The 56217-nt window shown below is 66.0% G+C and carries 54 protein-coding genes, 1 tRNA gene and 1 pseudogene (1 of these 56 cut by a window edge); 24 read left to right on the top strand and 32 right to left on the bottom strand.

Features of this window, described 5'->3' with window-relative positions; translation table 11 throughout:
• A protein-coding gene (gene radA, locus ASF80_RS17220; RefSeq protein WP_056313333.1) for a DNA repair protein RadA crosses the window boundary here: on the bottom strand, positions 1–714 show its 5' portion. It extends 654 nt beyond the left edge of the window; the window shows 714 of its 1368 coding nt (coding positions 1–714); the start codon lies at positions 712–714; its stop codon lies off the left edge, out of view.
• 100 nt (positions 715–814) lie between these two features.
• Here radA and ASF80_RS17215 point away from each other — a divergent pair, with 100 nt between their 5' ends.
• The 5 genes from ASF80_RS17215 (at position 815) to cydC (ending at position 7483) form a co-directional block, all read left to right on the top strand.
• Positions 815–1441: a helix-turn-helix transcriptional regulator gene (locus tag ASF80_RS17215; protein WP_056313332.1), complete on the top strand. Its 627-nt coding sequence runs from the start codon at positions 815–817 to the stop codon at positions 1439–1441.
• Positions 1442–1550: 109 nt separating this feature from the next.
• Positions 1551–2966 carry a cytochrome ubiquinol oxidase subunit I gene (locus ASF80_RS17210; RefSeq protein ID WP_056313331.1) on the top strand — a complete coding sequence of 472 codons (1416 nt, stop codon included), beginning with the start codon at positions 1551–1553 and terminating at the stop codon, positions 2964–2966.
• A gap of 14 nt (positions 2967–2980) precedes the next feature.
• Positions 2981–4003 (top strand): cytochrome d ubiquinol oxidase subunit II, encoded by a 1023-nt coding sequence (gene cydB / locus ASF80_RS17205; RefSeq protein ID WP_056313328.1) that lies wholly within the window; start codon positions 2981–2983, stop codon positions 4001–4003.
• Between the two features lie 106 nt (positions 4004–4109).
• Positions 4110–5777 carry a thiol reductant ABC exporter subunit CydD gene (gene cydD, locus ASF80_RS17200; RefSeq protein WP_056313325.1) on the top strand — a complete coding sequence of 556 codons (1668 nt, stop codon included), beginning with the start codon at positions 4110–4112 and terminating at the stop codon, positions 5775–5777.
• Positions 5774–7483, top strand: a complete 1710-nt coding sequence (gene cydC / locus ASF80_RS17195) for a thiol reductant ABC exporter subunit CydC (protein WP_082488448.1) — start codon at positions 5774–5776, stop codon at positions 7481–7483. Before cydD ends, cydC begins: the two co-directional genes overlap by 4 nt.
• 171 nt (positions 7484–7654) lie before the next feature.
• Here cydC and ASF80_RS17190 read toward each other — a convergent pair whose 3' ends face one another.
• Positions 7655–8431: a hypothetical protein gene (locus ASF80_RS17190; protein ID WP_056313324.1), complete on the bottom strand. Its 777-nt coding sequence runs from the start codon at positions 8429–8431 to the stop codon at positions 7655–7657.
• Between the two features lie 126 nt (positions 8432–8557).
• Here ASF80_RS17190 and ASF80_RS17185 point away from each other — a divergent pair, with 126 nt between their 5' ends.
• Positions 8558–9604 (top strand): hypothetical protein, encoded by a 1047-nt coding sequence (locus ASF80_RS17185; RefSeq protein ID WP_056313321.1) that lies wholly within the window; start codon positions 8558–8560, stop codon positions 9602–9604.
• 57 nt (positions 9605–9661) lie between these two features.
• A tRNA-Ser gene (locus tag ASF80_RS17180) sits at positions 9662–9752 on the top strand.
• Between the two features lie 24 nt (positions 9753–9776).
• Here ASF80_RS17180 and ASF80_RS19615 read toward each other — a convergent pair.
• From ASF80_RS19615 to ASF80_RS17170, 3 genes are all read right to left on the bottom strand, one after another.
• The gene (locus ASF80_RS19615) at positions 9777–10178 is read right to left on the bottom strand and encodes a cyclase family protein (protein WP_082488446.1); all 402 of its coding nucleotides are present in this window, start codon (positions 10176–10178) and stop codon (positions 9777–9779) included.
• Positions 10179–10425: 247 nt separating this feature from the next.
• The gene (locus ASF80_RS17175) at positions 10426–11544 is read right to left on the bottom strand and encodes an ROK family protein (RefSeq protein ID WP_056313319.1); all 1119 of its coding nucleotides are present in this window, start codon (positions 11542–11544) and stop codon (positions 10426–10428) included.
• A 77-nt stretch (positions 11545–11621) separates the two neighbouring features.
• A complete protein-coding gene (locus ASF80_RS17170; protein WP_200934826.1) occupies positions 11622–12617 on the bottom strand; it encodes an NADP-dependent oxidoreductase in 996 nt (331 codons plus the stop codon).
• A gap of 224 nt (positions 12618–12841) precedes the next feature.
• Between ASF80_RS17170 and ASF80_RS17165 the strand changes: the two genes are divergently transcribed.
• Both ASF80_RS17165 and ASF80_RS17160 read left to right on the top strand, forming a co-directional pair.
• On the top strand, positions 12842–13237 hold the full coding sequence (locus tag ASF80_RS17165; RefSeq protein WP_056313317.1) for a hypothetical protein: 396 nt from the start codon (positions 12842–12844) through the stop codon (positions 13235–13237).
• A gap of 209 nt (positions 13238–13446) precedes the next feature.
• Complete coding sequence (locus tag ASF80_RS17160; protein ID WP_056313315.1) at positions 13447–13764, top strand: hypothetical protein; 318 nt, start codon at positions 13447–13449, stop codon at positions 13762–13764.
• 20 nt (positions 13765–13784) lie between these two features.
• On the opposite strand, the gene ASF80_RS17155 is transcribed toward ASF80_RS17160, so the two are convergent.
• The 11 genes from ASF80_RS17155 to ASF80_RS17105 all read right to left on the bottom strand — a co-directional run bounded on the left by ASF80_RS17155 (position 13785) and on the right by ASF80_RS17105 (position 24762).
• Positions 13785–14528 carry a GolD/DthD family dehydrogenase gene (locus ASF80_RS17155; RefSeq protein WP_056313313.1) on the bottom strand — a complete coding sequence of 248 codons (744 nt, stop codon included), beginning with the start codon at positions 14526–14528 and terminating at the stop codon, positions 13785–13787.
• A complete protein-coding gene (locus ASF80_RS17150) occupies positions 14525–15247 on the bottom strand; it encodes an HAD-IA family hydrolase (protein ID WP_082488445.1) in 723 nt (240 codons plus the stop codon). The genes ASF80_RS17155 and ASF80_RS17150 overlap by 4 nt, the downstream gene beginning before the upstream one ends.
• A 130-nt stretch (positions 15248–15377) precedes the next feature.
• A complete protein-coding gene (locus tag ASF80_RS17145; RefSeq protein ID WP_056313311.1) occupies positions 15378–16400 on the bottom strand; it encodes a zinc-dependent alcohol dehydrogenase in 1023 nt (340 codons plus the stop codon).
• Positions 16401–16415: 15 nt separating this feature from the next.
• Positions 16416–17180 carry an SDR family NAD(P)-dependent oxidoreductase gene (locus tag ASF80_RS17140; RefSeq protein ID WP_157521115.1) on the bottom strand — a complete coding sequence of 255 codons (765 nt, stop codon included), beginning with the start codon at positions 17178–17180 and terminating at the stop codon, positions 16416–16418.
• A gap of 26 nt (positions 17181–17206) precedes the next feature.
• Complete coding sequence (locus ASF80_RS17135) at positions 17207–18241, bottom strand: NAD(P)-dependent alcohol dehydrogenase (protein WP_056313309.1); 1035 nt, start codon at positions 18239–18241, stop codon at positions 17207–17209.
• Between the two features lie 14 nt (positions 18242–18255).
• Positions 18256–19002, bottom strand: a complete 747-nt coding sequence (locus tag ASF80_RS17130; RefSeq protein ID WP_157521114.1) for a hypothetical protein — start codon at positions 19000–19002, stop codon at positions 18256–18258.
• Positions 18897–20360: a xylulokinase gene (xylB, locus tag ASF80_RS17125; RefSeq protein ID WP_056313306.1), complete on the bottom strand. Its 1464-nt coding sequence runs from the start codon at positions 20358–20360 to the stop codon at positions 18897–18899. Before xylB ends, ASF80_RS17130 begins: the two co-directional genes overlap by 106 nt.
• Positions 20357–21007 carry a KpsF/GutQ family sugar-phosphate isomerase gene (locus tag ASF80_RS17120; protein ID WP_157521113.1) on the bottom strand — a complete coding sequence of 217 codons (651 nt, stop codon included), beginning with the start codon at positions 21005–21007 and terminating at the stop codon, positions 20357–20359. The genes xylB and ASF80_RS17120 overlap by 4 nt, the downstream gene beginning before the upstream one ends.
• A 70-nt stretch (positions 21008–21077) precedes the next feature.
• Positions 21078–22157, bottom strand: a complete 1080-nt coding sequence (locus tag ASF80_RS17115; RefSeq protein ID WP_157521112.1) for a substrate-binding domain-containing protein — start codon at positions 22155–22157, stop codon at positions 21078–21080.
• Between the two features lie 29 nt (positions 22158–22186).
• Complete coding sequence (locus ASF80_RS17110) at positions 22187–23173, bottom strand: ABC transporter permease (RefSeq protein WP_056313302.1); 987 nt, start codon at positions 23171–23173, stop codon at positions 22187–22189.
• Positions 23170–24762, bottom strand: coding sequence for a sugar ABC transporter ATP-binding protein (locus ASF80_RS17105; protein WP_235560035.1), 1593 nt, complete (start codon positions 24760–24762; stop codon positions 23170–23172). The genes ASF80_RS17110 and ASF80_RS17105 overlap by 4 nt, the downstream gene beginning before the upstream one ends.
• A gap of 157 nt (positions 24763–24919) precedes the next feature.
• Between ASF80_RS17105 and ASF80_RS17100 the strand changes: the two genes are divergently transcribed.
• From ASF80_RS17100 to ASF80_RS17085, 4 genes are all read left to right on the top strand, one after another.
• Positions 24920–25849, top strand: a complete 930-nt coding sequence (locus tag ASF80_RS17100) for a sugar-binding transcriptional regulator (protein WP_056313299.1) — start codon at positions 24920–24922, stop codon at positions 25847–25849.
• Between the two features lie 261 nt (positions 25850–26110).
• Positions 26111–27178 carry a sugar ABC transporter substrate-binding protein gene (locus ASF80_RS17095; RefSeq protein WP_235560034.1) on the top strand — a complete coding sequence of 356 codons (1068 nt, stop codon included), beginning with the start codon at positions 26111–26113 and terminating at the stop codon, positions 27176–27178.
• 77 nt (positions 27179–27255) lie between these two features.
• Positions 27256–28095, top strand: coding sequence for an ATP-binding cassette domain-containing protein (locus ASF80_RS17090; RefSeq protein WP_056313297.1), 840 nt, complete (start codon positions 27256–27258; stop codon positions 28093–28095).
• Positions 28092–29351, top strand: a complete 1260-nt coding sequence (locus tag ASF80_RS17085; RefSeq protein WP_056313295.1) for a sugar ABC transporter permease — start codon at positions 28092–28094, stop codon at positions 29349–29351. The genes ASF80_RS17090 and ASF80_RS17085 overlap by 4 nt, the downstream gene beginning before the upstream one ends.
• A gap of 149 nt (positions 29352–29500) precedes the next feature.
• Here the strand turns inward: ASF80_RS17085 and ASF80_RS17080 are convergent, their stop codons facing one another.
• Entirely contained in the window at positions 29501–29941 is a 441-nt protein-coding gene (locus tag ASF80_RS17080; protein ID WP_056313293.1) for a MarR family winged helix-turn-helix transcriptional regulator, read from the bottom strand.
• 101 nt (positions 29942–30042) lie between these two features.
• Here ASF80_RS17080 and ASF80_RS17075 point away from each other — a divergent pair, with 101 nt between their 5' ends.
• The gene (locus tag ASF80_RS17075; protein WP_056313705.1) at positions 30043–31497 is read left to right on the top strand and encodes an MFS transporter; all 1455 of its coding nucleotides are present in this window, start codon (positions 30043–30045) and stop codon (positions 31495–31497) included.
• Between the two features lie 56 nt (positions 31498–31553).
• Here ASF80_RS17075 and ASF80_RS17070 read toward each other — a convergent pair whose 3' ends face one another.
• The 9 genes from ASF80_RS17070 to ASF80_RS17030 all read right to left on the bottom strand — a co-directional run bounded on the left by ASF80_RS17070 (position 31554) and on the right by ASF80_RS17030 (position 40987).
• A complete protein-coding gene (locus tag ASF80_RS17070; protein WP_056313290.1) occupies positions 31554–32804 on the bottom strand; it encodes a CaiB/BaiF CoA transferase family protein in 1251 nt (416 codons plus the stop codon).
• Positions 32801–33952: a thiolase family protein gene (locus ASF80_RS17065; RefSeq protein ID WP_056313289.1), complete on the bottom strand. Its 1152-nt coding sequence runs from the start codon at positions 33950–33952 to the stop codon at positions 32801–32803. Before ASF80_RS17065 ends, ASF80_RS17070 begins: the two co-directional genes overlap by 4 nt.
• 18 nt (positions 33953–33970) lie before the next feature.
• Positions 33971–34366, bottom strand: coding sequence for a Zn-ribbon domain-containing OB-fold protein (locus ASF80_RS17060; RefSeq protein ID WP_056313286.1), 396 nt, complete (start codon positions 34364–34366; stop codon positions 33971–33973).
• 24 nt (positions 34367–34390) lie between these two features.
• Positions 34391–35374, bottom strand: a complete 984-nt coding sequence (locus ASF80_RS17055; protein WP_056313285.1) for a cyclase family protein — start codon at positions 35372–35374, stop codon at positions 34391–34393.
• A gap of 45 nt (positions 35375–35419) precedes the next feature.
• The gene (locus ASF80_RS17050) at positions 35420–36355 is read right to left on the bottom strand and encodes an ABC transporter ATP-binding protein (protein ID WP_200934825.1); all 936 of its coding nucleotides are present in this window, start codon (positions 36353–36355) and stop codon (positions 35420–35422) included.
• Between the two features lie 34 nt (positions 36356–36389).
• Entirely contained in the window at positions 36390–37397 is a 1008-nt protein-coding gene (locus ASF80_RS17045) for an ABC transporter ATP-binding protein (RefSeq protein WP_056313280.1), read from the bottom strand.
• A gap of 70 nt (positions 37398–37467) precedes the next feature.
• Complete coding sequence (locus ASF80_RS17040; RefSeq protein WP_157521111.1) at positions 37468–39036, bottom strand: ABC transporter substrate-binding protein; 1569 nt, start codon at positions 39034–39036, stop codon at positions 37468–37470.
• 56 nt (positions 39037–39092) lie between these two features.
• The gene (locus ASF80_RS17035; protein ID WP_056313276.1) at positions 39093–39998 is read right to left on the bottom strand and encodes an ABC transporter permease; all 906 of its coding nucleotides are present in this window, start codon (positions 39996–39998) and stop codon (positions 39093–39095) included.
• The gene (locus tag ASF80_RS17030; protein WP_056313274.1) at positions 39995–40987 is read right to left on the bottom strand and encodes an ABC transporter permease; all 993 of its coding nucleotides are present in this window, start codon (positions 40985–40987) and stop codon (positions 39995–39997) included. Before ASF80_RS17030 ends, ASF80_RS17035 begins: the two co-directional genes overlap by 4 nt.
• Before the next feature lie 333 nt (positions 40988–41320).
• On the opposite strand from ASF80_RS17030, the gene ASF80_RS17025 reads away from it, so the two are divergent.
• From ASF80_RS17025 to ASF80_RS18815, 4 genes are read left to right on the top strand one after another with little or no spacing between them, the layout of a single operon-like run.
• Positions 41321–42199, top strand: a complete 879-nt coding sequence (locus ASF80_RS17025; protein WP_056313272.1) for an SDR family oxidoreductase — start codon at positions 41321–41323, stop codon at positions 42197–42199.
• A 43-nt stretch (positions 42200–42242) separates the two neighbouring features.
• The gene (locus ASF80_RS17020) at positions 42243–43742 is read left to right on the top strand and encodes an aldehyde dehydrogenase (protein ID WP_056313270.1); all 1500 of its coding nucleotides are present in this window, start codon (positions 42243–42245) and stop codon (positions 43740–43742) included.
• A gap of 27 nt (positions 43743–43769) precedes the next feature.
• Positions 43770–45065 (top strand): cytochrome P450, encoded by a 1296-nt coding sequence (locus ASF80_RS17015; RefSeq protein ID WP_056313268.1) that lies wholly within the window; start codon positions 43770–43772, stop codon positions 45063–45065.
• Positions 45062–45265 (top strand): ferredoxin, encoded by a 204-nt coding sequence (locus tag ASF80_RS18815; RefSeq protein ID WP_082488442.1) that lies wholly within the window; start codon positions 45062–45064, stop codon positions 45263–45265. Before ASF80_RS17015 ends, ASF80_RS18815 begins: the two co-directional genes overlap by 4 nt.
• Positions 45266–45444: 179 nt before the next feature.
• Here the strand turns inward: ASF80_RS18815 and ASF80_RS17010 are convergent, their stop codons facing one another.
• On the bottom strand, positions 45445–46287 hold the full coding sequence (locus tag ASF80_RS17010) for a cytochrome P450 (protein ID WP_200934824.1): 843 nt from the start codon (positions 46285–46287) through the stop codon (positions 45445–45447).
• A 476-nt stretch (positions 46288–46763) separates the two neighbouring features.
• Positions 46764–47588, bottom strand: a complete 825-nt coding sequence (locus ASF80_RS17005; protein WP_056313265.1) for an IclR family transcriptional regulator — start codon at positions 47586–47588, stop codon at positions 46764–46766.
• A 182-nt stretch (positions 47589–47770) separates the two neighbouring features.
• Here ASF80_RS17005 and ASF80_RS19610 point away from each other — a divergent pair.
• A pseudogene (locus ASF80_RS19610) lies at positions 47771–48434 on the top strand (carboxymuconolactone decarboxylase family protein); the annotation flags it as partial.
• A gap of 70 nt (positions 48435–48504) precedes the next feature.
• Here the strand turns inward: ASF80_RS19610 and ASF80_RS16995 are convergent.
• Positions 48505–49449 carry an SDR family NAD(P)-dependent oxidoreductase gene (locus ASF80_RS16995; protein WP_056313262.1) on the bottom strand — a complete coding sequence of 315 codons (945 nt, stop codon included), beginning with the start codon at positions 49447–49449 and terminating at the stop codon, positions 48505–48507.
• 178 nt (positions 49450–49627) lie between these two features.
• Between ASF80_RS16995 and ASF80_RS16990 the strand changes: the two genes are divergently transcribed.
• Genes ASF80_RS16990 through ASF80_RS16980 form a run of 3 tightly spaced genes read left to right on the top strand, consistent with a single transcriptional unit; the run spans position 49628 to position 51852 of the window.
• Positions 49628–51268, top strand: a complete 1641-nt coding sequence (locus tag ASF80_RS16990; RefSeq protein ID WP_056313260.1) for a flavin-containing monooxygenase — start codon at positions 49628–49630, stop codon at positions 51266–51268.
• Complete coding sequence (locus ASF80_RS16985; protein ID WP_056313258.1) at positions 51265–51603, top strand: DUF4286 family protein; 339 nt, start codon at positions 51265–51267, stop codon at positions 51601–51603. Before ASF80_RS16990 ends, ASF80_RS16985 begins: the two co-directional genes overlap by 4 nt.
• 45 nt (positions 51604–51648) lie before the next feature.
• Entirely contained in the window at positions 51649–51852 is a 204-nt protein-coding gene (locus ASF80_RS16980) for a ferredoxin (protein ID WP_056313256.1), read from the top strand.
• A 13-nt stretch (positions 51853–51865) separates the two neighbouring features.
• Here ASF80_RS16980 and ASF80_RS16975 read toward each other — a convergent pair whose 3' ends face one another.
• From ASF80_RS16975 to ASF80_RS16965, 3 genes are read right to left on the bottom strand one after another with little or no spacing between them, the layout of a single operon-like run.
• Complete coding sequence (locus ASF80_RS16975; RefSeq protein WP_056313254.1) at positions 51866–52549, bottom strand: TetR/AcrR family transcriptional regulator; 684 nt, start codon at positions 52547–52549, stop codon at positions 51866–51868.
• A 1-nt stretch (position 52550) separates the two neighbouring features.
• The gene (locus ASF80_RS16970) at positions 52551–53033 is read right to left on the bottom strand and encodes an HtaA domain-containing protein (protein ID WP_056313252.1); all 483 of its coding nucleotides are present in this window, start codon (positions 53031–53033) and stop codon (positions 52551–52553) included.
• Positions 53034–53047: 14 nt separating this feature from the next.
• Entirely contained in the window at positions 53048–53845 is a 798-nt protein-coding gene (locus tag ASF80_RS16965; RefSeq protein WP_056313249.1) for an SDR family NAD(P)-dependent oxidoreductase, read from the bottom strand.
• Between the two features lie 205 nt (positions 53846–54050).
• Here ASF80_RS16965 and ASF80_RS16960 point away from each other — a divergent pair, with 205 nt between their 5' ends.
• Together ASF80_RS16960 and ASF80_RS16955 are read left to right on the top strand one after the other, a co-directional pair.
• Positions 54051–54878 (top strand): IclR family transcriptional regulator, encoded by an 828-nt coding sequence (locus ASF80_RS16960; RefSeq protein ID WP_082488439.1) that lies wholly within the window; start codon positions 54051–54053, stop codon positions 54876–54878.
• A 157-nt stretch (positions 54879–55035) separates the two neighbouring features.
• On the top strand, positions 55036–56217 hold a 1182-nt coding region (locus ASF80_RS16955), incomplete at its 3' end, for an NAD(P)/FAD-dependent oxidoreductase (protein ID WP_082488438.1).

Here is a 56217-nt window from a genome sequence, read left to right as displayed (position 1 = left end):
CACCACGTCGACCAGGTGCTCGAGCACACGGGGCCCGGCCACGGTGCCGTCTTTCGTCACATGGCCGACGAGGATGACGGGCAGGCCGCGGTCTTTCGCGACGCGGATCAGCGTCGCCGCGACCTCGCGCACCTGGCTCGGCTGGCCGGCGGCACCGTCGATCAGCGACGACGACACAGTCTGCACCGAGTCGACGATCACGAGCTGCGGTGCCACCTCGTCGATATGGCCGAGGATCGTCGCGAGGTCGGTCTCGCTCGCGAGGTAGAGCTCGTCGTGCAGTGCTCCGGTGCGCTCGGCCCGCAGACGCACCTGCGCGGGGGACTCCTCGGCGCTGGCGTAGAGCACCCGACGGCCGGAGCGCGCGGCTTGCGCTGCGACCTCGAGCAGCAGCGTCGATTTGCCGACGCCGGGCTCGCCGCTCAGCAGGATCGCCGCACCCGGCACGATGCCGCCGCCGAGCACCCGGTCGAACTCGCCCACACCGCTCGTGCGGCGGGGAGCGTCTTCTGTGGTGATCTGCGTGATCGGCCGTGCGGCCTTCGCCGCGGTCGGCGCGAGCGGGGTGATGCGGCTCAGGATGCCGGTCTGGGCGCCCTGCTCCTGCACCGTGCCCCACTGCTGGCATTCGGCACAGCGACCCACCCACTTCGCCGTCGTCCACCCGCACTCGGTGCAGACGTACGCGGGAGGGGCGGGTTTTCGGGTTGCCATGCAGCCAGGCTATCGCCGAGATCAGACATCCCTATCGCCTCGGGCATTATTCACGGCCGAATAGCTCGATGTCGCGCAGCGGCCACGGAATACTGGAGTCATGGCCAATGGCGGGCCCGTCTGCGGGCCGATCTCGACGTTCTCACGGGTGCAGCTCCTGCACCTCGTGCAGACGCGTGCGGATCGCACCATCGGCGAGCTGTGCGACGCCACGGGGCTGCATCCCAACACGGTGCGCGAGCACCTGCAGCGCCTGATCGAGGGTGGCTACGTCATCCAGGCCAGCGAGCACCGCACCACCCGCGGCCGTCCGCGCACGCTCTACAGCGCCGCGACCGGCACCGCGGATGCATCCAGTCCCATCGCCCGCAACAAGGCCAAGGCCGCAGCCGAGCGCGGCGACCTGCTGCGTCGCGTGCTCCCGGCATCCGCATCCGCTCTGGGTCGCGACGCGACCTACCAGCTGGACGCCCTGATCGAACACTTGGAGGAGAGCGGCTTCGAGCCCGTCGTCGATGACGAGCAGCTCACCGTCGATCTCAGCCCGTGCCCGCACGCCGCGGGTCGCGCCGAAGACCGTCCGATGCTGTGCACCGTGCACCTCGGCCTCATGCAGGGGGTGCTCACCGAAGCCGGTGGGCCGCTCGCTGCCGAGGCCGTGCGCGCCACCGCCCTCCCGGCGGATTGCACGGTACAGCTGCGCCTGACGGAGATGACCGCCGCCTAGGCGAGCATCTGTCTTATTCACGGTCTGCAGCCCCGCGGGGGCAGTGGGCTCGTCGTTAGCGTGGCACCCGGCGCACAGAAGAACCAGGGCATCGAAGAAGGAGTGGCACATGGAATGGCTAGACCCGCTGGTCCTGTCTCGATGGCAGTTCGGTCTGACGACCGTCTACCACTACCTGTTCGTGCCGCTGACGATCGGCATGGCTCTGGTCGCGGCGATCTTCCAGACCGCGTGGGTGCGCACCGGCAAGGTGCAGTACCTGCACCTGACCCGGTTCTTCGGCAAGATCTTCCTGATCAACTTCGCCATGGGTGTCGTGACCGGCATCGTGCAGGAGTTCCAGTTCGGCATGAACTGGTCGGACTACTCCCGCTTCGTGGGTGACGTCTTCGGCGCCCCGCTCGCCTTCGAGGGACTGCTCGCCTTCTTCTTCGAGGCGACGTTCATCGGACTCTGGATCTTCGGCTGGGACAAGCTTCCGCAGAAACTGCACCTCGCCACGATCTGGTGCGTCTCGATCGGCAGCATCCTGTCGGCGTACTTCATCATCGCCGCCAACGCGTTCATGCAGAACCCGGTCGGCTACGTCTACAACCCCGAGACGAACCGTGCGGAGCTCACCGACTTCTGGGCGCTGCTGACGAACCCCGTCGCGCTCGCCGCCTTCCCGCACACGATCTTCGGTGCGCTGATGTTCGCCGCCGGTGTGGTGATCTCCGTGTCGGCCTGGCACCTCGCTCGCGGCCAGCACTTCGACACGATGCGCATCTCGCTGAAGTTCGGGCTCTGGGCGATGATCGTCTCCACCGCCGGCGTCGTGCTCACGGGTGACCAGCTGGGACTCGCGATGTACGCGGCGCAGCCGATGAAGATGGCGGCGGCGGAAGCCACGTTCAACACCGTCTGCGGCTACGACGCCTCCTTCAGCATCTTCACGCTGGGCACCCCGGACGGCAGCTCCGAGCTGTTCTCGATCCGCGTGCCGTATCTGCTCTCGCTGCTGTCGACCCACTCGTTCGATGCCTGCGTGCACGGCATCAACGACCTCAACGCCGAGTACAGCACCACGTTCGCCGACACCGGGCTCACCGAGTTCGCCCCGATCCTCTGGGTCACGTACTGGGCGTTCCGCTGGATGATCGGCCTCGGCATCGCCGCAGCGCTCGTCGCCGTCGTCGGCCTGTGGCTGACCCGCAAGGGCGCCAAGAAGCCCCCGGCGCAGTGGATGTGGAAGCTCGCGATCTGGTCGTTCCCCCTCGCGCTCGCCGCGAACATCATGGGCTGGGTCTTCACCGAGATGGGCAGGCAGCCCTGGATCGTCTTCGGGCTCATGACCACGCAGGACGGCGTCTCGCCGGGCGTCAGCGGGCTCGAGGTGCTCATCTCGCTGATCGCCTTCACCGCGATCTATGCGGCGCTGGCCGTGGTCGAGATCCGCCTCATCATCAAGGCCGCGCAGAAGGGCCCTGACACCGACGAACAACCCCACGAGGAGACGGCCCAGCTGCCGTCTGTCGTGTACTGAGAAAGGGATCAGTCATGGAATACATGTGGTTCTGGATCGTCGCCTTCCTCTTCGTCGGCTACTTCGTTCTCGACGGATTCGACTTCGGCGTGGGCATGTCGCTGCCGTTCCTCGGCAAGAACGACGTCTCGCGTCGCCAGGTGATCAACACGATCGGCCCGATCTGGGATCTCAACGAGACCTGGGTCATCGTCGCCGGCGCCTGCCTGTTCGCGTCGTTCCCCGAGTGGTACGCGACGCTGTTCAGCGGGTTCTACCTGCCGCTGCTGCTGATCCTGCTCGCGCTGATCCTGCGCGGGGTGTCGTTCGAGTACCGGCACCAGCGCGAGTCGGCGAAGTGGAAGCGCGGCTTCGACCGGATGATCGTGATCGGCTCGGCCGTGCCGGCGCTGCTCTGGGGCGTCGCGTTCGGCAACATCGTGCAGGGGGTGGCGATCGATGAGAACCACATCTACGTCGGTGGCTTCTTCGCGCTGCTGAACCCGTATGCGCTGCTCGTCGGCGTCACGACGCTGCTGCTCTTCTTCCTGCACGGCGTGCTCTTCGTCTCGCTCAAGACCGACGGACAGGTGCACGCGGATGCTCGTCGCCTGGTGAAGCTCGCCGCAGGGCCCACGGTGCTCGCCGCGGCCGGCACCGTGATCTGGACGGTCGTCCTGGCCGCCGGGCGCGAGGCGCCGCTGCTGTGGATGGTCGTCGGATGCGGACTCGTCGCCGCCCTCGCGCTCATCGCATCGGTGCTGTTCTCGCTGCGCGGCCGCGACGGACGGGCGTTCACCGCGGGCGCTGTGACCGTGGCATCCGCTGTGGTGATGCTGTTCGCGGCGCTGTTCCCCTACGTGATGCCGTCGACGATCGACCCGGCCTTCAGCCTCACGATCGAGAACGCGTCGAGCACGCCGTATACGCTGACGATCATGAGTTGGACCGCGCTGATCGCCCTGCCCCTCGTGCTGGCGTACCAGACGTGGACCTACTGGATCTTCCGCAAGAGGGTCACCCGCAGCTCGATCGAGGGGGCTCCGGCGCACGCGTGAGACACGGCTTCTGGTCCGGTCGCAGTTCGTGCCGCCTCCCTCGTCGGGGAGCGGCACGACCTGCGACCGGAGCGACCTGTCTGATCATGGCTGAGGGGATGGAACGGTGAAGCCGGTCGACATCCGTCTGCTGCGATACGCGAGCGCGGCCCGCGGATTCCTGCTGCTGTCGGGCGCGATCGGCGTCCTGCAGACGGCGGTGACGGTCGCGTTCGCCTGGATGCTGACGGATGCCGTGACCGGCGCGCTCGCCGGACGCGACGTCACGACGACACTGCTGTGGCTGCTCGGGCTCGCGGCGCTGCGTGGAGTGCTGATCGCCGCCTCGGATGCCGCCGGAACCCGCGCTGCGGCGAAGACCGGGATGCAGCTGCGTGCCGCGCTGATCGCCGCCGTCGGCCGCCTCGGACCGGGGTGGCTCGCACAGCGCAATCAGGCAGGGCTCGCCGTGACGGCGGGGCATGGGCTCGAAGCGCTCGACGCGTACTTCGCCCGGTACATTCCGCAGCTCGTGCTCACGGTCATCGCGACGCCGGTGCTGCTCGCGGTGATGTGGTGGCAGGACTGGCCGAGCGGACTGACGGCGCTCATCACGCTGCCGCTCATCCCGCTGTTCCTGATCCTGATCGGCATCGCCACCCGCACGGTGCAGCGCAAGCAGTGGCAGACGCTGCAGCGCCTCGCGACGCGGTTCGCCGACACCGTGCAGGGGCTCTCGACGCTGCGTCTGTTCGGGCGCGAGCGCCGGGCAGCCGCGCAGATCGAGGCCACGGCCGATGAGTATCGTCGCGAGACCATGAAGGTGCTGCGGTTCTCGTTCCTCTCGGGTTTCGCGATGGAGTTGCTGGCCTCGCTCGCCGTGGCGTTGATCGCGGTCGCGGTCGGGTTCCGGCTGCTGTCGGGCGACCTGTCGCTCGAGGTCGGTCTGTTCGTGCTGCTGCTCGCTCCCGAGACGTTCCTGCCGATCCGGCAGGTCGGGGTGCAGTTCCACGCCGCGTCCGAGGGCGTTGCGGCCACGGAGGATGTGTTCGAGGTGCTGGATGCGGCCGAGGCTCGGGCCGGCGGTGTTCACGATTCAGCACGCGATGCCGACACCGGGTCGTCTGGTGGGCTGACCGCCGGTCGCGGTGGCGTTCATGCTGAATTGCGAACCGCGAACGCGCGAGACCTGGTCGTCGCCGAGCTGCGGGTGCGCGATCTGCCGCCGGTCTCGTTCACCGCAACACCCGGAACCCTCACGCTGATCGAGGGGCCGAGCGGCGCGGGCAAGTCGAGTCTGCTCGCGGCTCTGCGGGGTGCGGTCGAGTTCGAGGGCTCTGCCACGGTCGGCGGCGTCGATGTGCGCGAGGTCGCACCGTCGGACTGGTTGGCCTGGAGCGGACAGCGCCCCCAGCTGAGCCGCGGCACGATCGCGGCCAATGTGGCGCTGGGCGATGAGGCGCCGGATGCCGACGGCATCCGCCATGCCCTCGATGACGCCTGCGCGAACGACCTCGACCCGGCGCTCGAGCTGGGTGTGCAGGGGAGCGGGCTCTCGGGCGGGCAGGCGCAGCGGGTCGCGGTCGCGCGGGCGCTGTATCGGCATGCCGGGCGACCGGATGCTGTGCTGGCACTCGATGAGCCCTCCAGCGCGCTCGACCCCGACACCGAAGAGCGGCTCTGGGCGTCGCTGCGCGCGCGGGCGGATGCCGGGGCCACGATCCTCCTCGTATCGCACCGCCGCTCGGCCAGGGCGATCGCCGACCACGTCGTCGAGCTGGGGGTGAGCGCATGAGCGGCATCGGCACTCGCACCGGCGCCGGCACCGGCGCCGGCACGGGCACTGCGGCGCGGGTGCGCGGCATCCTCCGCCTTGCGCAGCCGCCGTTGCGTCGCTTCCTCCCCGGCGCGATCTGGGGCTTCGTTTCGGCGGGTGCTGCTGTGAGCCTTCTCGCCGTCAGCGGTTGGCTGATCGTCAGCGCGTCGATCGTCGACTCGCTCGTGCCACTGTCGATCGCTGTCGTGGGCGTGCGGTTCTTCGCGGTGTCGCGTGCCGTGACCCGCTACCTCGAACGGCTGAGCGGACATGACGCGGCGCTGCGTCAGCTCGCCTCGACGCGGGCCGACATGGTGCGGCGGCTGACTCCGCTGTCTCCCGCGGGGCTCGGGCGCACCGATCACGGCCGGGTGCAGTCGGCGCTCGTCGACGACGTCGAGAACCTGCAGAATCTGCCGCTGCGGGTCGTGCAGCCGCTGGCGGTGTCGGGGCTCGTCGCACTCGGAGCGGTCGGATTCCTGCTGTTCGTGTCGGTGCCCGCCGCGCTCACTCTCGCCGCGTGCCTGGTGATCGCGGCCGCCGCGGCGATCGGGCTGGGGTGGCTCTTCGGATCCCGCGCCGAGGCTGCAGTCTCCCGCCGCCGTGGCGACCTCTCGGCCGCGCTGACCGACTACTTCGGCGCGCTCGACGTGCTGCTCGCCTATGGCGCTGAACCGCAGGCGCGCGAGCGCGTGCGACAGGCGGATGCCGGTCTCCGCCGTGCCGTCAGCAGGGCCTCGCTCGCGCAGGCGATCGCCGCCGGAGTGGTCTCGGCCGTCGCCGGCGCTGCATCGGTGTGGGCGCTCGCTGTCGCGGCACCAGGGCTCGCGACCGGCGCGATAGACGGCCCCTGGCTCGCGGTCGCGGTGCTCGTGCCGATGGTCGTGTTCGAGGTGTTCGGTGCGGTGCCGATCGCCGCGGCATCCTGGCGCAGCGTGCGGTCGAGCGCCGAGCGCATCGTCGACGTGCTGCCTTCCGAGGTTCCCTCAGAGCTGCGGTCGGATGACGGTGAGGATGCCGAGATCTCCGGCGCCCCGACCATCCGACTCCGTGGCGTCCAGGCCTGGTGGCCGGGCGGCACTCCCGCGCTGCGGGGGGTCGACCTCGACCTGGAACCGGGGGAGCGCGTGCTGGTGGCGGGGCCGAGTGGGGCGGGCAAGAGCTCGCTGGCCGCTGCGCTCGTCGGATTCCTGCGGGTCGAGGGCGAGTATTCCCTCGGCGGTATGGATGCTGCGAGCCTGTCAGGCCCCACGCTCCGCCGCACGATCGGGCTGTGCGAGCAGAGTCCGCAGCTGTTCGATGAGGACATCCGCCAGAATCTGCTCTTCGCCCGTGACTCGGCGACTAACGACGAGCTGCTCGCCGTGCTCGACCGTGTGGGTCTCGGTGCCTGGGTGCGCGAGCGCGGGGGACTCGATGCCAGGGTCGGCGACCGCGGCGGGCTCGTCTCGGGCGGTCAGGCGCAGCGCATCGCCCTGGCGCGGGCGCTGCTGCGGGGCTTCCCGGTGCTCGTGCTCGACGAGCCGACGGCCGGTGTCGACCCGGATGCCTCCGATGCTCTGCTGCGCGACCTGCTGCAGGCGGCGGGGGAGCAGTCCGTGCTGCTGATCTCGCACGTCGCACCGCCGGCCGGGACGGTAGACCGCGTCGTCCGGTTGGAAGACGGGCGCACGGTCTCGGCGTAGTCGGGTGGCGCGTTTCGTCTCGCTTCGCTCGCTCAACGACCGGATGTGGTCCGTTCGTCGAGTGAGGGCGCAGCGGGGCGTTTCCGTTCGTCGAGTGAGGGCGCAGCGGGGCGTTTCCGGTCGTCGAGCGAGGAGCGCAGCGACGAGACGAAACGGGGTGACCGGCCGAGGTCAGGCGTTGAGGTCGGCGCGGGGCTCCATGACGATGCCCTGGGCCTCGAAGACGCGGCGGCGCTCTTCGATGCGGCGGTGCAGCTCGACCTGTGCGTCGTCGACGAGCTGTGGGTCGAGCGCGATGGTCGCCGGCCGCGGGTCGCCGTGGTTCGCCTCGATGTAGGCGTCGAGCTCGGGTCCCGAGGTCCACGACGTGATGAGCGCGAAGCGCGGGGCAGTGCCGCGGTGCCAGACCGCGTGCCAGAAGCGTTGGGTGTCGACGATGATCCGCGACCCCTCGCGCAGCGGCAGGCGGATCTCGGTCGCCGGATCGAACCGGTCGGAGCGCAGAAGCAGCAGTGAGTCGGAGTCGTCAGAGAGGTTGTAGTAGCCGCGCACGACCCAGCCGGTGCCGTCTTCATTGAGGCGGTTGTTGTCGTCCTGGTGCAGGTTGTAGACGGCATCCGCGTATTCGTTGGGCTGCAGCTCGATCACGCGGCAGCGGCCGACTCCGGCACCCGGCTCGAGGGCGCGGCGCTGCAGGGTCGGGGCTATCGCGACCTGCGACTCGACCCACACGCCGTCTTTGTCGGTGCGGGGCGGGGTCTGGTTCCAGAAGCCGTTGCATTCGATCTCGCCGGCGTAGCTCGCCAGAGGGGCGAAGCGCGTGACGCCCGACGAGCGCCAGCCGATGTAGTCGAGGTCGAGCCATTCGGCGGGGTCGGATGCCTGGTCGTGGTCGTCGAGGACGACGTATCCGGTCTCTGCCAGCGCCTCTGATGTGATGAAGCCCATTGCGTCCCCTCCGTGCCTCGACCTCGCGGCTCATCCCTGTCGGATGCCTTAGGCCATCCTAACCAGCGGCGTCGATGCTCGCCGGGGGCACCACCGGTGAAAAGGACCCGGCGATACCCTGGAAGCATGACTCAGCCGCAGGGTGCCCTCCTCGTGGGCAGCGTGAACTACGACGATGCCGAGACCACGATCCGCACGGCAGCGGAGGTGCTCGGCCCGCTGCTGCGCCGCATCCCCGACGGTGAGGTGGGCAAGCGATTCCACTGGATCATGTTCCAGCCCGACGTGCTCGGAGAGGCTGACGGCATCGAGCGCATCGGCGACGAGCCCATCCCGTTCAAGGCCGGGCTCGACGCCCGCGCGCTGCGCATCGCAGACGGGGTAGATGCTGCGAGGATCCAGCTCCCGCCGCTCGGATACGCGGATGCCGCGATCGAGTCCTATGCGATCTTCCGCCGCCTGCGTGATGAGGGAGTCGTGCCGGCCGGTACGCGGTTCCAGGTCTCGCTGCCGACCACGGTCGCCGTGGTCTCGTCGTTCTTCTTCGGCGACGACCGTGCCGCGATCGACCCGGTGTACACCGCTGCCCTGCTCGCCGAGGTCGACAACATACTCGCGGCGATCCCGCACGATGACCTCGCGATCCAGTGGGACGTCGCGAGCGAGATGGGCGTGATCGAGGCGGCTCCCGCCTTCGGACGCGTCATGGACGTCTGGTGGGAGGGCGACCCGTTCCCCGGCCTCGTCTCGCGTCTGGCGGCGTTCATCGATGCTGTGCCGACGGACGTCGAGGTCGGCGTCCACCTCTGCTACGGCGACGTCGCCGAGAAGCACTTCTTCGAGCCGACGGATGCCGCGAACCTCGTCCGCTACGCGAACGCCGTGACCTCGGCATCCGCTCGGGAGCTGACCTGGCTGCACCTGCCAGCGCCGATCGCGCGCGATGACGAGGCCTACTACGCACCGCTCGCCGAGCTCGAGTACCACGGCGAGCTGTACCTCGGACTCGTGCACCGCGAAGACGGCGCCGAGGGTGCTGCCCGTCGCATCGCGGTCGCGCAGCGCTTCGCCCCGGAGTTCGGCGTCGCGACCGAGTGCGGCATCGGGCGTGCACCCGAGCGGACGACCGAAGGCATCCTGCGCACGCACGCCGAAGTCGCCGCCGCGTGGTGATCGGGTGCCGCCGCTCTCGATTCGCGCAGCGGCCCCCGGTGTCGTAAGCTAGTCCGCGGTGACGTGTCCGAGCGGCCGAAGGTGCAACTCTCGAAAAGTTGTGTAGGGTAACCCCCTACCGTGGGTTCAAATCCCACCGTCACCGCCACCACGAAGGCCCCGCGAACCCTTATCAATACAGGGATCGCGGGGCCTCTTTCTTTGTCCGAAGAGCCGCTGAGAAACGGTGCGGAGTGGTCCCGGACTCACCGGTTGACGGGCCACTTCCCAGCCCGACTTGCGCCGAGCAAGGCGCAAGGTTGATCGACGCGCAATGAAGCACCTTCCATGCGTGCAGAAGCCGATGCGCGGCACCTGGGGCCTCGACACTGCCTCGTAGCACGTGACGAGGTGCGTCCACGTGAGTTCCGGTATGAGTCCCGAGCGACATCCGGTCAGTTCCGGAAAGGATCGTCGACTCCGTGACAGCCACCCCAAGATCGAATGGTCCATGGGGGTAGGTGAGGAGCAAGTCGAACGGCTCGTAGACCCGGGGCAGCGATGGTGCTGGGTCGCAAATCGTGAGAGAGCTCATGTGTCCGCTGAACGCCCACGGGCATTCGGGCGGCTGCTGTGGCGCTCACTCACCACGGCGACCTCGCCATTCCGAGCAATCGTGATCCCGCGCCCGCCACGGGCGTCGACATCGTCCGCTGACCTGCGCGCCGGGCACCCCCCCCGAGTAAAGGACGGCAGGATGTCGGCGCGCGAACAGAAGAAACCGGCATCAGGGACTGATCGGCGGGTCAAACGCCGGACATCGCGCGGCGCATACCGGCGGGTCAGTCCGACCAGGAGACAGTCGGACTATGGAATGCAGGTGCCAACTGAGCCAAACGACGGTCGCGGAAGAGTGCCACGGCGCCGAACGCCGCTGCATCCGCGCCGAGATCGCTAGGTCGCACGTGCGGCAACTGGTCGCTGCGCAGGCGCGAGCGATAGCCGAGTTCGGCGGAGATCGTGTCGGCCACGAGCTGGGCGACGTCGCCCAGAGCGCCGTCGATGACCATGGTGTCCGGTTCCATCGTCGTGACGAGGTTCGAGATCGTCTCTCCGACGGCACGACCGAAGTTCACGGCCGCGTGCTCGCGGGTCGAATCCGGACCCTGCGCGCGGACGAGCGCGGGGTCGTGGAGAACCCGCCACTCCGCCTGCCTCTCGGACGAGAGGCGGGCGAGGTCCGCATTCGTCACGCTTCCAGAGCGCAGGAGGCGGCCGTCGAGAGTGAGCCCCACGCCGACCATCGCGCGTGCCGACACATAGACGGCATTGGTGGCCGACTTCGTCGTGCCGAACCATGCCTCGCCCATCGCGGCGAGGTTAGCGTATGTCTCCACGGCGACCGGGACGCCGGAAACGGAGGGGCTCGACGGACTCTTCGGTATCGCACGGCCGGACGACGTCGCCCGGGTCGCTCCGGGTACGGCCACGACGACGGCATCGACGGAGTGCGCTCGTGCGAGCGCCTGGAATCGCAGGGCCGACGCAGGGTCGAGGTCTGTGGCCGACGGCGGGGCGCTGCGCTCGTCCGCGAAGACGAATGTCTCGTCGACATCGCTGGACGGTCCGATGTCGCCACGGCAGGTCGCCAAAGTCATCTGTGGGGACGTCGGATCGATGTCGACGAACAGGAGGCGCTTGTCGGCCAGCGTGAGTCGGATCTGATGGGACGGGCGTCCCGCCCCGGGCCCCTTCGTCAGGCCATCGGTTCCGGAGATCAACCCTCGTGCGAGGAGCGAGGTGATCGCCGAGACCAAGGTGGAGCGAGGAAGCTGGGTCTTAGCGGCCAGATCGGACCTTGACATGACGTCTGAGCGGGCCATCGTCTCGATGACGATCTGCTCGGCGAGCCGGAGAGGCTCACCGTCGAGCGAGACCCAATCTCGTGATGAACGTGTCACCGCGACGGTAGCCGCCGTCCGCGTCCTCGCCACCGATCTCGCCCGCTCTCATCCATATCGAACCGCCGTCATGTGCATCACTCATTCTGCCAGTCATCCGGGCCGAGGGAGATGGCGATCTTGCCGACCGTGTGCCCTTCCGCGGCCGCTGCATGCGCGTCAGCGAGCCCTGAGATGGGATAGACGCGGGAGATGCGGGGCGTCAGTCGTCCTGTTTCCGCGAGTGCTGCGAGGTAGTCGAGACCGGCACCGTCTGGCTCGACGAGGATGCCGGGGGTGACGGTAACCCCTTCCCGGGCGGCCGCGGCGAGCAGCACGTCGTCCGGTCCGGGTGCCACCCGCACCAGGGTGCCACCCGCCTTCAATACCGCTACCGATCGCGGTCCGACGTCACCGCCCACGAGATCGAGGACGACGTCGACTGGCCGCAACACCTCCTCGAACCGGTGGACGTGATGATCGATCACCTCGGTCGCACCGAGACTGCGGAGCCAATCGTGCTGTGACGTGCGTGCCGTCGCGACGACCTCGGCTCCGAGGCTGTGCGCGATCTGAATGGCGAGGTGCCCGACGCCACCGGCTCCCGCATGGACAAGCACACGCTGACCTGCCCGCGTCGTCGCGGCGACAGTCAGTGCATGGAGGGCCGTCAGGCCGGCAAGCGGCAGGGCAGCGGCCTCGGCGTGGCTGAGGTTCTCGGGCTTTCGTGCGAACTGCCGCGAGGGGGCTGCGACGAACTCTGCATTCGCGCGTGCGGGTCGGGGGAACCATGGGAGTCCGAACACCTCGTCCCCCACGCGGAACCGGTGGACCCCGTGCCCTATCTCCGCCACCGTCCCCGAGACGTCCCACCCCAGCACTTGGACACCCGGCGCGGCGGCGTGAGCGGCGGGTGTCCGCCATCCTCCGCGGGTTCGCCAATCGATGGGATTGATGCTGGAGGCGTGGACTCGCACGAGGACCTCGCTGGGCAGCACCTCGGGCCGGGCAAGGCGGATCTCGTGCAGCACAAGGGGGTCGCCCGGAGCGTCATAGCCGACGGCGCGCATGTCGTTCTCATCGATCTCAGCCATAAAATCCATTATCGTTTAAATTGCGGGCCGGTGGTGCGATCGCACGGAGAATGAGCGCATCCCCGTCGACTTCCTCGATGAGCTCGATACCGCTGTCGGGGCTGTACGACAGCGTGTCACCGCCCTTGGGGTGACGGCGTGCTTCGCTGAGCCCGAGAGCTACACGACGAGCGAGGCGACGGACGGAGCGACCTCGTTCGTCGTGGTCCACGGGCGGCGGCGGGTTGGCGTACTTCCTCGCTGTCCAGCTCACTCTGGCGATCTCGCAGGTGGCCAATTTCTTCGCACAGCGCAATATCACGTTCAAGTCGAACACGAACCCCTGGTGGGCCGCCCTCTGGTATGCGGTGGCATACGTGGTCATCTCGTTCGCCGCCGCCGCGCTCCAGGGTCTCTACAAGGGCCCCGTCTACGAACTGCTGATCACGACCTGGGGCATGGGGAGCGCAGGCGAGGCCGTGGCCGACGTGCTCACGATGCTGATCAACGCCCTCATCTCCTGCGCCGTGTTCTTCCCGATCTTCAAGCTCATCTTCCGGCGCACGCCGGACGAAACGACGATAGACATAGCGACTGACCAGATCCGCACGGAGGACGTGGCCGTCGTCGCGCGGCGATAGTCCCGATCCCAGGCGTTCTACCTGATCATGATCCACCACAACGACCCGGCGACGGTGGGCACGTCCATTCTGATCGCAGGCATCGTGTCGACCGGGCTTTCGCTGATCTTCGCTCCGCTGCTCGCGAAGCTCTCGGACAGGGGCGGCCGACGCAAGCCCTTCGTCATCGCTTCGGCGATCGTCTCGCAGTCGGGCTCAGCCTCACCGCGATGGCGACGACCTACCCGATGTTCCTCGTGGCGGTGGCGGTGGCAGTGATGGGGATCGGTCAGGGCGTGTACTTCGCGGTGGACTATGCCCTGATCATGGATGTCCTGCCGGACCAGCAGAACCCCGCGAAGGACCTCGGAATCATGAACCTCGCGAGCACCCCGCCGTCCTCCGTCGTGCCGGCGATCGCTCCCACGCTTCTCATGGTCGGGGCGAGAGCGACGAACCCTCAGAACTTCGCGGCGTTGTTCCTCGCGGGTGCGGCCTCGGCCGTCCTCGGGGCGCTGTTGATCCTGCCGATCAAGGGCGTGAAGTAAAGAGACCGCGAGCTTACGGCTCAGGCGATCGTGTAGCCGCCATCGATCCTGACATCCTGACCGGTGATCATCGCTGATTCTTCGCTCGCGAGGTAGGCGACCAGCCCTGCGACTTCGGCCGGTTCGGCGAATCGACCGACGGGGATCGCGGCGCGTGCGCGATCCCCTTTGTCGCCAGACCATTCCGCCGTCGCCATCGGCGTGTTCACGATGGTCGGCGACACCGTGTTGACGGTGATGCCGGCGGACGCCCACTCCAGTGCCAGTACGCGAGTCATGCCGAGAAGTGCTGACTTCGACGCGCAGTAGGCGACGTGCCCTTCGAGAGCGACGGTCGCGGCTTGCGAAGCGATACTGATGATTCGCCCGCTTCCGCGCGTGAGCATCAAACCGCCGATCGCCTGAGAGAGGAAGAATGCGGCGTTGAGATTCACATCGATGACGCTCTGCCACTCCGAGGCCGAGATATCGATGGCCGGCTTCACGACAGCGATGCCGGCGCAGTTCACGAGAATGTCGGGAATCGTTCCCGTGGCCTCGAGCTGTGCGGCGATGGCGACGGAAGCGGTGGCATCGGTGAGATCTGTGCGGATGAAGGTGTGCCCGTCTCCAGGCAGAGCGTCGCAGACAGACGCGGTTCGGTCAGACCGGTCGACCGCGACGATGGTCGCTCCTCGTTCGGCCAGCAGCTGCGAGATCGCCTCTCCGATGCCGCTCGCCGCGCCTGTGACGAGAGCTGTCTTGTCGCTGAAGTCAGAAGTCATGATTGTGGTCCTTCCCGAGGGTTCGGCTGACTGTAGACGCTTGGTGGCGTGGATGCGGGGAATGCCAGCTGGGCGCGCCCGTCGGCGAAGGCCAACTCCGCGCCCTCATAGTCGACGATGCGTACGAGGTCCGCCGTCGTCGATGACTCGTGAATGCCGCGAACGACGACCTGCGCTCCCGATGCCAGGCCGGAGCGGATTCCCGCTTCGGCGTCCTCGAAGACAAGGCAATCGTCGGGCGGTGTCCCGAGCAGCGAAGCGGCGTGCAGGTAGGGATCCGGCGCCGGCTTGCCGTGTGAGACGTCTTCGGCCGAGACGAGGACTCCGGGTATGGGCACACCAGCGTGGGTCATTCGCGCGATGGCGAGGTCTCGCGTGGCGCTGGTCACAACCGCGACCGGCACCTTGTGATCGAGCAGCGCGGTCATCAACGAGGCGGCACCCGGCACCTCCACGGCGGAGGATGCTTCTTCGATCTCCTGCTCGAGGAGCCGTCGTGTGATGGTGACCTGCTCGGCCGGTGACAGGTCGGAGAGGAAGCGGGCGACGCTGTCGACGATCTGCCGTCCGTGTGAATAGTCGATTACGTCGCGTGGCGGAGCATCTGCATAGGCGGCGAGTCGGGTCCATGTCGCTTCCGCGGCCGAGAGGGAGTCGACCAGAGTGCCGTCCATGTCGAAGAGGACGGCGGTGAAGCTGAGATGGTGTGCTGACATCATGTCTGCGCCGTGCTTCCTTCTGAGGCTTGTCATGGCTCGTCGCGCATCGTCGGGTGGCCGAACGGTCACACGAGCCCGGGTGGTGACCGTGGCACGGACGCAGGAGGCCCGTGCCACGGTGATCGGTACGTCAGGGGACGGTGACGAGCACCTTCACCTGCTCGGGGTCGTCGGACGCGGCGAACGCCTTCGCGGCGTCCTCGAGCGAGAAGGTGGCCGTGACGATCTCCTCGATGGGGAAGGGGCGACGTTCGAGGAGGTCGATCGCGTGGAGGACATCTTCCCGGACGTACATGAGGTTCCCGAAGATCTCGAGTTCCCGGTCCTGCACGAGGTCGAGTCTGATGGGCGTCTCGCCGGCGGGGACTCCCACCGTCATGAGCTTGCCGCCCTTCGCGAGCACGTCGATCGCCAGGGCGACCGTCGACGCGCGAGACACACCGTCGAACACCACGTGTGCGTGCCCGCCGAGGAGTTCGGTGGCGGTGGCGGCGGCATCCGGCAGCGTGGGGTCGAACGAACCGGCCGCGCCGAGACGTTCGGCGCGCGCACGCTTGGAGGGCAGAAGGTCGGCGACGACCACACGCTCAGCGCCCGCGTCCAGCGCCGCGACGGTCAGGAACAGGCCGATGGGTCCGGCCCCGAACACCACCACGCGTTTGCCGGACAGATCACCGGCTCGGCGGACGGCGTGCACGGGAGTCGCCAGCGGCTCGATGAGTGAAGCCCACAGGTCGTCGATGCTGTCGGAGAGCGGGATCACCCGGTCCGCGGCGATGACGAACCGGTCGGTCATGCCGCCGGGGGTCTGGCAACCGAAGACATCGAGAGTCGAGCAGATGTTGTATCGGCCTTGGAGGCACTGCTCGCAGTGCCCACAGGCCAGGTTCGGCTCGATCACGACCCGCTGGTCGCGAAGCGATTCGGAGACGCCTTCGCCCACCTCTGTGACGACACCTACGACCTCGTGCCCTGGCCAGAAGGGCAGGGACATGAAGGGGTGGCGTCCGTGAGCGGCGTGCATGTCGCTGCCGCAGATGCCGACGACGGTGCTCTTGACCAGCACCTCGCCCTTCTGCGGAGCGGGCGCCGGAATCTCCTCGACGCGGATGTCGTCGATGGAATTGACGACGATACGGCGAATGTCAGTCATGACTGTGTCCTTTCATCAGACGGCGGTGTAGCCGCCGTCGGCGACGAGCACGGACCCGGTGATGAACGACGCGGCGTCGCTCGCCAGGAAGACGACGCTCGGTGCGATCTCCTCGGGGAGGGCGAATCGCTGCTGCGGAGCATCCTCGACCCAGTAGCGCTGGAAGTCCGGACGATCGACCGGAGCCATCTCCGTCTTCACGTACCCGGGGGCGAGGGCATTCACACGGATGTTGTACGGTGCCCACTCGACCGCGAGCGACTTGCTGAGGTGGTGCACGGCCGCCTTGGAGGCGTTGTACGCCGGCTGCCACTGCGGGCGGTTGACGATCAGGCCCGACATGCTTCCGATGTTGACGATCGAGCCGCCTCCGGAGTCACGCATGTGCTCGCCCACCGAGATCGTGGCCTTCCACAGCGCACGGACATTCAGGTCCCACACGTTCTGCCATTCTTCATCAGTGACCGCGAACGACTCGTTGTGGTAGCAGGTTCCCGCGTTGTTGACGAGAACGTCGATCCGGCCACCGAGCCCGTCGAGGGCTTCCTGGGTCATCCGAGACACCTGCGCGTCGTCGGTGATGTCGGCGGCGATGGTGACGAACTCGTGACCGGCTGCTGCCGCTTCGTCAGCGACGAGCGCGTTGCGTTCTGCACTGCGGCCGACGATGGCGACGCGCGCGCCGGCCTCTGCGAGACCGAAGGCGAAGGCCTTGCCGAGACCCTGGTTGCCGCCGGTGACGACGGCGGTACGGCCGGTGAGGTCGAAGGGGGAAGTCATAGTGATGCCTTTCTTTATGACGGCGGTCAGCGCCGCGGGTAAACGATCGACTTGAGGCTGTCCGCGTCCAGGTCGCTGTCGAGCGCATCGCGGACGTCTTCGAGTCCGAAGCGTCCTGTGACGAGCGAGTCGAGCTCGACCTGGCCTGAGGCGACCATGTGGATGGCAGCGGGCCACGTATCGGTGTAGCGGAAGATGCCGGTGACAGAGACCTCGAGGTTCTGAATGTGCTCTACGGGCAGGTTCATCTCGGAGTTGCCCAGGCCCACCAGGACCGCGTAGCCGGCGGGACCCACAGCCTTGATTCCGGAGAACACCGCGCGCGGGGCGCCGGATGCATCGATGAATGCATCCACATCGAGGCCGGCCGTGGCCACATCCGTCTGCGCAGGGTCGATGACGCTGGTCGCCCCGTACCGAAGCGCGCGCTCGCGGCGCTCGGGCACCAGATCGCTGACGATGATCTCGGCAGCGCCGAAAGCCCGGGCCGCCTGGGCGCAGATGATCCCGATGGGGCCCGCGCCGGCGATCAGCACTCGTGATCCTGGAACGATATGTGCCTTCCGCATCGTCGTGATGGCGACGGAAAGAGGCTCGAGCAGCGCTGCTGCCTCATCCGAGAGAGAGTCAGGGACGGAGTGAGCGAACGCGGATTCGATCGTCACGTAGCCGGCAAAGGCTCCGTCGATCGGCGGGGTCGCGTAGAACTCCATGAAGGGGCAGAGGTTGTAGCGTCCGGCGAGGCACTGACGGCAGCGGTGGCAGGGCTTCTGCGGTTCGACTGCGACTCGCTGGCCCACGCGATCCGCGGACACATGGTCGCCGACTGCGACGATCCGGCCGGAGATCTCATGGCCGAGCACGATCGGGCGATCTACGACGAAGTCCCCGATCTTGCCGTGGCGGTAATAGTGGACATCTGAGCCGCAGACTCCCACGGCAGCGACTTCCACGAGGACCTCGTGCGGACCGGGTACGGGGACGTCGCGCTCCTCGATGGTGAGCTCGTTCTGTGCCAGAAGAACGCTGGCGCGCATCTTCTGCGGAGTTTCAGTGGTCATGGTGTTCCTTTCAGTCAGCTGGTGGTGAGCAGGGCGCGGCCCGAGATGATCGGGGACGCTCCGAGATCTGCGCACTCGCGTGCGAGGGTTTCTGTGACCCCGCCGTCGACGCCCACCGGCACTCGCCCGGCCAGGGCGCGCACTGTCGTGAGTCCCGCGGGGTCTGCGGCTTCGGTGGTGCCTGGGCGAATGAGCATGATCAAGAGTCCGTCGGCCCCGGCGACGGGGTCCGCAGGAGCATCGTGCGGAAGTTCACACCACACAGCAAGTCCCCTCTGCCGCGCGTCTTGGAGGGCGGAGTGATAGCAGTCCAGCAGTTCTCGGGAGAGACTGATCCGCTCGACACCGAGATCCAGGCCCATGTGAATGGCCTCCTCGATCGCTGCGTGGGTGTGAGAGTCGCGGGGGTCGCCTTCGACGATGAGATGCAGGTCGATACTCGCGTGCGGAAGCTCCGACCGCACAGCTCGGACCTGAGCAGGTGTGACGCCCCGGTGTGTTCCGTCCTGTCGCACGATGAGATCGACATGCACCGCGAGCCCCTCTGCATGAAGAGCGTGAGCGGCGTCCAGACGTTCGTGGGCTGGCGCCGCGAACAGGCTCCCGGCCAGTCCCCGCCCACTCAAGCTTCGACCCCATGGCGCGACCTTGACTTTCACGACCGGTCCAGGGCGCGCAGACCGGCGACTCGGTCGTAGGCGTCTCGAATCGAACGAGAAGTGGTGCGCGGGGTCGAGAGGACGCGTCGGCGCGGCGCCCATGCGTCGCGCTGAGCAGCGACGTCGATTCCGTGGGCGACGGCGGCAGCCTGCACCGCTGCACCCGCTGCTGTCGCTTCGGTGACGTCGGCCGTGAGAACGTCGCGGCCCAGCAGATCGGAGAGCAGCTGCGGGTATGCCTCCGAACGGGCACCGCCACCCACGATCAGGATGTCTGCGCCGGTGGCGACATTCATACGCTCGATGGCCTGTTGGCCCTTCACCAAGCCGAGCAGCACGCCCTCATACACCGCGCGGGCCACCTCTTCGCGAGTCGTGTCGGTGGTCAGGTGCGCGAGAATCCCCGTCGCGCCGGGCAGGTCGGGAGTGCGTTCACCGTCGAGATACGCAGCAAGCATCGGACCCACACGGTCAGAGGGCGCGGCGAGTGCGAGACGCGAGAGCTCCTCGTGTGGTGCGCCGAGGATCCGGCTGAAGGTATCTGTGACCTTCGCCGCGTTGAGAGTGCTCACCAGCGGCATGAAGCCGTCGGTCATGTCGGCTACGCCGTCGACCCATCCGGTCTCGTCTCGCACGGCCTCGTTCGTGACGGTGGATACGACTCCGCTGGTGCCGATGGAGTACACGACGTCCCCGGTGCGAACTCCCAATCCGAGCGCCGCTGCATGCTGGTCGCCGCCCCCCACGCCTACGGGGATCTGACCGGTGATCCCGAGCTCCGCAGCGGCAGCTGGTGTCACATAGCCGGCCACGTCATCCGGCCGGCCGACCTGGGGGAGCATCTGCTCCCACGGAGTATTGCTGCTGATCTCACGCAGGAACTCCGGAAGGTACACGTTGCGATCCGCGTCGTAGTAGCCGGTTCCCGAGGCTTCGGACCGGTCTGTCACGAAGTTCCCCGTGAGGCGGAAGGTCAGGTAGTCGTGGGGGAGGAGAATGTGCCGCGTGCGCGCGAAGTTCTCTGGCTCCTGCTCGGCCAGCCAGGCGATCTTCCCGATCGTGAAGGCAGCGGTGGGCAGTGTTCCGACGCGGTCGATGACGTTCGTGGACCCGAGGCGCTTCAGAAGCTCGCGCAGCTGCGGGGTGGAAGTGGTGTCGTTCCACAGCTTCGCCGGGCGGATCACCTCGTTCTCGTCGTCGAGCGCGACCAGCCCGTGGCATTGCGCCGCGACCGAGACCGCTTGCACCCTGCCGCCGGGGACCTGGGCGATGGCATCGCGGAACGCGGACACGAGCGCCGACCACCATGCCTGTGGCGACTGCTCGCTGACGGGGGGAGTCACCGGCGGGTGCGGCGCGCTGCCCCGGGCGACCACGCGGCCGGTGTCCAGGGCACGCAGCTCGACCTTGGTCGACTGGGTGGAGGAGTCGATGCCGGCGACGAGTGGGAAGCCGGTCACGAGTCGAGTCCTTGGTCTTCGGGAAGTTCATGCTGAACTCCCACGTAGCCTCCGGGGTGGATGTCGACGACGTCTTCCCACGAGTGGTCACGGAGGCGCATCAGAGTGGCTGCCAATGCATCCCCCCAGGCTCCCACGACGAGCGTGGACCCCATGGCGATGAGTCCACCCGGGTCGGCGTCGACCGGATCCGTGCGAAGCCGAACCACCGTGCTGGCGGCCGCCGCGAACGGCGAATCAGGCTTCTCTGTCACGGCCAGGACGTGCACTCCACGAGCAACGAGGCGAGAGGTGAGCTGAATCAGTTCGTCACTCCGTCCGCCCTTCGAGAAGGCGATGACGTAGTCCGAGGCCGAGATGGCTCCCATGCCGCCGTGGAGCGCGTCCAGGCAGGGCAGGTAGAACGCGGGCGTGCCGGAGACAGCGAGGAGGTGTGCGAGGCGTTCGGCCATGATGCCGGATGTTCCCGTGCCGGTGGTGACCACTTTTCCCTCGAGCGCGAGGACGGCCTGAACGATCTGGGCGAAGTCGGGGCCGATCTGGGCGGGGACTCCGCTGAGCGCTCGGGCTTCGCGTTCGATCACGCCGCGAGCGGTGGACACGATGCGCGAATCGACATCGTCGTGGAGGTCTTCGAGAGACGACACGGTGTTCTCCTGATGGATCGGGGTGGGGAGGACGGGAGGCGGCCGATCGCTCGACCGCCTCCCTCGGTGGTTACTCGCGGGTCTGGCCCGGGAGATCCTCGAAGGCGATGTCGCCGGTCTTGAGGTTCTCTTCGATCAGCTCGGACAGGCCTGCGAGGAAGGTCTCGCGGTCGGAGACGACGTGCTCGATGGCTGCATCGACGTTCTCCGAGGTGATCGGAGGCATCAGGTAGACGGTGTTCTTCTCCACGTCCTCACCGCGCGCGATCTTCGCGGCGACGGCGACTCCGGTGGCAAGCTGCACCGTGCCGTTCTGCAGCGAGGTGCCGATGAAGGTGCCGTCCTTGACGGCGTTCAGACCGTCCTCGATGCCGTCGATCCCCACAACGGGAACATCTGCCATACCGGCCTCGCGGAGAGCCTGGAGGGCACCGAGTCCCATGTCGTCGTTCTGGGAGATGACACCGTCGATGTCGTCTCCGAAGGCGGAGATCCAGTTCTTCACTTTGTTGACGGCCTCATCGCGGCTCCAGTTCGCGGTGTCCTTCGTGAGCACCTTGATGTCCGGGTTCTCGGCGAGCACCTTGTCGATGCCGGCGCCGCGGTTGATCTCACCGGATCCGCCGAGGGGGCCCTGCAGGATGACGACATTGCCCTTGCCGCCGAGCTTGTCGACCATCATCTGGGCTTCCTGGGAGCCGGCTGCGACGTCGTCGGGCTGCACACTCGCGGTGATCTCATCGTTGTTGAGCGTTGCGTTGACGTCGAGGATCGGGATTCCAGCCGCGACGGCGGCCGATACCTGTGGCGCCAGCGTGTCGGCCTGCACGGGCACGACGACGATCGCATCGACGCCTGCCTGGATGTACTGGTCGACCTGCGAAGCCTGCGTGGTGACATCGTTGTTCGCCGAGTTCCAGAGGATCTCGATGTTGTTCTCCTCGGCGTAGGTGTCGATCCCCTCCTTGCCCTCCGTGATGAAGGAGGACATGTTGTAGACGGTGACGCCGACGGTGACTCGCTCAGGGCCGTCTCCGTTGTCCTGCTGCGCGGACGGATCGCCAGCTCCGCAGGCGGTGAGGGCTACCAAGGCGGTTGCTGCGATGCTGACGCCGGCGATGCGGCGGCGCATGCTGTGTGAGATCTTCATTGATTTCCTTTCTCAGGTGTGGTGCAAGGTCAGGATCGCCGCTTGGCGGCCCAGACGTCGACGGCGACGGCCGCGACAATGAGGACACCCTTGATGACGTCCTGCCAGTAGGCGGGAATGGTCAGGATGTCGAGTCCGTTGTTGAGTGTCTGGATCAGAAGGAGTCCCAGTGCGGTGCCCCATACGGTGCCGCGTCCGCCCAGGAGGCTGGCGCCACCGATCACGACGGCGGCGATCGCGTCGAGCTCGTAGCCCTGACCGAGGGTCGGCGCTCCGGTGATGACTCGAGATGCGAGCATGATTCCCGACAAGCCGGCGAGAGCGCCGCTGATGGCATAGACGGAGAAGAGGACGCGCCCGGTCTTCACTCCGGCGATCCGCGCCGCGAGTTCGTTTCCACCGACGGCGTAGACGCGCATGCCCCACGCTGTGCGACGCATGACGATTCCGAGACCGATGATGCCCACGATCATGAGGATGACCGGGATGGTGAGACCGAAGAACTGGGTGTTCGCGATGGCGCCGAACTCCGAAGGCAGGCCGTTGATCGGGGCACCGCCTCCGATGACGTAGGCGAGACCGGAGGCGAGAGTGAGCATTCCCAACGTGGCGATGAACGGCGGGACCTTCATCACCGAGACCACGAAGCCGTTGATGGACCCCGCAGCGAGTCCGACCAGCACGGCGACGACAAGGGCCAGCCAGATCGAATCAGGGAAGGTCTTGGCCGCCAATGCTCCTGCCATCGCGCTCAAGGCGATCACGCTGCCGACCGAAAGGTCGATGCCACCGGTGAGGATGACGAGTGTCTGTCCGAGGGCGATGAGGGCGAACGGTGCGGCGGCCACCAGGATGGTCACCACGTTGTCCGTCGTCGCGAACCGGGCGCTGCGGTACATGAAGTACCCGATCACCACGAGCAGGACGAGCACCATGGCATAGCGCACCGCGATGTACTTGGCGAGCGCGATTACTCTGTGTCGACCGCTCTGGGCGGTCAGTGTTTCGGTGCTCATGCGGAGCGTCCCTTCTTGTGGTGAAGCTGCTCATCGTGCTTGGTGTCGACCAGTCCGCTGGCCAACCGGAAGATGGTGTCCTGTACATCGGGATCGCCGAGCTCGGCGCGAGTGAGCGCTCCGACGAGGCGTCCTTCGCGCATCACGTAGGCGCGGTGCGAAAGGCTGAGGATCTCCGGCATGTCGCTGGACGCCATGACGACTGCCATGCCTTTGGATGCGAGGTCGAGAATGATCCGATAGATCTCGCTCCGTGCTCCGACGTCGACGCCTCGGGTGGGCTCATCGAGAAGCAACACGTCCACATCTCCGACGAGCCATCGGGCGAAGACGACCTTCTGCTGGTTGCCGCCGGAGAGCGTCTCCATGCTCTGCTTGAGTCCTCGGCTCTTCAGCCTGACCGCAGTCGTCGCCTGCTGAACCGCTTCGCGGCGGCGTCCTTGACGCAGCCATCCCGCGATGGTGAAGGACTTGAGTCGAGGCAGGCTCCCGTTGTCGAGGATGTCCATGCTGAGGACGCCTCCCGCGCCTTTGCGATCCTCCGGCACGAGTGCCATGTTCGCGGCGATGGATGCGTCGGGGCGGTTGCGGCGGACCTTCTTGCCGCGGACCAGGATCTCGCCGTCGAGGGTGCGGCGCATGCCGAAGATCCCTTCCATCAACTCGGTCCGGCCGGCTCCCACGAGCCCGGCGAGGCCGACGACCTCTCCGGCGCGTACGGTGAGGCTGACGGGCTCCTCCGCGCCGTCCACCTGCAGATCGCGGACTTCGAGGATGACGTTCTCGCCATGCTCGGGCAGCTCGGGGAACAGATTCTCCAGTTCTCGGCCGATCATCGCCGTGACGATCTCATCGTCTTTCACGGCCTTCATCTCGGTGTCGAGGACCAGCCGGCCGTCGCGCAGCACGATCACGTGGTCTGCGAGCTCCCGCATCTCTTCCATCTTGTGCGTCGTGAACAGAAGAGCGACGCCTTGATCGCGCAGCTTGCGCATGACGCTGACCAGTCGCTGAACCTCCCGCACCGCGATGGCGCTGGTCGGTTCATCCAGCAGGACGACTCGCGCTCCCGTCCTCGTCGCCTTGATGATCTCGATGATCTGGCGGATGCCGACGGGGAGCGTGCCCATCCGACGATTCGGGCTGATGTCGACGCCGAACTCTTCCAAGTCGCGGGCGGCCTCTTCAGCCATGGCCTGGCGACGGAGCCCCGTCGGGCCCTTCAGCTCACGACCGATGAAGATGTTCTCGTACACCGTCATCTCGAGCATCGACGCGAGTTCCTGAGGAACGATAGCCACGCCGTGACGGGTCGCAGCGGCAGAGTCCCCGGTGGGCAGCTCGTCTCCGCGTACAAGGACAGTGCCGGCGTCGGCCCGATACTGACCGGAAGCGATCTTCATCAGAGTCGACTTCCCTGCGCCGTTCTCGCCGGCGAGGGCGGTGATCGTTCCGGGCCTCAAGCTGAGCGACACGCCTCGTAGAACGGGGATGCCGGAGAAAGCCTTCTCGACGTCACGTACCTCGAGGGCGACGGGGTGCTCGCCCATCCCCGTAGGAACGGCGGCCGACTCGGTGTAGTCCATCATTTCGTCCTCCTGCGACGGGTCATTCCGTCGCGGTTCTCGGCCCGACCCTGGGCCGCTTGCGACAACGATAGAACACGATTCTCAAATGGGCAACCCTTGCGCTCAATTGAGCGCTAGGGTGGCTTGAGACTAGATTGATCCTGTTGAGGGGAAGCCAATGAAGCCAGACGAGCTGGTCCAGCTGACGCATGCGGCGCGACGTTTCTACATCGACGGTGACAGCCATGTAGGGATCGCTGCTGAACTCGGCGTCTCTCGATTCAAAGTCGCGAGGATGATCGAGAAGGCGCGCGAGCTGGGCATCGTGCGCATCGAGATTCAAGAGCCATCGGATGTCGACACCCACCTCTCGATGGCGCTGACGAGGAAGTTCGGACTGAAGCGAGCCGTCGTCGTGCGCACGCCCAGCCCTGAGCCTGAGGCGATCCAGGAGGTGCTGGGTCGTGCTGCCGCCCAATTGCTGGAAGAGATCGTCGTCGAAGGGGACATGCTCGGCTTCACTTCCGGGCGGACACTGAACGCGATGGCGCGTTACCTGAATCACCTTCCGACCTGTGACCTCGTCGCTTTGGGTGGTGTGGCGGGGCCCGTCAAGGAGCACTCGGTGGAGATCATCCGTCGCGTGTCCACCACCAGTCGCGGCGCGAGCTATCCGATCTTCGCGCCCCTGATCGTTCGGAGTGCGACGACAGCGGCGGCGCTTCGTTCGGACCGTCTGATCGCCGACGCCTTCGCGCACTTTCCGCGCGTGACCAAGGGTGTCGTCGCGGTCGGATCCTGGGTTCCACCGAACTCGCAGCTCTACGACGCAGCCGACGAGCTCGGACTGGCGCAGAAACTCGTGCATCGGGGGGTCGTCGGTGAAGTGGCCGCGACCCTCTACGACGCCAACGGCGCGATCGTGCCTGATCTCAACGACTTGACGATCGCGATCACAGCCGAGCAGCTGAAGCAGATTCCGGAGGTCATCGCAGTGGCTGGAGGTGCGTCGAAGACGAACGCCGTGCGCGGTGCGCTGCGGTCGGGGCTCATCCACTCGGTCGTGACGGATTCTTCGCTGGCAACGCGGCTTCTGGCTTCGAGCTAAACGCTCCGGCTGTACGTTCGGCGCCCCGGGAACTCGATTCCCGGGGCGCTGCGTGCGTGAGGCGTGAAGTCATCTCATCGGGCGCCGGGGGAAGCGTAGCAATTCCGAAAGCGCTCACTTGAGCGACGATGTTTGACAATTGAGCTATTTCGATGGCAGGGTCATTCTCGTTCCCGAGCGACCGGTCTCGACCGGCTCCTGCTCACCGCCATCGTCGGCGGAATCGTCAATGCCGACACCGCGAATCCATGGAGACCTGCAATGAAGCACAAGAACATGCGTCTGATCACGCTGAGTCTGGGGGCCGTCGCGGCTCTCGTCCTCTCGGGTTGTTCCGCCACGAACGACAGCGGAGACGAGGCCCTCACGATCGCTTTCCTGATGCCGGAATCGAACACCACTCGGTACGAAGCTTTCGACAAGCCTCTGTTCGAAGCGGCCATCGAAGAGCTGGCCCCGGGGTCGAAGGTGCTCTACTCGAATGCCAACGGCGACCCGACTCTGCAGCAGTCGCAGTTGGAGTCCGTTCTCGCCCAGGGGCCCGACGTGGTGGTGCTCAACGCCGCCGACTCCGTTCAGGGGGAGGGGCTGGTCGACACGGCAAACTCCGCAGGGGTCCCCGTGATCTCGTACGACCGACTGATCGACAACGAGAACGTCGGCTACTACGTCTCCTTCGACAACCCTCAGGTCGGTGTCCTGCAGGCGCAGACGCTGGTCGATCACCTCACCGAACAGGGCGTGACCACCGGGGATCTGCTCATGGTCAACGGTGCGCCGACCGACCCGAATGCTGCGCAGTACAAAGAAGGTGCGCACAAAGTCATCGACGGCACTGATTTCACCATCGTCGGTGAGTTCGATACTCCGAACTGGGCGGCCGCCGACGCGCAGCAGTGGGTGGAGGGGCAGCTGGGAACGATCGATCGAGACTCGCTGATCGGCGTGTACGCCGGCAATGACAGCACCGCAAGTGGGGTTGTAGCCGCCCTCATCGGAGCGGGAATCTCTCCGGTACCGCCGGTGACCGGCCAGGATGCCGAGCTCGAGGCCGTCCAGCGCATCGTCGCCGGAACTCAGTACATGACCGTGTACAAGTCGATCAAGCAGCAGGCCACGGACGCCGCCGAGGCTGCGGTCGCACTCGCGCGCGGTGATGAGCCGAAGAGCAGCTCCGAGACGAACGGCATCCCCACGACGCTGCTCACCCCGGTCGCCCTGACCGCTGAGAACATCTCGGACACGGTCATCGCGGACGGCGTCTACACCGCCGAAGAGATCTGCACCGCAGAGCTCACCAGCGCTTGCGCTGAGCTCGCTCTCAAGTAACGCGAAGGGGGCGGCGCGCTCATTGCGGTCGCCCCCTTCTCTCCGGCTGCTCGCCACCCATCAAGGAGCCCGAACGAATGTCTTCGATTTCTACCAACCCACAGGCGGATGCCGCCACTCCGATCCTCGAACTCCGCGGGGTCAACAAGAGGTTCGGCGCTGTCCAGGCGCTGTCCGACATCACCCTCTCTGTCGGCCGAGGCGAAGTGGTCGCCCTGGTCGGCGACAACGGCGCAGGCAAGTCCACTCTCGTGAAGATCATCGCCGGCGTGTACCAGCATGATGGCGGCCAGATCCTTCTCGATGGCGAGCCTGCGCACTTCGGGGGCCCCGGCGATGCACAGCAGGCCGGAGTGGCCACCGTCTTCCAGGACCTGGCGCTCTGTGACAACCTCGACGTCGTCGCCAATCTCTTTCTCGGCAAGGAGATGAAGAGAGGACGCATGCTCGACGAGGCGGCCATGGAGCATCAGTCCTGGAATCTGCTCAAGCAGCTCTCGGCGAAGATTCCCTCTGTCCACATTCCGATCGCCTCACTTTCGGGCGGTCAGCGTCAGACCGTGGCGATCGCTCGCTCTCTCCTGGGTGAGCCGAAGCTGATCCTTCTCGATGAACCGACCGCTGCGCTGGGAGTCGCACAGACCGCTGAAGTCCTGAATCTGATCGAGCGCATCCGCGACCGGGGCCTCGGCGTGATCGTCATCAGCCACAACATGGCCGACGTGCAGGCTGTCGCGGATCGCATCCTGGTTCTCCGCCTGGGCAAGAACAACGGCATCTTCGATGCGACGACCCCGACGGAGACGCTCGTCGCCGCCATCACCGGAGCCAGCGACAACGTCGTGACTGCGCGAAACAAGCGCATCGCGGACACCGCGACCATCCGAACCACCACGTCGGAAGGACGACGAGCATGACCATCACGAGCACCAATGCCACCACCCCACTCGATCTTCAGGATGAGCGCCTCATCGCCGGGCGCGGACTCGCAGGCGCCATCTCCACCGCAAAGGACCGGATCTCCAGCGGCCAGCTCGGCCCCTTGCCGGTCATCGTCGGATTGCTCGTCATCGGGGGGATCTTCCAGATCCTCAATCCGAACTATCTCTCGGCGTACAACGTGTCCAACCTTCTCTGGCAGTCGGCGGCGGTCGGCCTCATGGCCCTCGGCGTCGTCGTCGTCTTGCTACTCGGAGAGATCGATCTCTCCGTGGGATCGGTCGCTGGACTCTCGAGCGCGGTCTTCGCTGTGGGCGCAGTCAACCAGGGGTGGCCTGAGGTGCTCGCCCTCGTCGCAGCGTTGGTCTCGGGCGTCGTCGTGGGGATGATCTACGGGTTCTTCTACACGCGGTTCGGTGTTCCCAGCTTCCTCATCACCCTCGCCGGCCTTCTCGCGCTGCAGGGCCTTCAGCGACTGGTCATCTCCACGGGGCCCGCCAACTCGATCGCGCTTCCGCGAGACACCTTCCTGGTTCAGGTCGGCCAGACCTTCGTGCCGCTCGGAGTCGCACTCGGACTGCTCGCGCTCACGATGATCGGTCATCTCGCCGTCGGTCTGTCCGGGCGGCGTCGGCGTCTTTCCTTCGGGTTGTCCGCACCCTCGATGAAGTCCCTGGTCATCACATCCGTCGTGATCTTCGTGGTTCTTTCACTGCCGATCCTGTTCACGTACAGCGATGGCGGGCGCGGTATCGCCGTTCCCGTTCTGATCTTCGTCGGGTTGACGATCGTCTTGGACATCGCCCTGCGTCGCACCGGATGGGGGCGGTCCGTCTACGCGATCGGTGGCAACGTGGAGGCTGCACGTCGCGCGGGCATCAAAGTCGACCGTGTGTACATCTCGGTGTTCGTGATCTGCTCCACCCTTGCCGCAATCGGCGGACTCATGCTCGCTGCGCGTGCGGGATCTGCCTCTGTCGCCACCGCTGCGGCGGATGAGAACCTCAACGCCATCGCTGCCGCCGTCATCGGCGGAACCAGTCTGTTCGGCGGCCGTGGGCGGGCGTGGTCGGCGTTGCTCGGAATCCTGGTGATCTACGCGATCTTCAGCGGACTCAACCTGCTCTCGCTGCCTGATCCCGTCAGATACATCATCATCGGAGGAGTTCTCCTCGTGGCCGTCGTGACAGACAGCCTGTCTCGACGCACGCGGCAGGCCTCCGGCCGCGCGTGATCGGAGGGGCACCGGGGCCGCGCGCGACGTGATCGTCCGCGCGGCCCCGTTCAGGAGCGCCTGACGATGGGGCGAGCAGGCGTACCTGCCCTACAAGCGCCCGACTGACGGCGCTGTCCGCGACTGCTGAGGGCAGAGCTTGGCGCGGGTCAGCGTCGAGCAGAAGTGTAGTTCTCGATGTCGGCGTTGAACCGGTGGAGCATGTCTGCGAACTGCGACACCTCGTCGTCGGTCCACTTGGTGAGGATCCGCTCGAGAGCTGTCACAGATCGCTCGCGCACGGTCGCGAGCCGATCTCGGCCGTCTGGGGTGATCTGGAACTTGCGCGCGATCCCGCCTGCGGGGTCCGGGATGCGATCGAGGAGCCCGGCGCGCATCGCTGAACCGGTCTGACGCTGGACGGTTGACGCGTCGAGCCGGAAGATCTCACTGAGTTCGCCGATCGACTTCGGGCCCTCGGCGTCGATGCGGCTGAGCAGGAGATAGGCGCTTCGCTCGAGCTCCTCATCGGTCTTGCGCTGCAACTGGGCGATCGCGTATCGGCTCTGCACCATCTGCTCGTACTCGATGTCTGCGATACGACGTTCCATGGTTCTCCTCATCCGGTTCCAAGCCTACTGCATCTTGTGTATAGTACATATGCACTATGCATACGCAGTGCATGATGCACGTCGCCCCGATGGGAGCCCTCATGTCCGCACCCACCCGAACTCGCCGCCCGGGCGTGATCGTCGCCGTACTCGCGTTTGCGGGCATCGCCTCGTCGATCACCCAGACGATGGTGACGCCGCTGATCGCCCAGTTCCCGGTCATCTTCTCGACCTCGTCGGCGAACACGGCGTGGATCGTCACGGCGACCCTGCTCGCCGCAGCAGTCGCCGTACCGATCTCCGGACGGCTCGGCGACCTGTTCGGAAAGCGACGGATGATCCTGGTGCTTGCCGTGCCGCTGATCGTCGGCGGGATCGTCTGCGCGGTCGCGCCGACTGTCGAGGTCATGATCGTCGGGCGTGCGCTGCAGGGGATCGGATCGGGAATGGTCCCGCTGGGAATCGCTCTGCTGCGCGACGTAGTGCCGCGCGAGAAGCTCTCGTCGTCGATCGCGACCGTGAGCGCCACGCTCGGGGTCGGCGGTGCCATCGGAATACCGCTGTCGGCCGCCGTCGTGGAGTTCGCACACTGGCGGGTCCTGTTCTGGGCCGGCTCGGCCATCACCGTTCTCGTGGTCGTCGCTGTATGGACGCTCGTTCCCGTCCTGCCTCCAGGGGCGAGAGGCCAGCGCTTCGACTGGGTCGGCGCCTTGGGCCTCGCCGCAGGATTGGTCGCTCTGATCCTCGCCATCTCGAAGGGAACGGAATGGGGCTGGTCATCCTGGATCACGCTCGGACTGCTGGGCTTCGCGCTCGTCGTCTTCGTGCTGTGGGGTCTCTGGGAGACCAAGACGCGGGACCCGCTCGTAGACCTCCGAACCACCGTTCGCCCTCGCGTGCTCCTCACCAACATCGCCTCGATCTTCGTCGGCTTCGGCATGTACGCGAGCATGCTCGTGATGCCGCAGCTCCTGCAGCTACCCGCGGCGACCGGTTACGGGCTTGGGCAGTCCGTCCTTGCCGCGGGGCTGTGGATGGCGCCCGCCGGACTCATGATGCTGCTGCTCTCGCCTGTCGGTGGGCGGATGACCGACGCGCGGGGCCCCAAGTTCACTCTCGTCGTAGGCGTCGGGATCCTCGCCGTCGGATACGGCGTCGCACTTCTCGGCATGGGAAGCACATGGGGGTTGCTGGTCACAGGCATCGTCATCAACAGTGGCGTCGCTCTCGCCTACGGCGCAATGCCGGCGCTGATCATGGGTGTGGTTCCGCGCAGCGAGACCGCCGCGGCGAACGGCTTCAACACACTGATGCGCTCGCTCGGCACAACGATCGGCGCTGCGGTGATCGGTGTCGTTCTGGCGCAGATGACCAATCCGATCGGCGGCGTCGATGTTCCGTCGGAGGAGGGCTTCAGAGTCGCGCTCATCGTCGGTGCCGGCGTCTCCGTGGTCGCGGCAATCGTGTCGGCGTGCATCCCCGCACACAAGGGCAAGACTGCAGCGGCGGCACCCTCGGTGAAGGAGCGAGAACTCATCCGCGTCGCCACCGACTAGCCATCGCATTCTGCGATGACCTCGAACGTCATTGCGGATCGGCAGATGCCGGTCGGTCAACCTGCCGGCATCTGCTGAGCGAACGCGCGTGCTCCTGCCGGGTCGTTGGTCAGCACGCACCCGGAGTCGACGAGCGCCTGAGCCTCGTCGATCGAGTAGCCCAGGTCCGTGGTGAGAACCTCGAGCGAGTGCGCACCCAGCTCCGGCGGATACGTTGCGGGCTGCTCCTCGACACCGGCGAAGGTGATGGGCGTCGCGACGTTCTCGAACGCATGGGACTCCCCGGCGACGTCGATGAGCGACCCGTCGTCCGCACTCCTCGCGTCGCCGAGCGCTTCGAGCACGTCCTTCACCGGGGCGACCGGCACCGACGCGTTCGTCAGCGCCTCGACCCAGTGGGATGACGGCGCGGACGCGAACGCACTCTCGAGGATCTCCCACAGAGCGTGTCGGTTGTCGAGTCTGTGTGCGGCATCGATGAAGCGCGCGTCGGATGCAAGCTCGTCGTGCCCGACCACGGTGCAGAGAGACTCCCACATCTTCTGGGTGTTGGCGGTGACGACGAATTCCTTGCCGTCGCCTCCCCGGAACGAACGATAGGTCGCGATCGAATCATGTCCGGCGCCCTGCGGGGCCGGTGCGACCCCGGTGACCAGGGTGTACAGCGCTTGGTAGGACAGCATGGCGAGCTGGCCCTTCAGCATCGAGACATCGATCAGGCGGCCGGTTCCGGACACGTCACGCGCACGGATGGCCGCGAGAATACCGATGACGGCGTACAGACCGGCCACGACATCTCCGGCAGGGATGCCGAGCCTCGCGGCCGGCGCTCCGGGATGCCCCGTCAGACTCATGACGCCGCTCATCGCCTGCACGACCATGTCGTAAGCGGGGCGGCCGCTGAGGGGTCCCTCTTGGCCGAAGCCGCTGATCGACGCCCAGATGAGGTCCGGTCTGCGGGCGAGAGCATCGCTGGGGGCGAGGCCCAGCCTCGCCATCACACCCGGGCGGAAGTTCTCGATCACGATGTCGGCCGAATCGACCAGACGGTTCAGCACAGCCATTCCCGCGTCGGACTTCAGATCGATCGCGATGCTCCGCTTGTTCCGATTGTTCGCCAGGAAGTACGCGCTCTCGTCGCCGATGCTCGGCCCGGCGATCCCGCGGCTCGAATCACCGGTGATCGACTCGACCTTGATGATGTCGGCGCCGAGGTCGCCGAGGAGCTGGGTGGCGGACGGCCCCGAGAGGAACGTCGTGAGATCGACGACCCGCAGTCCGATCAGCGGCTGGTCCGCACTGTTCATCTCGCTCCCTCGAAGATATGGATGGTGCACGCGCCATGATCCAGGCCGGCAGTGCCCCCGCCCGTGACGTGGGTCATCGCCCACTTCGCGTCATCGATCTGGCGCCGTCCGGCCTGCCCGGTGAGCTGCCAATAGGCTTCGGCGATCTGTGCCACGCCGCTCGCACCGACCGGGTGACCCTTCGAGAGGAGCCCGCCGCTCGGGTTCACGACGACATCGCCCCCGAAGGTCGTCCTGCCGTCTCGGATGAGGTCCGCTCCGTGCCCGCGCTCAGCCAGACCGAATGCTTCGTAATAGATCAGCTCAGCGATCGAGAAGGCGTCGTGGAGCTCGATCATGTCGAGGTCCTTCGGCTCGATGCCCGCCTGTGCGTAGGCGTCGCGAGCGGAGTCGTAACTGATCTCGGGTTTCGTCATATCGCGGAAGCCCTCTGCGACATGGCCCGAGTGCAGCACGGACGCCGCGACCCGGATGCTGGGCGAGCGATCGAGCTTCGCGCGGGCGCGGTCGGAGGCGAGGACGACGACCGCCGCGCCGTCTCCGGTCGGGCAGCACATGAGCAGGGTGAAGGGGTCTGCGACGGGCCGCGCCTGCAGCACCTCGTCGACCGTCACCTCTTTCTGGAACTGTGCGAACGGGTTGAGCGCTCCGTGCTTGCGGGCCTTGACGCTCACCAGCGCCAGGTCCTCCGCGGTCGCGTCCGTGTCGTAGAGATAGCGCGTGGCGCGCATCGCATAGACCGCGGGCATGATGATGCCCTGCTTCACCTCTCTGTCTTCTGGGGAGAGAGGCAGGGTTCCACCGCCGAACTGCGTCAGCTTCTCGACGCCGATGACGACAGCGACGTCGATCACGCCTTCCCTGATCGCCGACCACGCCTGGTGCATCGCCGTGGCGCCGCTCGAACAGGCGTTGTCGACGTTGACGGTCGGGATGGTTCCGAGGCCGATCTCCTTGCAGATCCGCTGCCCCGTCATCATTCCACCGTAGGAATGGCCGACGAAGACGGCGTCGATGTCGGACTTCTCCACCCCGCCCTCGCGGAGGGCGTCGATCAGCGGCGGAACTGCGAGTCCGACATACGAAGAACTGCGGTGTTTGCCGAAGGGGATCATCGCGGCCGAGATCACATGCACATTGTCACTCATGGTGAGCCTTTCTTCGGGTTACTTGTCGGCGATCGGCGTGAAGTGCCATGCGTCACCATCGGTGACGAGGCGGACTGTCGTATCGGGTCGCAGATCGCCGGCCGCATCGCTCAGATCCGTCAGCGTCCGCACATCGACGCCGTCGAGATCGACATACCCGATCGCGCGGGGCCTGTCGCCGCCGACATGGATTCGGGTGAACGAATAGAGCGTGCCCGTCTCCGGCAGGCCCACGCGAGTCACGTCCTCGCTCACGCAGTTGCTGCAGACGATCCGCTCGCCGAGCATCGCGGTGCCGCAGCGGTTGCAGCGGGTACCGACCAGGCGCAACCCCTCGGGGAACCGCCCGATCGGGTGGTCGGTGTCGAGGTCGGCGATCGGTACCGAGACCGAGCCGTCCAGTGTGGTGTTCATTGAGTTCTCCTGAGTGGGTGGCGGTCAGTAGAGCAAGAGCGGATTGATGATCACACCGGTCGAGCGGTGGATGGCCGTGGGGGCAGCGATGAGCTGGCCGACGCTCGTCCCCGCCGCGCGGAGTGCGGCGGCGGCCGGTCCGATGAGGGAGTTGTCGACGAGGCACAGCCCGATCGCCCAGATCAGGTCGTGCACCTCGAGACGATGCATCGAGTTGCTCCGCCCGTCATGGAAGTCCCACACGACGAGGCCCGCGCCGGCCGAGGCGATCCATCGAGCTCCCGACTCGCCGACTCCGGGGCGCGGCTGCAGCACGGCGCCTGGCGTGTACGAGTTTCCTGCTGCCTCGAAGCGGTCTCGCCCCTGGTAGATGATGAGCGCATCACCGGGTTCGATCTCGACCCCGGTGGCGGCAAGCGCGGCGTCGAGGTCTTCCGCCGTCACGGGTTCTTCGGCGGTGACCCACTCGGTGCCCCGGACGGCGGGGATGTCCAGGAGCACTCCGCGGGTCGCGATGCCGTGCTGCGCCCAGGCGACCATGGTGTCCTCGTCGGTCTGCGAGTCCTCGATGGGGATGCCCCCGTGCCACGTGCCGTCGGCGCCGATGTGCGCCAGGCCGTCCATGTGCGTGTTGTGGATCCCATGGGCGTCGTACCTGATGATGTCGCCGCCGTGAGCGCTTCGACCATGCGCGCCGGCCATGACCTCCAGCTCGACGCTGCCATGGCCGTCGGGGAGTTCGACGACGGCCAGCGCCTGCCACTGCTCCTTCTCTCTCGCCATCGCATCCGCCAGCTTCGCGAGCTGCGCGGGTCTCGTCTCGATCTCGCGCTCCAGCGACACCGCGCGGCCCATTCGCACGGCTGCGACGCCTCGCAGCCGTGCGGCCTCGTCGATGAGCGCGATCGAACCGCGGCACTTCCGGCCGTCGGTGTGCCGCTCGGCTGCATGCTGCGCGGCGATCTCGTGTGCCCAGGGGAGAAGGGGATCGGGCAGTCGTTCTGCCATGTCGTGCTCCTTGCGGTGAGAACTCGGGTGATGGTCGGGAGTGTGTCAGTCCAGCGGGAAGTGGCAGGCGGCGTACTGGCCCGGTCTCACTTCGCGCATCGCAGGCTCTTCTTGCGCGCACTTCTCCTGAGCCAGAGGGCAACGAGCGCGGAAGCGACATCCCGAGGGTGGATTCAGCGGCGAGGGGATGTCACCCGAGAGCGCAGGCCCGGTGAACCCGCCCTCCACTTCGGGGTTGGGGACGGAGTCGAGCAAGGCGCGCGTGTAGGGGTGAGCCGGACGCTCGTACACCTCGACGGAGTCGCCGAACTCGCAGGTCTTGCCGAGATACATGACCAGAACGTTGTCGCTGAAGCTGCGAACGACGCCGAGGTCGTGCGCGATGAAGATGATCGACAGGTCGTACTTCTTCTTGAGCTCCTCGAGGAGGTTCAGGATCTGGGCCTGCACGGAGACGTCCAGCGCCGAAATCGGCTCATCGCAGATGAGCAGCGTGGGCTCCACGGCGAGGGCTCGCCCGATCGCCACGCGCTGCGCCTGCCCGCCCGAGAGCTGGCGGGGGAGCATCTCCGAGAATCTCTCGCTCGGGAGTCCGACCTGCATCAGAACGTCGTGCGCTCCTGCCGATCGCTCCTTCTTGGAGGCGCCGTCGATCGCGGCTCCCTCCATCACGAGTTCGTTGACGGTGCGTCGCGGATTGAGTGAGCTGACGGGATCCTGGAAGATCATCTGCATCTCGCGTCGCAGCTCTCGCATGCGTCGAGAGCTGACCTGCTCGATCGCCTCGTTCTTGAAGCGCACGGTGCCGCCCGCGATCGGATCGAGGCGCAGGACGGCCCGACCGGTCGTCGACTTGCCGCAGCCGGATTCGCCGACGATTCCGAGAGTCTCACCCTGCAAGAGGTCGAAGCTCACCCCGGCGACCGCTTTGAACGAGCCCGACGACGTGTGGTACTCGACCTCGAGGTCTTCGACGGACAATGCCGCCGCGTCTCCACGCAGATGTGCGCTGCCACTACCGGCCAATGAGCTCACCTTCCTTCGTGTTCACAGGGTGGAAGCACGCGACCGCGTGCTCGGGGGCAGAGGCGCCGACAGCGATCATCGGCGGCTGGTTCGAGGCGCATTCCTCGGTGGCGGCAGGACACCGGGCGGCGAAACGGCATCCGGCCGGGGGATCCGTCGGGGAGGGGAGTGATCCCCTGATCACGTTGAGGGGTGCATGCCGAGCGTGCTCGATGGTCGGGGTCGCACCGAGCAGCGCGCTGGTGTACTGGTGCTGCGGCGTGGTGAACACCGTGTGGCTCCGCCCGACTTCGGCGAGTCGCCCGGCGTACATGACGGCCACCCGCTCGGTCTGTCCGGCGACCACATGGAGATCGTGGGAGATGAGCATGACGGACATGCGCCGCTCGAGCTGGATGCGTCGCAGCAGATCGAGGACCTGGCGTTGAATGGTGACGTCCAATGCGGTCGTCGGCTCGTCGGCGATCAGCAGTTCCGGTTCGCATGCGAGGGCGACGGCGATCATCACTCTCTGGCGCATGCCGCCGGACAGCTCGTGCGGGTAGGCCCGCAACCGTCGTTCGGGGTCGGGAACACCGACCTCCTGCAGCAGCTTGAGCGATCGGGTGTGCGCCTCGGACTTGGAGACTCCGAGATGGCGGCGCATCGTCTCGCTCAGCTGCCTCTCGATCCGCACGACGGGGTTCAACGACCGGCCCGGATCCTGGAAGACCATCGCGATCTGGGTGCCCCAGATCTCCGCGAGCTCCTTCTTCCGCAGACTCAGCAGCTCGCGACCTCGGAACAGCACGGACCCGGTCAACGCGGATCGCGCGGGCATGAGCCCCATGACCGCGCGGGCCATGACCGACTTTCCGGAGCCTGATTCCCCGACGATGCCGAGTGCTTCTCCGTGATCCAGAGAGAAGGTCACCCCGTCGACGGCCTTCACCACTCCGCGGGGGGAGCCGATGTAGGCGTGGAGGTCGGTGACCTCGAGCAGCTTGCTGTCGCTCATCGCGTGCCTTTCTTCGTCGAGTCTTGCGGATGATGCGGGGTGCTCCGCGGTCGGAGCACCCCGCTCGGGTCTACTGCTGCAGCCAGATCTCAGCGACACGCGGTGTGGTGTAGCCGTACATCACGACACCCTGAACCTTGTCGGTGGTGATCAACCCGTTGTAGTAGGCGCTGACGAGCGCATAGGGCACGAGCTCGGCGAGACGTTCCTGCACGATCTCGTACTGGGCGGCCTCCTCCTCGGGGGACTGCGCCTTTCCTGCGGCATCGAGAGCCGCGTCTGTCTCCGGGTCGCTGAAGCGCGAGTAGTTCGAGGCTCCTGCCTTGCTGTGCAGGGCACCCCACAGGCGACCGGTGGGCTCGGTGAACGCCATCGACGACGTGGTCAACTGGTAGTCACCGGCGGTGGTGAACACTCCGGCCTCGTTCGCAGGCTTCTGATCCGCCTGCACGGTGACGTTGTCGTACTGCTTCAGCTGCGACTGGATCGAATCGAACGTGCCCTGCGCGGACGGTCCTGGAGTCATCGAGTAGGAGAAGTTCAACGGATTGCCTTCGGCGGCCAGCTCGTCGAAGAGCTCCTGTGCCTTCTCGGGGTCGTGCTGCGAGAGAGGCACGTCAGCGTAGAGCGGAGAGTCCTCCGGGAAGAGTGTCGTCGGGACGGAGGGGTAGCCGCCCGTTGCCGCGTCCGAGATGGCCGCCAGATCGAGCGCGTACACGACAGCCTGGCGTGCGCGCAGATCGTCGAACGGCGCCTTCGAGGTGTTGAACATCAGTCCGGTGCCACCGTTGAACTGGTACTGGTGATTCACGAAACCCGCGGCCTCGGCGTCGTTGAACGCGAAGGCATCGGAGTTCAGAATGGCGTCGACGTCTCCGGAGATCAACGAATTGAGCCGCTGCGTCGTGTCGGACACGCCCTGCACCTCGATCGCATCGAGGTACGGGCGAGGAGAGTCGAAGTAGTTGTCGTTGCGGACGAGCTTCGTGATGCCGTTCGGCGTCCAGCTCTCGAGGGTGAACGGCCCGGCGCCGATCGGGTTCTTGTTGAACGCCTCCGGGCCCGCCTCCAGGGCTTCGGGTGACGCGATCCACTGCAGTGCGTAGACCATGAAGTTCGAGACGAAGCCAGGGTTGGGCGCCGACATCGTGAGCTTGAGTGTGAGGTCGTCGACCACCTCGGTCTCAGCGATCTGGCCGGCGAATCCGGCGCTCGCAGAGCCGTTCGTCGGATCCTTGATGCGGTCCCAGTTGTACTTGACCGCTTCGGCGTTGAAAGGGGTGCCGTCGGAGAACTCGATCCCCTCCTTCAGGACGATGTCCCACGATGCCCCGTCGTCCGAGGTCGTGAAGCTCTCGCACATGTTGCAGTCGGACTCGCCCGTTTCAGGATTGGGCACGAGGAAGTCGCCGTAGAGCGCGCTGTATGTGATCGGCGTCGACGTCGAGCTGAAGACCTGCACGGGGTCGAATCCGTTGGTGGGGAACGCCTCGACGGCACGGAGGGTACCGCCGCTGATGGGGTCCCCGACGGGAGCGCCGGCATCGGGGCTGCCGGAGTCGGCGCCACCGCATCCGGCCAGGGCGAGCACCGTTGCAGTCGCGAGTGCGACCAGCGCGGATTTCCTCTTTGAAATCACAATGACCAGCTTTCTTTCTCAGGGTAGGACGGGTTGGTGAAGGGGTGGTATGAGGGTCAGGCGCCGCGATCGAACCGCTGCCGAAGGTGCTCTCCGGCCTGGTTCAGCGCGAAGACCGTGAGGAACAGGACCGCTGCGGGAACGAAAGTCATGTAGGGCTGTGCGCGAAGCACTGCGGCTCCGGCGTTGATCATTCCGCCCCAGCTCGGAGTGGGCGGCGGGACACCGAGGCCGAGGAAGCTCAGCGAACCCTCGGCCACGATGAGAGCGGCGATGACGAGCGGAAGATACGCGGCGATCGAGGGGACGACGTTCGGAAGGATCTCCCGGACGAGGATCCGGCTGCTGCTGGCGCCCATGTTCTTCGCTGCGCGGACGAAGTCGCGACTCGCCCATGCCATGGTGTTGGCGCGGGTCAGGCGAGTGAACGTCGGGATGCTGCTGACTGCGAGGCCAACCAGAAGGACCCAGATGCTCGGCGAGAAGATCGCGGTGATCGCGAGGAGGAGCACGAGCACCGGGAACGACAGCACGACGTCAGCGATGAGCGTGATGACCCAGTCGACGCCGCCACGGAAGTACCCGGCGATGAGACCGAGGAACATCCCGACCGTGACGCCGATGGCGGCCGCGCAGGTTCCGACGACCAGGGAGATCTGAGCTCCGAAGATCAGTCGCGACATGAGCGATCGACCGACTGCGTCCGTGCCCAGCCACAGAGCGAACGGTTCGCTCAATGACGGCGCCTGACGGCCCGGACCCGCGATCTCGTCGTAGCTCGGGATCGGAAGCGCCGGCGCGAAGATCGCCAGGAGCACGATGAGAGTGATCCAGATGTAGGAGAACCAGACCAGCACGGAGAACTGCTTGCGCAGTGGAGCGATGACCGGCTTGCCGCTGTGGGCGACTGTGCGACCGATCTTCCTGCCGGGGCGTGTCGTGATGCTGATGGTGGGAATCATGCGACGACCTCCAGGGTCTTCGGGCGTGCGCGCTTCCTGGCCCTGGGTCCGCGGCGGACCCGGGGATCGATGAGTCCGTAGCTGATGTCGACGACCATGTTGACGACGACGAAGACGAGTGCGATGAAGGCGACCACGCCCTGCACGGCGATGACGTCGTTCGTGGTGACGGCATTCGCGATGAACTGTCCCAGGCCGGGGAGCACGAACAGCATCTCGACGATGATGGTTCCTCCGATCAGGCGCGCGAGGCTCAACCCGGAGATGGTGAGGAGTGAGAAGGATGAAGGGCGGAAGGCGTGCCGGAACATGACGTAGCCGCCGGACAGGCCCTTCGCTCGAGCAGCGGCGATGTAGTCCTCACGGAGGGTGCTGATCAGGTCTGAGCGCAGCACGCGGTGGAAGGCGGCGATCTCGGTGATCGCTGCCGCCAGCGCGGGGAGGAAGGCCGCTCGGAGGTTGCGTCCCAGGCCGTCTTCGATGGGAACCCACCCGAGTGCGGGAAAGAGGTTCATGTTCACCGCGAAGGCGAAGATCAACAGCGGGCCGGCGACGAACGCGGGAACCGAGAGGAAGACGGATGTGATCGCGCTCACCGTTCGATCCACTGTTCCGTCAGGGCGGCTCGCGGAGATGATCGCCAGCGGAATCGAGATCAGGAGCGAGATGACCAGGGCGAGGAGCGCGATCTCCAGTGTCACGGGGATGCGATCGACGATCGACTGCATCACGGGGATGTGCGTGATCGGTGATGATCCGAGATCGCCGCGTATCGCGTGCCAGAGCCAGTCGAGATACTGCACGATGAACGGGCGGTCGTATCCGAGTGACGCATTCAGTGCGGCGACGCTCTCGGGTGTCGCCTCTTCGCCGAGGATCGTCTGTGCGACGGAACCGGGTGCGAAGTTGAGCAGCAGGCTCACGCTGAACGTGACCAGCAGGACGACCAGGAGGCCGTAACCCAGCCGTCGAAGCGCGTTAGACCACATCACGACCCCCGAGGATCGTGCTCTCCGCCTCAGCGGTGCCTGCAGTGTCCGTACTCAATTCGACTCCTTCGTCGGACGGGTGCTGCTGTTCTTTATAACGGAACGCAAGTTCGGTAATACGAACAGCTTGGCCAGCATGCCCGACTCGCTCGAGCGTTGTCAAGAGCAGATGTGCCGTAGTTGTCAGGCGTGTGCAACGCGGGAGAGAGTCGAGGGCCGCGAGTGATTGACTTCCCGTGCGGCGATATGCGAATATCTATCTGTTCCTTTAAACAGTCAAGATGTTCTGTAATAAGGAACGGCCCTCATCTACATGACAAGGATGTCTTTCATATGACGGATCTACTCGGCTACCAGGGCAGAACGTGCGTCGTCACAGGCGCCGCCTCGGGAATGGCCCGCGCATTGACGGAGTCGCTCGTCGAACTCGGAGCAGACGTCTACGCGATCGATCGTGTCGCGTCCAACGTGCCGGGCGTCACGCGATCGCTCGTTGCGGACCTCAGCGACAAGGCGTCGATCGACGAGCTCTTCCGGGCGCTGCCCGACACATTCGATGCCTTCTTCGGGGTGGCCGGCCTGGCCGGTGTCCACACGTCGTTCCTCGACACGTTCACCGTGAACTTCATCGCCAACAAGTACATCACCGATCGGTATCTCGTCGATCGGATCGCGCCAGGTGGATCGATCGCATACGTCACCTCGGCGGGGGGCCTTCGATGGGAGTTCCCCGAGATCCGTGACGAGCTGACGCCCTTCACCGCTCCCGAGCGTTCTTGGGACGACCTCGTGGACCTCACCGCGCGCTTCGATGAGGAGCACGGGGGCGAGCTCGCCGGGTTCGTGGGCTACATGCTGTCCAAGCGCGCGCTCAACCTCCTGGTCGCCGAGCGAGTCGAGACGTTCGCGGCGAAGAAGGTGCGCGTCAACGCGGTTCTGCCGTCGATGACGGCGACAGGGATGCTCGGCGACTTCGCCGAGCAGCGTGGCGGTCTCGACAATCTCAAGGCAGCGAGCACTGGACCCGCCGGGCGGCTTGCCGAGCCCGGGGACATGGCGAAGGCCCTCGTCTTCCTCGGGAGCGACCTCGCCGGCTTCATCTCCGGTGTCTTCCTCGACGTGGACTACGGGATGAATGCCCTCGAGCTCGCGGGCATCAATCCCATGCGTACCCGCTGGACATTCGCACAGTCCCTGGCGAAGCAGTCGTAGTGGACGACGACGTCCGTTCACACTTTCACAGTAAGGAAATCTCGTGACCGATCCTCAGACATTCCGCAGCAGGTCAGTGGCGCTCCACAGTCCTGACAAGTTCTTCATCAACGGCGACTGGGTCTCCCCGAGGGGAGACCTGCCCCAGTTCGAGATCGTCGACTCGGCGACGGAGGACGTCTTCTACAGCGTTGCCCAGGCAGGCCCGGATGACATGGATGCGGCGATCGCTGCCGCTCGTCATGCTTTCGATCACACCGATTGGTCCTTCCTCGACCCGTCGGTCAGAGCCGAGTATCTCCGAAAGCTCGCCGCAGGACTGCGCGCGCGAAGCGAAGAGATGGCCACGTACTGGACACGGCAGACGGGGCCGACCTTCGCGATGGCCCAGATGTCGATGCAGCGGGTGCCGACTGCATACGACTTCTACGCAGATCTCGCGGAGACGTATCCCTGGGTTCGACCGGCGGAGTCGCCGATGGCGAACTGGTCTGCCGTCGTGCAGGAGCCGATCGGCGTCGTCGCGGCCATCGTGCCCTGGAACACGCCCCTCTCCCTTGCGACCTGGAAGATCGCGCCGGCGCTGCTGACCGGCTGCACGGTCGTGCTGAAGCTTCCGCCCGAGGCTCCGGGCGAACTGCTCGTCCTGGCGGAGATCGCGCAGGAGATCGGCCTGCCCCCAGGAGTGCTCAACGTCGTGACGGGACGTCGCGGGGTGACCGAGCAGCTGGTTCGTGATCCGCGGGTGAACAAGATCGGCTTCACCGGTTCGAGCGAGGTGGGCAAGAAGATCGCCGTCGCCGCGAGCGAGCACCTGGGCCGGTTCACGCTCGAGCTCGGCGGCAAGTCGGCAGCCGTTGTCCTCGACGACTACGACCTCGAGAGGGTCGCAGCCGTGATCACCGGGCAGGAGGTGTCGTTGTCCGGGCAGAACTGCTCGTCGCTGACCCGTGTGGTCGTGCCGAAGAAGAAGCACGCGGAGTTCGCCGATCTCCTCGGCGCGAAGTTCGCCGAGGTGCGCGTGGGGGATCCGTTCGCGTCGGAGACGCAAATGGGCCCCGTCGCACTGCAGCGCCAGCAGGAGAGCATCCTCGGATACATCCGAAAGGGAAGCGAAGAAGGAGCGACCCTGGTCACGGGAGGAAAGAAGCCCGAGCACATGGACCGAGGATGGTACGTCGAGCCGACCGTCTTCGCGAACGTCGACCGCAACGCGACGATCGCGCAGGAGGAGATCTTCGGCCCTGTGGTGTCGATCATCGCGGCAGACGACGAGGACGACGCGATCGAGATCGCGAACGGCACACCCTTCGGTCTCAACTCTGCGGTCTTCTCCGACGATCCGGACCGTGCGTGGAATGTCGCTCGAAGACTGCGTGCCGGCACCGTCGGGCACAACGGCTTCAAGGTCGAGTCCTTGTTGATCGGCTTCGGCGGCGTCAAGGAATCAGGCTACGGGCGAGAGGGTGGCGAGATGGGCGTCTCGGCATACCTCGAGCCGAAGACCGTACTGATGGACGCGCCCCCCGCGCAGTTCGCGTAGACGTCGAGATCCGAGCAAAGGACGATCATGAGCACTGTCGATATCAATCCACTCGAATCCGACTTCTTCACGGACCCGGAGATCGCGGCCCATGCCGAGCCGTACTTCGACTACATGGTGAAGCACCATCCGGTGTTCCGTGAACCCAAGTACGGCGTGGTGATCGTGACGGGGTACGAGGAAGCTCTCCAGGTCTATCACCAGCCCGATGTGTACTCTTCGATCAACCGCACGGGGGGCCCGATCCTCGATCTGCCGTTCGAGGTCACGGGAGACGACATCTCCGATCTGCTCGAGCAGCATCGTGACTCCTTCTCCTCGAGCGACCAGATCGTCACCTTCGACCCTCCGATGCACACGTCGCATCGCGCCGTGCTCATGGGACTCATCACGCCCAAGAGGTTGAAGGAGAACGAGGAGTTCCTCAAGCGGATGGCGGATCGCTATCTCGACGATCTCCTTCCTCAGGGGGAATGCGAGTTCATCTGGGACTATGCGAAGAAGTACACCATCCTTGCGGTGGGGGACCTTCTCGGAGTCCCCGAAGCGGACTTCCCGATGCTCATCGAGGTCTTCGCGAGCGGGCCGGCTGGACCGGTGCTCGGAAACCTCGAGCTCCAGACCAATCACCACAACAGTCTCGAGCGCATGTACGAGTACTTCGTCGAGAAGATCGAAGAACGTCGTGCCGAGCCGCAGGAGGACGTGCTCACGGGGCTCGCGCTCGGCGCGTTCCCCGACGGCACGCTTCCGCAGCCTCTGGAGGTCGCGCGCATCGCGGCGAACATGTTCGCCGCGGGTCAGGAGACGACGGTGCAGCTGATGGGCATCTGCCTGCAGCGCATCGCCGACGACGCCGATCTGCAGGACCTGTTGCGGCGTGAGCCGAATCTCGTGCCCGCATTCATCGAAGAGGTCCTTCGCGTCGAGGCGCCCATCAAGGGCTCTTTCCGCGTGGTCAAGAAGCCCACCGAGCTCGGCGGACTCACGCTTGCGCCAGGCACCAACGTGATGCTGTTGCACGGCGCCGCCGGCCGAGACGAGAAGCTCTTCGAGAACGCCGCCGAGTTCGACGTCAAGCGCTCCAACGCGCGTCAGCACCTCGCTTTCGGTCGCGGCATCCATACCTGCCCCGGTGCTCCGCTGGCTCGGGCCGAGGCGGTGTTCTCGATTCAGCGACTGCTTGCGCGCACGAGCAGCATCACCGTGGACGATGCGCACCACGGGGCGAAGGATGAGCGGGACTGGGATCTGATCCGCAGTTACAAGTTCCGGGGGCACCAGCACCTCTACCTCCGGTTCACAGAGGCGAGCGGGTCGTGAGCGAGTCGCTCTCCGTCGACCGGGATCGATGCATGGGGTCGGGGCAATGCACCTTCTATGCGCCTGCCACGTTCGACCTGGATGAGGACAGCATCGCGGTCGTCATCTCCGACGACGGAGATTCCGCGGAGAAGATCCAGATGGCCATCGACGTCTGCCCGACACGTGCGATCGCGAAGGCAGCCACCGCCGTGTCCTGAGACGACGCTTCTCAGGACACGCGAGACGCCGTGCCGACACCTCGGGTGTCGACACGGCGTCTTCTGCCGCTACCTGTGCTGCGCTACGAGGCGTGTGGAAAGTGCATCCGCTCCGGAACCGGCAGGTAGAAGGCGGAGGCGACAAGTCGCCTCCGCCTTCTACCTGCCGCCCGAGGTGGCTACCAGGTGACGGGCATCTTCTGCACGCCGAAGTTGCTGTACTCCTTCAGTGCGAGGTCGGAGACCGGAACGGAGAGCTTGAGGTCGGGGAGTCTCTTGAAAAGGATCTCCAGGACGATCACGAGCTCGAGCCGCGCGACGTTCTGCCCCAGGCATTGGTGCGGCCCGAATCCGAACGCGACGTGGTTGCGCGCGCCGCGGGTGAAGTCGATGCGGTCGGGATCCGGAAAGACCTCGGGGTCGCGGTTCGCGGTGTTGGTGAGTGCAGCCACGACCGAGCCGGAGGGGATGGTGACGCCATGGAGCTCGATGTCCTCGATCGCCAGCCGCAGCCCTCCCGTCTCGGCGATCGTGTAGTACCGCAGCAGCTCTTCGACGGCACCGGGAATCAGTGCCGGGTCGTTCTCGAGCTGTTCGCGAAGCTCAGGCTTGTCGAGCAGGGTCATGACCGAGAGCGAGATCATGTTGCTCGTGGTCTCGTGACCGGCGATGAGGAGCAGGTGTCCGAGCCCGATCGCCTCTTCGCGGCTCGCTCCCGCGGCCAGCTGACGGCTGAGGATGTCTTCTCCGGGTGCCGTGATGCGAGCATCCACGAGGGTCGCGATGTAATCGACGATGTCGGCGGAGGCCTTCTGCTTGTCGGACAGCGCACCAAGTCCGTCTGAGAAGATCCCGGCCTTCTCCTGGAAGAACGCGTGATCCTCTTCGGGGACGTCGAGGAGGTCGGCGATCACCATCGACGGGACCGGGAGAGAGAGGAGTTCGACGAAGTCTCCCTCGTTTCCGCCCGCGATCATCGCATCGATCGTCTCGTTCACGATCTGCTCGATCCGAGGTCGCATGGCAGAGATCTTCTTCACGGTGAACTCGCCCATCACCCGCCCGCGATTCGCGCTGTGCGACGGGGGATCCATCTCGATGATGCGACCGGGGTGGCTTCGCGGACTGTAGGCCGGATGGGCAGGATGCTCGGGTCGAGAGCGATCCGAGCTGAATCGCGTATCGCCCAGCATCGCTCGCACATCTTCATACCGGGCGACGGTCCAGACGTCGCCGCCCCGCTCGACCCAGTCGAGATGGGCGATCGGCTCTTCTGCCTGAAGCCGTCGATGGGCGGCGGGAGGGCCGTACGGGTCGCTCCGGCGAGTCGAAAAGGTTGTCTTCGTCATTGAACACTCTCTCTGTGGCGAGAAACAGGAAGACCACGCATGTTCCGTAAAACGGAACGGTTGGTCTTTCTAACGCAACATCAAGTATGAGTCGCTCAGACCCTTCGTGTCAATCGTCTGGCGGCGGAGCGCCAGGAGTGGAGTCGGCGCTACACGCCTGAGCGGTTGGAGAACCGGAAGGTGTCGTCTCTGTAGCCGAGCGTGAGCTCCTCGGCGCTCGACACGACGGTGGCGATCAAAGAGTCGAGTTGTGAGGCATTGAAGCGTGACTCCGGGAGCGAGACCCCCGTCGAGCCGACCACGCGTGTGTTGCTGAACACCGGCGCCGCCACTGCCACCGCGCCGCTGATGCGCTCTCCGTGGCTGACGCAGTATCCCTGGCTCTTCACCGTTTCCAAGCGCTTGAGCAGCTCTTCCGCGTCGACGCTCGTGCGATCGGTCTTCGCCTCGAGCTCGCCCTCGATCACGCGCTGCCTGACCTCCTCAGGAGCGAAGGCGAGAATCGCGAGACCGCTCGCACCCGCGTGCAGAGGGAGCCATTCGTGGAGCGGGATCACATACCGGAGTGGGTGGGGGGATTCTGCGGTCAGGGTGAACATCATCCGAGCCCGCAGCTGGCTGAAGGAGCTGAAGAACGAGGTCTCGCCGGTCGTCGCGCTGAGTCGCTCGAGTGTGCGAGACGCGAGTTCGTGGAGCGGGTGCTGAGCCGACGTGCTCCATGCGAGCCTGAGGAACTCATCGCCCAGCTGGTACGTCCCGGTCGGCGTGCGTGCGACCATCCCCAGCCGTTCGAGATCTGTGATGAGGCGATGTGCCGTGCTCGGGCTCACGTTCATGCGGCCTGCGAGTTCACGCACGCCATGGGAGTCCTGATCGCTGTCGATGATCAGTGTGAGCAGTTCGATACCGCGCGCGAGCGGCTGTCGTCTGTGCGTGGCGTTCTCGGAATCGGGCGATTCGGTGACGGGGGGCATGGCGTCCTCGCTCTTTCTGCGGTGGCCTCTCTTGACAGGAGATGCCGCTCCGGGGCAATCTGACATAAACGCGTAACGCAACGCGTGTTTCGTTTAACGAAACGCAATCCATCTGGACCACATGACTCTGAGGAGCACGCGACGTCGCGAACCCCCTGAGATCCTCTGGAGGCATACGGCGCATGTTATCAGCGGGCCGCCCGAGGTTCGCTGGCGAAGCGACGGTGGCGGCTCCTGGAGTCGAGCTAGGAGCAACCATGACCGAATCCAGGATTCCCCCGCTGCCGGCGGCGCAATGGAGCGATGAGATGTGGGACGCGATCTCTGTGATCGGGGCTCGCCGGCCTGAGTCGGGCGCGCCGACGGGGCCGACGTCCAACATCCTCGGCATCTATGCGAACCACCCCGACCTCGTGCGAGGGTGGATGCCGTTCTCGGCGCACCTCAAGCACTCATCGCTCTCCGATCGCGTGCGCGAGATGGCGATCATCCGCACCACCTGGCTCGGGGGCGGGGAATACGAGTGGGCCCAGCATCGGCTGCTTGGGCGCAACGCAGGCCTCTCGGAAGAGGAGATCGAAGCGCTCTCGAACCTCCGAGCGATCGACTGGTCGGACGAGGACGCCGTCATCGTCCGTGCGATCGACGAGATGTGCGCGCGCCGCAACATCGCCGACGAGACGTGGGCTCTTCTCGCCGAGCAGTTCGATCGGCCACAGCTCATCGACTTCGTCTTCATGGTGGCCACCTACGACATGCACTGCCTCGCGTTCAACACGCTGAGGCTGCAGCTCGATGACGGACTGGTCGGCTTTCCCGCCGACCATCCGCGTGGCGGGGCGGCCTNGCGGGGCCGCATCGGAGATCATCCGATGCGGCCCCGCCTCACGATCATTCACCGCGACTGACGATGCTCTCAACCGAGATGCGACATGAATCGCGCGGCCCATTCGTTGAGGTTCGACGGCACGTAGTAGTCGCTCGCGTCATTGATCTCGTCCCAGTGCGCCGCGATGTCCTCGACGGAGGTGGTGCCTTCGTCGGTGTCGAGCCAGCCTTCCGTCACTCCGAGGAACCACCGCGCATATCGCTTCGCGCCGGCGACGAGGATCTCGCCGTTCACCCTGCAGGACTCGTGTGCGAGATAGGCGAGCATAGGGGCGACGAATGCGGTCTCCATCGCAGCGAGGCGATCCTCGTCGGGCGAGCTGGCGGCGGCGCCCATGTCAGAGCTCTTGAGGTTCTCGCTCGGTCGCGTGATGGCGTTCGGTGCGAGGCAGTTGACTCGGATGCCGAGGGGTTCTGCGGCGACCGCCAGGCTGCGGGTGAAGCCGATCAGTGCACCCTTGGCTGTCGCGTAAGCGAGGTTGGCCGGAAGCCCGAACATGCCGGTCGACGTGGTCGTGATGACTCGGCCGTATCCGTTCTCGACCATGTGCGGCCAGGCCGCGCGAGTCGTGTGCCAGGTTCCTCGAACGTGCACGTCGAGGGTGCGCTCGAGATTGTCGGCGTCGGCCTCGGGGAAAGTCGCCCAGCGGGAGATGCCCGCGTTGTTCACGACGATGTCGACTCGATCGAACTCCCGCACGGCGGTCTCGATCAGTGCGTGGCAGCCGTCTTCCGTGCCGATGTCGCTGGTGTCGGCCACCGCTTCGCCACCGGCGGCGACGATCTCGTCCACGACGTCGTTCGCGGGGCCGCTGCTGCTTCCATCGCCTTCGTGGGAGCCACCCAGGTCGTTGATCACGACCTTGGCGCCGCGCGACGCGAGCAGGAGCGCATGCGCGCGCCCGAGGCCCCTTCCGGCTCCCGTGATCACTGCGACCCTGCCGTCGAATCGGAGTTCGCTGTTGACGCTCATGTGTCTCCCTGGGGTGTCATTCCTCGTTGAATATCAACACAGTAGCTCATAAAGATCCTCTTCACGAGGGTTCTCAGACATTGGAAAAACAGCAGACTCTTGCTTTTATTACTAACACGCGCTTAGATATGTGAAACCCGCGCGAAGCGAGACGCTGGCCGAGAGAAGGCGACTACCCATGACTGGACATACTGAAGACCACGGCATCGATGTCGACGTACTCGTGATCGGCGCCGGCGTGGTCGGCATCTACGCACTGCACAGAGCAGTGACCGAGGGCTTCAGCGCCATGGCCCTCGAGGCAGGCGATGGAGTCGGCGGTGTCTGGTACTGGAACCGCTACCCGGCCGCACGCTTCGACTCCGAGAGCTACTCGTACGGATACATCCACGACAAGGACCTCTTCGACTCCTGGAAGTGGAAGGAGGAGTTCGCGACTCAACCCGAGATCGAGCAGTACCTGAACTTCGTCGTCGACCGCTACGCCCTTCGCGACAGCATCCAGACGGGGGAGCGCGTGATCTCCGCCGTGTACGACGAGGTGGCGAGCCGCTGGACAGTGGCCACCGAGAGCGGACGCGAAGTGCGGGCGCGGTGGGTCATCTCGGCGACCGGAGGGCTTTCAGTCCCGCACTACCCGGAGCTGGAGGGGCTGGACGATTTCTCCGGACTCGCGTATCACACGGGGGCCTGGCCCCACGAGCCGCTCGACTTCACGGGCAAGCGCGTTGCGATCATCGGCAACGGGCCCAGTGGAGCCCAGCTGCTTCCTGCGATCGTCGACACGGTCGAACGAGTCGATCTCTATCAGCGGACTCCCACCTGGACGACACCGCTCAACAATGCGTTGATGGACGATGAGAAGCGGGCGTGGCTCAGCGAGAACTGGGAAGACGTCACCCGGACGCTCAGCACGTCACCGTCCGGGTTCCTGCATCCGTTCTCGGGCAAGGTCGCGAGCGACCATACGCCGGAGCAGCGCCAGGAGTTCTTCGAGTCCATGTGGCAGGCGCCGGGCTTCGGGAAGCTCACGATGAACTACCACGACATGACCACGAATCGAGAGGTCAACCGAGAGTTCTGCGAGTTCATCGCGGGCAAGGTGCGAGCCATCGTCACGGACCCGGTGACGGCCGAGCGACTCATTCCGACCGATCACCTCTTCGGTGCGAAGCGTCCGCCGTTCGTCGCGGACTACTACGAGTCGTTCAACAAGCCGACCGCCTCTCTGATCTCACTCCGGGAGACCCCGATCGTTCGCGTCGACGCAACCGGAATCGAGACGACCGACGGTCATCGGGAGTACGACATCATCGTCTATGCCACCGGCTTCGACTTCGGAACCGGTGCACTCACGCGCATGGGCGTCAAGGGGCGCAACGGCCTCGATCTGAGCACGGACTGGGAGGACGGGCCGAGCGACTTCGGAGGCTTCGCCGCGCATGACCTGCCCAACTTCTTCTTCCCCGGTGGTCCGCACGGAGCGGGAGGCGGAAACTACCCGAGATACAGCCAGTTCCAGGTCGACTTCATCGTGAACACCATCGTGTACGCACGGGAGCACAGCTTCGACACGTTCGAGCCCACCGCCGAGCAGGAGCAGGGGTGGATGGGCATGATCGAGGAGCTCGCGCCCCGATCGATCTTCTCCGCCGAGCACAGTCACTACTACGGCGCGAACGTGCAAGGGAAGGCGCGCAAGTTCCTTCTGAATCCCGGAGGCCGACAGGGACTCGCCAACATCCTCACCGAGATGACATCGACGGAGGACTACAGCGGAGCCCTTTCCACCGCTCATGCTCTGGCGGGCCGCGCATGAACGCCGGCGTGCCGACCGGTGAGGTGATCATCGCCTTCCTCAATGCGGTCGAGGGGAAGGAGGACGAGTTCAATCAGTGGTACACCGAGCAGCACCTGCCCGAGGTGGTGAGGTTGGATGGCATCCTGGCCGCCAGAAGGTACGCACTGCCTGCCGCGCTCCGAGGACACCTTCCGTATTCGTACGCGACGATCTATGAGATCGAGGGGTCGGCGGCTGAGGCGATGCAGCGGATCCACACCGCAGAGTACGAGAGCCACAGCGATGCGCTCGACGTCAGCAGCATGCTGATGAGTCCCTTCGAACCGTTCGGCGTCGCGGTACTCCCTCGTTGATTCATTCCCGACGGTTCGATCGATCAACACGATGAGGTGGCAGAGATGAAGATCGTTGCAAGACAGCAGACATGCATCGGCTCGGGCCAGTGCGTCTTCACCGACCCCGATACGTTCGACCAGGACGATGACGGCAAGGTTCTGGTGCTGAGGCCTCTGCCTGGCAACGCGTCGGAAGAGGCCCTCGCGCGCCAGGCGGTGCAGGTCTGTCCCAGTCGCTCCATCTGGCTCGAGGGCGCCGACGGCTGAGCGCATTCTCTGGTCAGCGGTGCGGGGTGCCCAGCCCTGCTGCGAGGAACCGGATGAGGTCATCGACGAGGTGGTCGATGGACTGCGGAAGGCGTTCGCGTCTGCGCTGCGCCGTCTGGTAGCGCGCGAGCGTGTGAACGGCACTCGTCAGGGTGACCCACCATCGCTCGATCAGGACCGCCTCCGGTGTCTCGGGGAGAAGCCGGAACAGCAGGGCGCGAAGGGTCATGACCTGGCCGCCGGTGTGAACGCCCACCAGACCCTGGTACCCGCCTTCCTGCGTGATCAGCATCGACAGGAACTGCAGATAGTGGTTGTCGGGACGGAAGTGGAGCGCGAGCGGGCGGACGAACGCCTCGACCACGTCTTCGACGGTCGGCGAGGTCGCGCCGAGCATGAGTTCCGCGACCATGTCGGCGCGCATCTTCTCGCTCGCGGCTCCGCGGTAGTCCGTCAGCGCTTTGACCACTTCTTCGCGTTCGCCGAAGTGGTATTGAACAACGGCATGATTCCGCTGGCCAGCAGCCTTCGCGATGTCGCGCAGTGGGACTGCGGAGATGCCGTGCGTGGCGAAGAGCTCCTCCGCAGTGATGAGAAGAAGAAGGCGCGTGGCCTGCCCGCGCGCATTGCTGCGCTCGCCGCCCTGGCGCGCTGCTGGCAGGCTCCGGGCGTCGTCTTCCGCTGCGGGGATGGTCATCCTATGAGTGTAGGAGAGCCGCTGTGATGCTGAGCGGTGCCATCTCCGCCCCGCTTGCATAGACGCTGCCGAAGTGGGTCACGGCATCATCTCTCAGCAGTGTGGGAACGGCGTCCCAGTGCAGGCCATCGGCTCGCGTCTCGGGCTCGATCGGGGCGATCTCGAGAAGCGGCAGCAGTGATTGCGGGTCCTCGGCGACATGCGTGGCGAGAACGCCCCCCGATGCGCTGACGATGACCTCCGGCGCAGCGATCAGCACATCGAGAAAGCCGTTGTGGGCCGTGAATCGGACGGAGCCGCTGAACGAAAGATGCCAACCGTCGTCCGTCAGACGGCGCGCGCGGAGAGGGAAGACGAAACGCCCGGTCGCATCGGTATCGACGCCGTCGGTTTCGACGGTGCCGCGCGCGATCACGGTGACGTACCGCAGGAAGGACTCTCGCACAGCCCACCGGAGCGCGCCGTCTGTGTTGAGTGGGGACATGCTGTCTCTCCGGGCTATCCGATGAACGAGCCGCCGTTGACGCTGATCGTCTGACCAGTGACGTAAGACGCGTCGTCCGACACCAGATACGAGACGGCAGCGGCGATATCCGAGCCCTTCCCGACTCGACCGACGGGGATGTACTTGCCCATGTCCTCTGCCGAGGGGATGAGGCCTGCTTCGCGCTTCTTCTCGACGCTGGGCGTGTCGATCGACGAAGGCACCACCGTGTTCACCGTCACGCCCTGCTTGGCGAACTCCACCGCGAGCGCCTTGGTCAGGGCGAGCTGGCCGCCCTTCGACGATGCGTAGGCGGCCATCCGCGGGGCACCGCGCTGAGCGCTGGACGACGACACGAGAACGACGCGGCCGACGCCGGCGTCGAGCAGGTCGGGCAGCCCGGACTGCACGAGATTGAAAGTGCCGGTGAGGTTGATCCGATGCGTGTTCTCCCAGTCGTCCAGCGTCGTCTCGAGGAACGGCTTGTTCGGGGCGACCGCCGCGTTGGCCACGATGACCCCCAGCGGCCCCAGGTCGCTCCGGATGGCGGCAAGTGCGGCATCGACCTGCTCTCGATCGCTCACGTCCGCTCGATACCCGCGCGCGACGCCCCCCGTCTTCTCGATCTCCTCGGCGGCTGCCTCGGCCGCGCCCTCTGTTCGCGTGAGGATCGCGACGTGGAAGCCGTCCTTGGCGAGGCGGTCGGCGATGGCATATCCGATGCCGGCAGCACCACCGGATACGACGGCTACGCGCGGGCGCGCTGCCGATGAGTCGGCGGCGGTGGAAGGCGTCTGGTTCGAGACGGTCATCAGTGGATTCCTCTGTTCCTCGGCGGCTGTTCGGATCGCCGTCGATCCGACCGCTGCACCTACGACGGGGCTTGCTGTCGCGCACGATGCATGCAGTATATTGTGTTGAACGGAACAGCTGTTCCGTAGGATTGAACTCAGACTGTCACGCACCCAGGCATACGTCAAGCGCTGCGCGGGCAATGAACGAGAGTGATGGTACGACATGGCTGACGGGGGTAGCGTCGCGAACGATCCGGCGAAGACCAGGCGTCGCAGGCATCCATTGGGCCGGGGCATCGAGCTGCTGACGGTGATGATCGACAGCGAGCAGAGCGACCATGGGGTTCGCGAGTTGGCCGGTCGGCTGGGCGTCAGTCCGAGCACCGTCCATCGGTTGATCACGGACCTCGAGCAGCTCGGTCTTGTCGCGCGAACTCGAAACGGATCGTATCGGCTCGGCCTCGAGTTCCTTCGTCTTGCCTGGTCGACGGTGGAGCGGTACCCCCTGCAGGAGGTCTCGACCGAAACTCTCGAGCAGCTCACCGAGCAGAGTGGGGAGTCGTCGTTCTTCGCCGTCTACGGCGAATCGCGACTTCACATGATGTTCTCGCTCGCCGTCGAGTCGCCCCACCCGCTGCGCTACACCTTGCCGCTCAAGCAGTGGATTCCGCTCTACGCCGGCGCAAGCGGGCTCGCGATCCTCGCCTATCTCTCGCACGACATCGTCGACGAGGTGATCGCGGGGCCGATCACAGCTCTCACGGATCGCACTCTCGTCGATGCCGTGGATCTCCGCGCTCGGCTCGAGATCGTCGCAAGAGACGGTTATGCGATCACTCACGGCGAAAGGATCGAAGGGGCGATCGCGATCGCGGCACCCGTGTTCGGCGCCTCCGGAAGCGTCGTCGGATCGATCGGGATAACCATGCCGGAGGTGCGCTTCAACGCGGCGTACTCCTCGTCACTGGCCGCGCAGGTGACGCAGGCTGCCGCGCGCATCACCGAGTATCTGATGGGACCGCGCGAAGCGAGTGACGCCCTCGGCCGCTGAGTCGGAGCGGACGGTTGACATCGCTGCCGCTCGTGCCATACTTGCCATGTTGCGTTGAAGCGATCAAGCGTTCCGTTCAGTGGTGAGCGTAAGCACTAGTCAACGCAGACTCAGAAGGCGTACGGGCGACCGCCCCACGACATGAAGGATCGACGCGATGTCCGCAACCCAGTCCGATCGACGCATCGTCATCGTCGGAGCCTCGCTCGCCGGTACTCGTCTGGCGGAGGGGCTCCGCACCTTCGGTCACACCGGACCGATCGTGCTGATCGGAGCTGAAGCCGAACTCCCGTACGACCGCCCTCCACTCTCGAAGGATGCGATGAGGTCGGACTGGTCTGATGAGGATGTCGAGCGTCTCCGTCTCGCCACTGACGAATCGCTGAGTGCGGCGTCCGTCGAACTGCGCCTCGGCGTCGCCGCGACAGGGCTCGACGTCGCAGCCCGCACGGTCATGCTCGCCAGCGGCGACATCGTCGAGTACGACGTGCTGGTGATCGCGACCGGCGCTGTCGCGCGCCCCTCGCCCTGGCGCCCTGAATCGGGAGTCATGCAGCTCCGCACGCTCGACGATGCCAGGGCCATCGCGACCCAGCTCCGAACCGGCGAGCCGGTCGTCGTCGTCGGCGGCGGTTTCATCGGCACGGAGATCGCGGCTGCGGCGGTGGGATTCGGCTGCGATGTCACGGTCGTCGATCCGGTGAGCGAGCCGATGGCGCGCATCGTCGGCCCGGAGGTCGCGGGCCACCTGGTCGAGCTCCACACGCGCAATGGGGCGAAGACACGATTCGGAGTCGGTGTCACAGACATCCGCGGGGTCCTGGGGGACCTCGAGGTCGAGCTCGCCGACGGAAGTCGACTGCGGGCAGCGGCCGCGGTGGTCGGAATCGGCTCGATCCCATGCACGGCGTGGTTGGAAGGCAGTGCGATCCTCGTGGACAACGGGGTCGTGACCGACGCGTATCTGCGCGCCGTCGGTGCACCGGATGTCTACGCGATCGGCGACGTCGCTCGGTGGCCGCACTCGGGGCGCGGCGTCGATGTGCGAGCCGAGCACTGGACCAATGCGAGCGACCAGGCTCGCTATCTCGCCGCGGCGCTGGCCCAGGGCGAGACGTCGACTTACGTGCCGACCGACTACGTCTGGTCGGACCAGTACGACTGGAAGGTGCACACCATCGGCTGGCGCGATCCCGACGGTGCCTCGATCCTGATCGGTGACCTCGCGGTGGACGGCAAGACGGCGGTGGTGCACACGTCGGCGGCCGGCACGCCGACCGGCGTCGTGACGGTGAACTGGGTGCGCGGGCTCAACCTCGCCCGCCGGCTCCTGGCTGCG

The organism is Microbacterium sp. Leaf159 (assembly GCF_001423615.1).
Taxonomy (GTDB): Bacteria; Actinomycetota; Actinomycetes; order Actinomycetales; family Microbacteriaceae; genus Microbacterium.
Note: the sequence above shows the minus strand (reverse complement) of the source record. Positions and strands in the feature narration are given on the sequence as shown.

Excerpts from the sequence above, each read along its gene's own strand:
- ASF80_RS17215 (WP_056313332.1), top strand. The coding sequence starts at position 815 with ATGGCCAATGGCGGGCCCGTCTGCGGGCCGATCTCGACGTTCTCACGG.
- ASF80_RS17210 (WP_056313331.1), top strand. The coding sequence starts at position 1,551 with ATGGAATGGCTAGACCCGCTGGTCCTGTCTCGATGGCAGTTCGGTCTG.
- cydB (WP_056313328.1), top strand. The coding sequence starts at position 2,981 with ATGGAATACATGTGGTTCTGGATCGTCGCCTTCCTCTTCGTCGGCTAC.
- cydC (WP_082488448.1), top strand. The coding sequence starts at position 5,774 with ATGAGCGGCATCGGCACTCGCACCGGCGCCGGCACCGGCGCCGGCACG.
- ASF80_RS17190 (WP_056313324.1), bottom strand. The coding sequence starts at position 8,431 with ATGGGCTTCATCACATCAGAGGCGCTGGCAGAGACCGGATACGTCGTC.
- ASF80_RS17185 (WP_056313321.1), top strand. The coding sequence starts at position 8,558 with ATGACTCAGCCGCAGGGTGCCCTCCTCGTGGGCAGCGTGAACTACGAC.
- ASF80_RS19615 (WP_082488446.1), bottom strand. The coding sequence starts at position 10,178 with ATGAGCTCTCTCACGATTTGCGACCCAGCACCATCGCTGCCCCGGGTC.
- ASF80_RS17170 (WP_200934826.1), bottom strand. The coding sequence starts at position 12,617 with ATGGCTGAGATCGATGAGAACGACATGCGCGCCGTCGGCTATGACGCT.
- ASF80_RS17160 (WP_056313315.1), top strand. The coding sequence starts at position 13,447 with ATGGCGACGACCTACCCGATGTTCCTCGTGGCGGTGGCGGTGGCAGTG.
- ASF80_RS17155 (WP_056313313.1), bottom strand. The coding sequence starts at position 14,528 with ATGACTTCTGACTTCAGCGACAAGACAGCTCTCGTCACAGGCGCGGCG.
- ASF80_RS17150 (WP_082488445.1), bottom strand. The coding sequence starts at position 15,247 with ATGATGTCAGCACACCATCTCAGCTTCACCGCCGTCCTCTTCGACATG.
- ASF80_RS17145 (WP_056313311.1), bottom strand. The coding sequence starts at position 16,400 with ATGACTGACATTCGCCGTATCGTCGTCAATTCCATCGACGACATCCGC.
- ASF80_RS17140 (WP_157521115.1), bottom strand. The coding sequence starts at position 17,180 with ATGACTTCCCCCTTCGACCTCACCGGCCGTACCGCCGTCGTCACCGGC.
- ASF80_RS17135 (WP_056313309.1), bottom strand. The coding sequence starts at position 18,241 with ATGACCACTGAAACTCCGCAGAAGATGCGCGCCAGCGTTCTTCTGGCA.
- ASF80_RS17130 (WP_157521114.1), bottom strand. The coding sequence starts at position 19,002 with ATGGGCGCCGCGCCGACGCGTCCTCTCGACCCCGCGCACCACTTCTCG.
- ASF80_RS17115 (WP_157521112.1), bottom strand. The coding sequence starts at position 22,157 with ATGAAGATCTCACACAGCATGCGCCGCCGCATCGCCGGCGTCAGCATC.
- ASF80_RS17110 (WP_056313302.1), bottom strand. The coding sequence starts at position 23,173 with ATGAGCACCGAAACACTGACCGCCCAGAGCGGTCGACACAGAGTAATC.
- ASF80_RS17105 (WP_235560035.1), bottom strand. The coding sequence starts at position 24,762 with ATGATGGACTACACCGAGTCGGCCGCCGTTCCTACGGGGATGGGCGAG.
- ASF80_RS17100 (WP_056313299.1), top strand. The coding sequence starts at position 24,920 with ATGAAGCCAGACGAGCTGGTCCAGCTGACGCATGCGGCGCGACGTTTC.
- ASF80_RS17095 (WP_235560034.1), top strand. The coding sequence starts at position 26,111 with ATGAAGCACAAGAACATGCGTCTGATCACGCTGAGTCTGGGGGCCGTC.
- ASF80_RS17090 (WP_056313297.1), top strand. The coding sequence starts at position 27,256 with ATGTCTTCGATTTCTACCAACCCACAGGCGGATGCCGCCACTCCGATC.
- ASF80_RS17085 (WP_056313295.1), top strand. The coding sequence starts at position 28,092 with ATGACCATCACGAGCACCAATGCCACCACCCCACTCGATCTTCAGGAT.
- ASF80_RS17080 (WP_056313293.1), bottom strand. The coding sequence starts at position 29,941 with ATGGAACGTCGTATCGCAGACATCGAGTACGAGCAGATGGTGCAGAGC.
- ASF80_RS17075 (WP_056313705.1), top strand. The coding sequence starts at position 30,043 with ATGTCCGCACCCACCCGAACTCGCCGCCCGGGCGTGATCGTCGCCGTA.
- ASF80_RS17070 (WP_056313290.1), bottom strand. The coding sequence starts at position 32,804 with ATGAACAGTGCGGACCAGCCGCTGATCGGACTGCGGGTCGTCGATCTC.
- ASF80_RS17065 (WP_056313289.1), bottom strand. The coding sequence starts at position 33,952 with ATGAGTGACAATGTGCATGTGATCTCGGCCGCGATGATCCCCTTCGGC.
- ASF80_RS17060 (WP_056313286.1), bottom strand. The coding sequence starts at position 34,366 with ATGAACACCACACTGGACGGCTCGGTCTCGGTACCGATCGCCGACCTC.
- ASF80_RS17055 (WP_056313285.1), bottom strand. The coding sequence starts at position 35,374 with ATGGCAGAACGACTGCCCGATCCCCTTCTCCCCTGGGCACACGAGATC.
- ASF80_RS17045 (WP_056313280.1), bottom strand. The coding sequence starts at position 37,397 with ATGAGCGACAGCAAGCTGCTCGAGGTCACCGACCTCCACGCCTACATC.
- ASF80_RS17035 (WP_056313276.1), bottom strand. The coding sequence starts at position 39,998 with ATGATTCCCACCATCAGCATCACGACACGCCCCGGCAGGAAGATCGGT.
- ASF80_RS17030 (WP_056313274.1), bottom strand. The coding sequence starts at position 40,987 with ATGTGGTCTAACGCGCTTCGACGGCTGGGTTACGGCCTCCTGGTCGTC.
- ASF80_RS17025 (WP_056313272.1), top strand. The coding sequence starts at position 41,321 with ATGACGGATCTACTCGGCTACCAGGGCAGAACGTGCGTCGTCACAGGC.
- ASF80_RS17015 (WP_056313268.1), top strand. The coding sequence starts at position 43,770 with ATGAGCACTGTCGATATCAATCCACTCGAATCCGACTTCTTCACGGAC.
- ASF80_RS17010 (WP_200934824.1), bottom strand. The coding sequence starts at position 46,287 with ATGCGACCTCGGATCGAGCAGATCGTGAACGAGACGATCGATGCGATG.
- ASF80_RS17005 (WP_056313265.1), bottom strand. The coding sequence starts at position 47,588 with ATGCCCCCCGTCACCGAATCGCCCGATTCCGAGAACGCCACGCACAGA.
- ASF80_RS16995 (WP_056313262.1), bottom strand. The coding sequence starts at position 49,449 with ATGAGCGTCAACAGCGAACTCCGATTCGACGGCAGGGTCGCAGTGATC.
- ASF80_RS16990 (WP_056313260.1), top strand. The coding sequence starts at position 49,628 with ATGACTGGACATACTGAAGACCACGGCATCGATGTCGACGTACTCGTG.
- ASF80_RS16985 (WP_056313258.1), top strand. The coding sequence starts at position 51,265 with ATGAACGCCGGCGTGCCGACCGGTGAGGTGATCATCGCCTTCCTCAAT.
- ASF80_RS16980 (WP_056313256.1), top strand. The coding sequence starts at position 51,649 with ATGAAGATCGTTGCAAGACAGCAGACATGCATCGGCTCGGGCCAGTGC.
- ASF80_RS16975 (WP_056313254.1), bottom strand. The coding sequence starts at position 52,549 with ATGACCATCCCCGCAGCGGAAGACGACGCCCGGAGCCTGCCAGCAGCG.
- ASF80_RS16970 (WP_056313252.1), bottom strand. The coding sequence starts at position 53,033 with ATGTCCCCACTCAACACAGACGGCGCGCTCCGGTGGGCTGTGCGAGAG.
- ASF80_RS16965 (WP_056313249.1), bottom strand. The coding sequence starts at position 53,845 with ATGACCGTCTCGAACCAGACGCCTTCCACCGCCGCCGACTCATCGGCA.
- ASF80_RS16960 (WP_082488439.1), top strand. The coding sequence starts at position 54,051 with ATGGCTGACGGGGGTAGCGTCGCGAACGATCCGGCGAAGACCAGGCGT.